Origin of the sequence: Methylibium sp., assembly GCF_013817345.1 — a bacterium.
Taxonomy (GTDB): domain Bacteria; phylum Pseudomonadota; class Gammaproteobacteria; order Burkholderiales; family Burkholderiaceae_C; genus Methylibium.
Genome location: NZ_JACDCW010000018.1, coordinates 1 through 50,819, shown reverse-complemented (window position 1 = coordinate 50,819; position 50,819 = coordinate 1). Strand labels below are relative to the sequence as shown.

The 50,819-nt window shown below is 67.8% G+C and carries 48 protein-coding genes; 21 read left to right on the top strand and 27 right to left on the bottom strand.

Annotation, left to right across the window (positions count from 1 at the left end; all coding sequences use genetic code 11):
• The 3 genes from H0W40_RS05415 to H0W40_RS05405 form a co-directional block, all read right to left on the bottom strand.
• The coding region (locus H0W40_RS05415; RefSeq protein ID WP_292443974.1) for a sensor histidine kinase N-terminal domain-containing protein at positions 1 to 535 on the bottom strand (535 nt) is incomplete at its 3' end.
• Positions 535 to 1,230 (bottom strand): response regulator transcription factor, encoded by a 696-nt coding sequence (locus H0W40_RS05410; protein WP_292443972.1) that lies wholly within the window; start codon positions 1,228 to 1,230, stop codon positions 535 to 537. The genes H0W40_RS05410 and H0W40_RS05415, both read right to left, overlap by 1 nt.
• A gap of 153 nt (positions 1,231 to 1,383) precedes the next feature.
• Positions 1,384 to 2,559 carry an acyl-CoA dehydrogenase gene (locus H0W40_RS05405; RefSeq protein ID WP_292443971.1) on the bottom strand — a complete coding sequence of 392 codons (1,176 nt, stop codon included), beginning with the start codon at positions 2,557 to 2,559 and terminating at the stop codon, positions 1,384 to 1,386.
• A gap of 315 nt (positions 2,560 to 2,874) precedes the next feature.
• Between H0W40_RS05405 and rpoH the strand changes: the two genes are divergently transcribed.
• Complete coding sequence (gene rpoH / locus H0W40_RS05400; protein WP_292443986.1) at positions 2,875 to 3,795, top strand: RNA polymerase sigma factor RpoH; 921 nt, start codon at positions 2,875 to 2,877, stop codon at positions 3,793 to 3,795.
• Positions 3,796 to 3,861: 66 nt separating this feature from the next.
• Here rpoH and H0W40_RS05395 read toward each other — a convergent pair whose 3' ends face one another.
• The 5 genes from H0W40_RS05395 to H0W40_RS05375 are packed head-to-tail and all read right to left on the bottom strand — an operon-like array spanning position 3,862 to position 8,039.
• A complete protein-coding gene (locus tag H0W40_RS05395) occupies positions 3,862 to 4,449 on the bottom strand; it encodes an SCO family protein (RefSeq protein ID WP_292443969.1) in 588 nt (195 codons plus the stop codon).
• Positions 4,450 to 4,453: 4 nt separating this feature from the next.
• Positions 4,454 to 5,383: a heme o synthase gene (gene cyoE, locus H0W40_RS05390; RefSeq protein WP_292443966.1), complete on the bottom strand. Its 930-nt coding sequence runs from the start codon at positions 5,381 to 5,383 to the stop codon at positions 4,454 to 4,456.
• A gap of 14 nt (positions 5,384 to 5,397) precedes the next feature.
• Positions 5,398 to 6,633 (bottom strand): heme A synthase, encoded by a 1,236-nt coding sequence (locus H0W40_RS05385; RefSeq protein WP_292443964.1) that lies wholly within the window; start codon positions 6,631 to 6,633, stop codon positions 5,398 to 5,400.
• A gap of 7 nt (positions 6,634 to 6,640) precedes the next feature.
• Entirely contained in the window at positions 6,641 to 7,360 is a 720-nt protein-coding gene (locus tag H0W40_RS05380; protein ID WP_292443963.1) for a hypothetical protein, read from the bottom strand.
• Positions 7,305 to 8,039 (bottom strand): SURF1 family protein, encoded by a 735-nt coding sequence (locus tag H0W40_RS05375; protein WP_292443962.1) that lies wholly within the window; start codon positions 8,037 to 8,039, stop codon positions 7,305 to 7,307. The genes H0W40_RS05380 and H0W40_RS05375 overlap by 56 nt, the downstream gene beginning before the upstream one ends.
• Positions 8,040 to 8,075: 36 nt before the next feature.
• Here H0W40_RS05375 and H0W40_RS05370 point away from each other — a divergent pair, with 36 nt between their 5' ends.
• A complete protein-coding gene (locus H0W40_RS05370) occupies positions 8,076 to 8,297 on the top strand; it encodes a DUF2909 domain-containing protein (RefSeq protein WP_292443961.1) in 222 nt (73 codons plus the stop codon).
• A gap of 51 nt (positions 8,298 to 8,348) precedes the next feature.
• Here H0W40_RS05370 and H0W40_RS05365 read toward each other — a convergent pair whose 3' ends face one another.
• The 8 genes from H0W40_RS05365 to H0W40_RS05330 form a co-directional block, all read right to left on the bottom strand.
• Positions 8,349 to 9,230, bottom strand: a complete 882-nt coding sequence (locus H0W40_RS05365) for a cytochrome c oxidase subunit 3 (RefSeq protein ID WP_292443959.1) — start codon at positions 9,228 to 9,230, stop codon at positions 8,349 to 8,351.
• Between the two features lie 117 nt (positions 9,231 to 9,347).
• Complete coding sequence (locus H0W40_RS05360; protein ID WP_292443958.1) at positions 9,348 to 9,578, bottom strand: DUF2970 domain-containing protein; 231 nt, start codon at positions 9,576 to 9,578, stop codon at positions 9,348 to 9,350.
• On the bottom strand, positions 9,575 to 10,171 hold the full coding sequence (locus H0W40_RS05355) for a cytochrome c oxidase assembly protein (RefSeq protein ID WP_292443984.1): 597 nt from the start codon (positions 10,169 to 10,171) through the stop codon (positions 9,575 to 9,577). Before H0W40_RS05355 ends, H0W40_RS05360 begins: the two co-directional genes overlap by 4 nt.
• A gap of 63 nt (positions 10,172 to 10,234) precedes the next feature.
• Positions 10,235 to 10,351 (bottom strand): cytochrome oxidase small assembly protein, encoded by a 117-nt coding sequence (locus H0W40_RS05350; RefSeq protein WP_292443982.1) that lies wholly within the window; start codon positions 10,349 to 10,351, stop codon positions 10,235 to 10,237.
• Between the two features lie 31 nt (positions 10,352 to 10,382).
• Complete coding sequence (gene ctaD, locus H0W40_RS05345; protein WP_292443956.1) at positions 10,383 to 12,005, bottom strand: cytochrome c oxidase subunit I; 1,623 nt, start codon at positions 12,003 to 12,005, stop codon at positions 10,383 to 10,385.
• A gap of 27 nt (positions 12,006 to 12,032) precedes the next feature.
• The gene (gene coxB, locus H0W40_RS05340; RefSeq protein WP_292443980.1) at positions 12,033 to 13,226 is read right to left on the bottom strand and encodes a cytochrome c oxidase subunit II; all 1,194 of its coding nucleotides are present in this window, start codon (positions 13,224 to 13,226) and stop codon (positions 12,033 to 12,035) included.
• Positions 13,227 to 13,255: 29 nt separating this feature from the next.
• Complete coding sequence (locus H0W40_RS05335; RefSeq protein ID WP_292443955.1) at positions 13,256 to 13,795, bottom strand: DUF2244 domain-containing protein; 540 nt, start codon at positions 13,793 to 13,795, stop codon at positions 13,256 to 13,258.
• Positions 13,796 to 13,899: 104 nt separating this feature from the next.
• Positions 13,900 to 14,832 (bottom strand): biotin synthase, encoded by a 933-nt coding sequence (locus tag H0W40_RS05330; protein ID WP_292443954.1) that lies wholly within the window; start codon positions 14,830 to 14,832, stop codon positions 13,900 to 13,902.
• Between the two features lie 26 nt (positions 14,833 to 14,858).
• Here H0W40_RS05330 and H0W40_RS05325 point away from each other — a divergent pair, with 26 nt between their 5' ends.
• Positions 14,859 to 15,584 (top strand): ComF family protein, encoded by a 726-nt coding sequence (locus H0W40_RS05325; protein WP_292443952.1) that lies wholly within the window; start codon positions 14,859 to 14,861, stop codon positions 15,582 to 15,584.
• Between the two features lie 68 nt (positions 15,585 to 15,652).
• On the top strand, positions 15,653 to 16,123 hold the full coding sequence (gene trmL / locus H0W40_RS05320) for a tRNA (uridine(34)/cytosine(34)/5-carboxymethylaminomethyluridine(34)-2'-O)-methyltransferase TrmL (RefSeq protein WP_292443950.1): 471 nt from the start codon (positions 15,653 to 15,655) through the stop codon (positions 16,121 to 16,123).
• Positions 16,124 to 16,148: 25 nt separating this feature from the next.
• Here trmL and H0W40_RS05315 read toward each other — a convergent pair whose 3' ends face one another.
• From H0W40_RS05315 to H0W40_RS05290, 6 genes are all read right to left on the bottom strand, one after another.
• The gene (locus H0W40_RS05315; protein ID WP_292443948.1) at positions 16,149 to 22,550 is read right to left on the bottom strand and encodes an Hpt domain-containing protein; all 6,402 of its coding nucleotides are present in this window, start codon (positions 22,548 to 22,550) and stop codon (positions 16,149 to 16,151) included.
• 60 nt (positions 22,551 to 22,610) lie between these two features.
• Positions 22,611 to 24,908 carry a methyl-accepting chemotaxis protein gene (locus H0W40_RS05310; RefSeq protein WP_292443946.1) on the bottom strand — a complete coding sequence of 766 codons (2,298 nt, stop codon included), beginning with the start codon at positions 24,906 to 24,908 and terminating at the stop codon, positions 22,611 to 22,613.
• Between the two features lie 53 nt (positions 24,909 to 24,961).
• On the bottom strand, positions 24,962 to 25,489 hold the full coding sequence (locus tag H0W40_RS05305; RefSeq protein ID WP_292443944.1) for a chemotaxis protein CheW: 528 nt from the start codon (positions 25,487 to 25,489) through the stop codon (positions 24,962 to 24,964).
• A gap of 41 nt (positions 25,490 to 25,530) precedes the next feature.
• Complete coding sequence (locus tag H0W40_RS05300; protein WP_292443979.1) at positions 25,531 to 25,896, bottom strand: response regulator; 366 nt, start codon at positions 25,894 to 25,896, stop codon at positions 25,531 to 25,533.
• 79 nt (positions 25,897 to 25,975) lie between these two features.
• Complete coding sequence (locus tag H0W40_RS05295; protein ID WP_292443942.1) at positions 25,976 to 26,335, bottom strand: response regulator; 360 nt, start codon at positions 26,333 to 26,335, stop codon at positions 25,976 to 25,978.
• Between the two features lie 109 nt (positions 26,336 to 26,444).
• Positions 26,445 to 26,597 (bottom strand): rubredoxin, encoded by a 153-nt coding sequence (locus H0W40_RS05290; protein ID WP_292443977.1) that lies wholly within the window; start codon positions 26,595 to 26,597, stop codon positions 26,445 to 26,447.
• Between the two features lie 178 nt (positions 26,598 to 26,775).
• Between H0W40_RS05290 and H0W40_RS05285 the strand changes: the two genes are divergently transcribed.
• From H0W40_RS05285 to H0W40_RS05205, 17 genes are all read left to right on the top strand, one after another.
• The gene (locus tag H0W40_RS05285; RefSeq protein WP_292443940.1) at positions 26,776 to 27,735 is read left to right on the top strand and encodes a bifunctional hydroxymethylpyrimidine kinase/phosphomethylpyrimidine kinase; all 960 of its coding nucleotides are present in this window, start codon (positions 26,776 to 26,778) and stop codon (positions 27,733 to 27,735) included.
• Between the two features lie 14 nt (positions 27,736 to 27,749).
• Positions 27,750 to 29,105 (top strand): glutamate-1-semialdehyde 2,1-aminomutase, encoded by a 1,356-nt coding sequence (gene hemL / locus H0W40_RS05280; protein WP_292443938.1) that lies wholly within the window; start codon positions 27,750 to 27,752, stop codon positions 29,103 to 29,105.
• 58 nt (positions 29,106 to 29,163) lie between these two features.
• Positions 29,164 to 30,606, top strand: a complete 1,443-nt coding sequence (gene mpl, locus H0W40_RS05275; protein ID WP_292443936.1) for a UDP-N-acetylmuramate:L-alanyl-gamma-D-glutamyl-meso-diaminopimelate ligase — start codon at positions 29,164 to 29,166, stop codon at positions 30,604 to 30,606.
• Between the two features lie 65 nt (positions 30,607 to 30,671).
• A complete protein-coding gene (locus tag H0W40_RS05270) occupies positions 30,672 to 31,268 on the top strand; it encodes a YqiA/YcfP family alpha/beta fold hydrolase (RefSeq protein ID WP_292443976.1) in 597 nt (198 codons plus the stop codon).
• 40 nt (positions 31,269 to 31,308) lie between these two features.
• The gene (locus tag H0W40_RS05265) at positions 31,309 to 33,363 is read left to right on the top strand and encodes an RNB domain-containing ribonuclease (protein WP_292443935.1); all 2,055 of its coding nucleotides are present in this window, start codon (positions 31,309 to 31,311) and stop codon (positions 33,361 to 33,363) included.
• A 28-nt stretch (positions 33,364 to 33,391) separates the two neighbouring features.
• Complete coding sequence (locus H0W40_RS05260) at positions 33,392 to 34,282, top strand: energy transducer TonB (protein ID WP_292443934.1); 891 nt, start codon at positions 33,392 to 33,394, stop codon at positions 34,280 to 34,282.
• Between the two features lie 70 nt (positions 34,283 to 34,352).
• Positions 34,353 to 35,270 (top strand): shikimate dehydrogenase, encoded by a 918-nt coding sequence (gene aroE, locus H0W40_RS05255; RefSeq protein ID WP_292443933.1) that lies wholly within the window; start codon positions 34,353 to 34,355, stop codon positions 35,268 to 35,270.
• Positions 35,267 to 36,046: a transglycosylase domain-containing protein gene (locus H0W40_RS05250; protein WP_292443931.1), complete on the top strand. Its 780-nt coding sequence runs from the start codon at positions 35,267 to 35,269 to the stop codon at positions 36,044 to 36,046. The genes aroE and H0W40_RS05250 overlap by 4 nt, the downstream gene beginning before the upstream one ends.
• Before the next feature lie 34 nt (positions 36,047 to 36,080).
• Entirely contained in the window at positions 36,081 to 36,695 is a 615-nt protein-coding gene (locus H0W40_RS05245) for a hypothetical protein (RefSeq protein ID WP_292443929.1), read from the top strand.
• The gene (locus tag H0W40_RS05240) at positions 36,692 to 37,228 is read left to right on the top strand and encodes a TlpA disulfide reductase family protein (protein WP_292443927.1); all 537 of its coding nucleotides are present in this window, start codon (positions 36,692 to 36,694) and stop codon (positions 37,226 to 37,228) included. Before H0W40_RS05245 ends, H0W40_RS05240 begins: the two co-directional genes overlap by 4 nt.
• A gap of 104 nt (positions 37,229 to 37,332) precedes the next feature.
• Positions 37,333 to 37,782 (top strand): type II 3-dehydroquinate dehydratase, encoded by a 450-nt coding sequence (gene aroQ / locus H0W40_RS05235; RefSeq protein ID WP_292443924.1) that lies wholly within the window; start codon positions 37,333 to 37,335, stop codon positions 37,780 to 37,782.
• Between the two features lie 84 nt (positions 37,783 to 37,866).
• Positions 37,867 to 38,316 (top strand): acetyl-CoA carboxylase biotin carboxyl carrier protein, encoded by a 450-nt coding sequence (gene accB / locus H0W40_RS05230; protein WP_292443922.1) that lies wholly within the window; start codon positions 37,867 to 37,869, stop codon positions 38,314 to 38,316.
• A gap of 13 nt (positions 38,317 to 38,329) precedes the next feature.
• On the top strand, positions 38,330 to 39,679 hold the full coding sequence (accC, locus tag H0W40_RS05225) for an acetyl-CoA carboxylase biotin carboxylase subunit (RefSeq protein ID WP_292443920.1): 1,350 nt from the start codon (positions 38,330 to 38,332) through the stop codon (positions 39,677 to 39,679).
• A gap of 96 nt (positions 39,680 to 39,775) precedes the next feature.
• The gene (gene prmA, locus H0W40_RS05220) at positions 39,776 to 40,696 is read left to right on the top strand and encodes a 50S ribosomal protein L11 methyltransferase (RefSeq protein WP_292443918.1); all 921 of its coding nucleotides are present in this window, start codon (positions 39,776 to 39,778) and stop codon (positions 40,694 to 40,696) included.
• Between the two features lie 32 nt (positions 40,697 to 40,728).
• Positions 40,729 to 41,883, top strand: coding sequence for a zinc-ribbon and DUF3426 domain-containing protein (locus tag H0W40_RS05215; RefSeq protein WP_292443916.1), 1,155 nt, complete (start codon positions 40,729 to 40,731; stop codon positions 41,881 to 41,883).
• Positions 41,884 to 41,958: 75 nt separating this feature from the next.
• Positions 41,959 to 42,867: a carbohydrate kinase family protein gene (locus H0W40_RS05210; protein WP_292443915.1), complete on the top strand. Its 909-nt coding sequence runs from the start codon at positions 41,959 to 41,961 to the stop codon at positions 42,865 to 42,867.
• 159 nt (positions 42,868 to 43,026) lie between these two features.
• A complete protein-coding gene (locus H0W40_RS05205) occupies positions 43,027 to 43,371 on the top strand; it encodes a hypothetical protein (protein ID WP_292443914.1) in 345 nt (114 codons plus the stop codon).
• 95 nt (positions 43,372 to 43,466) lie between these two features.
• Here the strand turns inward: H0W40_RS05205 and H0W40_RS05200 are convergent, their stop codons facing one another.
• The 5 genes from H0W40_RS05200 to H0W40_RS05180 form a co-directional block, all read right to left on the bottom strand.
• Entirely contained in the window at positions 43,467 to 43,976 is a 510-nt protein-coding gene (locus H0W40_RS05200) for a histone H1-like DNA-binding protein (protein ID WP_292443913.1), read from the bottom strand.
• 217 nt (positions 43,977 to 44,193) lie between these two features.
• Positions 44,194 to 45,411 (bottom strand): ribonucleotide-diphosphate reductase subunit beta, encoded by a 1,218-nt coding sequence (locus H0W40_RS05195; protein ID WP_292443911.1) that lies wholly within the window; start codon positions 45,409 to 45,411, stop codon positions 44,194 to 44,196.
• Positions 45,412 to 45,640: 229 nt separating this feature from the next.
• Entirely contained in the window at positions 45,641 to 48,595 is a 2,955-nt protein-coding gene (locus H0W40_RS05190) for a ribonucleoside-diphosphate reductase subunit alpha (protein WP_292443910.1), read from the bottom strand.
• 505 nt (positions 48,596 to 49,100) lie between these two features.
• On the bottom strand, positions 49,101 to 49,694 hold the full coding sequence (ampD, locus tag H0W40_RS05185) for a 1,6-anhydro-N-acetylmuramyl-L-alanine amidase AmpD (protein ID WP_292443909.1): 594 nt from the start codon (positions 49,692 to 49,694) through the stop codon (positions 49,101 to 49,103).
• A partial coding sequence (locus H0W40_RS05180) for a sigma-54-dependent Fis family transcriptional regulator (protein ID WP_292443907.1) occupies positions 49,691 to 50,819 on the bottom strand: 1,129 nt, incomplete at its 5' end. The genes ampD and H0W40_RS05180, both read right to left, overlap by 4 nt.

Below are 50,819 nucleotides of genomic sequence, written 5' to 3'. Positions count from 1 at the left end.
CCACGAAGCCGATCGCCAGCGCGAACAGCGCCGTGCTGCCGAAAGCCAGCAACAAGGTCAGCACCAGCGAGTCGGTGCGCGCGCGCTCGCGCTCGTCGAGCGTCTCGGCCACGCGCACCTGGCACAAGCGCCGGCCGCACTCGACCGCATGCACCGCCACGCGCACCGGCAGCCCATCGAGCCGGGTCTCGAACAGGCGGCGCTCGCCGCGCTCCAGCGCCAGACGCGGCTCGCGCAGCAGGGCATCGCCGGCGATCGGCTCGCCGTCGGGGCCGAGCACCACGAAGAACACGGCCACGGTGCTGCTCGTGCGCAGCGACTCCTCGGTCTGCGCATTGAGGTCGAAACGCACCTCGTCGCCCGCCACGTGCACGAGGTTGCCGAGCGCCAGGGCCCAGTCGCCGAGCGCCGCGTCGTAAGCGGCGTTCATGCGCTGCATCTGGCTGCGCAACTCGAGAGAAGCCCGCAAGGGCGCGATCAGCAGCATCACCAGCAGCACCCACAGCATGAGGGTGGCCTTGAGGCTGCGCAGCATCAGGACCCCGCAGGCGGCGTGGCGGGGGCGAGAACTTCTTCGACGAGGTAGCCGAAGCCGCGAACCGAGCGGATGCGCAACCCGGCCGGCTCGATCTTGGGCCGCAGCCGCGAGACGTAGACCTCCACCGCGTTCTCCGACAGCGCATCGTCCCAGCCGCTGATCGCCTGCAGGATCTGCTCCTTGCCGACGACGTGACCGACGCGCCCGAGCAGGTACTCCAGCACCGCCCACTCGCGTGCCGACAGCTCCAGCGCCTGCGCGCCGATCCAGGCGCGGCGGGCCTCGATGTCCATGCGCAGCCCGCCCATGGAAAGCACGCTGCCCTGGCGGGCCTGGTGACGCCGCGTCAGCACACGCACGCGGGCGATCAGTTCGGCCAGCGCGAAGGGCTTGACGAGGTAGTCGTCGGCGCCGGTTTCCAGGCCGTGGACCCGGTCCTCGATGGCGTCACGTGCGGTGAGGATGAGCACGGGCAGCGTCGAGCCCTGCGCGCGCACGCGCCGCAGCGTCTCGAAGCCGTCGATGCCGGCCAGGCCGATGTCGAGGATGAGCAGATCGTAGGGATCGGCCTTGACCGACGCCGGCACCGGCTCGCCGCGTGCCGTGTGATCGACCACCCAGCCCTGCGAACGCAGCGCCCGGGCGGTGGACTCGGCCACGGCCGGATCGTCTTCGGCGAGCAGGATGTGCATGGTGGTGAGTGGCGTTGCGGGCAGGTCGCGCGCACGGGTCGAACGAACGACGCCGGGCACTGTAGCGCCGGTGCAGAGGCCGTGCGGGTCAGCATCGTCAGGCGCGAGGGCAGCGTCCTGACGTGGTGCTGACGCAGGGCCGCCGGCGCGGCTTCAGAAGAACGCCTGGATCCCCGTCTGCGCCCGGCCGAGGATCAACGCATGCACGTCGTGCGTGCCCTCGTAGGTGTTGACCACCTCCAGATTGACCATGTGGCGGATCACGCCGAACTCGTCGGAGATACCGTTGCCGCCGAGCATGTCGCGCGCCGTGCGAGCGATGTCGAGCGCCTTGCCGCAGGAGTTGCGCTTCATCAGCGAGGTGATCTCGGGCGCTGCCGTGCCTTCGTCTTTCATGCGGCCCAGGCGCAGGCAGCCTTGCAGGCCGAGCGTGATGTCGGTCTGCATGTCGGCGAGCTTCTTCTGGATCAGCTGGTTGGCGGCCAGCGGGCGGCCGAACTGCTGGCGGTCGAGCACGTACTGGCGGGCGCGGTGCCAGCAGTCTTCCGCGGCCCCGAGGGCGCCCCAGGCGATGCCGTAGCGCGCGCTGTTCAGGCAAGTGAACGGGCCCTTCAGGCCGCGCACTTCGGGGAAGGCGTTTTCCTCCGGGCAGAACACCGCGTCCATGACGATCTCGCCGGTGATGCTGGCGCGCAGGCCGACCTTGCTGTGGATGGCCGGTGCCGACAGTCCCTTGGCGCCCTTGTCGAGGATAAAGCCGCGGATCGCGCCCTCTTCGTCTTTGGCCCAGACGAGAAAGACGTCCGCGATCGGCGAGTTGGTGATCCACATCTTGGTGCCGGTCAACTCGAAGCCGCCGGCCACCTTGCGGGCCCGGGTCACCATGCTGCTCGGGTCGGATCCGTGGTTCGGCTCGGTCAGGCCGAAGCAGCCGATCCATTCACCGCGTGCCAGGGGCGGCAGGTATTTTTGTTTCTGTGCCTCGGTGCCGAAGGTCTCGATCGGCACCATGACCAGCGAAGACTGCACGCTCATCATCGAGCGGTAGCCGGAATCGACGCGCTCGACTTCCCGCGCGACCAGGCCGTAGCAGACGTAGTTGAGCGCGGCGCCGCCATAGGCTTCGGAGATCGTGGCGCCGAGCAGGCCGAGCTCGCCCATCTCTCGAAAAATCGCCGGGTCGGTCTTCTCGTGGCGGAAGGCCTCGAGCACCCGCGGCGCGAGCCGACCCTGACAGTAGTCGCGCGCCGCGTCACGAACCGCGCGCTCGTCGCCGGAGAGTTGCGAATCGAGCAGAAGGGGGTCGTCCCAATGGAAAGCAGCAGCCATGTTTTTTGCTCCTGAGAGTGACCATCGAGTTTAGCGAGGGCTGTGCGGCGGCCAGACGACGCGGGTCGGCATGGGTCGCACTTCGGCGCGCGAGTGAACCGATGCGGGTAAATACCAGTCTCAACGGAGTTGGTTAAACAAGGAACCTGCTGGTTAGCGTGCGCTCGCTCTCTTGGTATTGACCATTCCTGTGGATAATCAATCGAACTGAATGGAGCGTTGCATGCGCTTTTAGCACTCCACATACGTGAGTGCTAGTATTGCCGCCGAAAAGGAGATCCCTCGATGTCCACAGCTGCTGTTCACGCTTTTCCCATGGCCGGCGCCTCGCCGGTGCCCATGCTGCGCGATCCGTGGGCGCTGGTGCCCTCGCTCGGCAACCTCGACGCCTACATCTCGGCCGTCAACCGCCTGCCCATGCTCACGCTCGAGGAAGAGCAGTCGCTGGGCCGGCGCCTGAGCCAGCACAACGATCTCGAGGCCGCGGGGCGGCTGGTGATGTCGCACCTGCGCCTAGTGGTGTCGGTGTCGCGCCAGTACCTGGGCTACGGCCTGCCTCACGGCGACCTGATCCAGGAAGGCAATGTCGGCCTCATGAAGGCCGTCAAGCGCTTCGACCCGAGCCATGGCGTGCGCCTGGTCAGTTACGCGCTGCATTGGATCAAGGCCGAAATCCACGAGTACGTGTTGAAGAACTGGCGCATGGTCAAGCTGGCCACCACCAAGGCGCAGCGAAAGCTCTTCTTCAATCTGCGGTCCATGAAACAAGGCTTCAAGGGCGACGCCGACGACGCCGACCTTCACCGCAGCACCCTGACCGATGCCGAGATCGACATCGTCGCGCGCGACCTCAACGTCAAGCGCGAAGAGGTGATCGAGATGGAAACGCGCCTGTCCGGCGGCGATGTGGCCCTCGAACCGCAGACCGACGACAGCGAGGAGAGCTATGCACCGATCGCCTACCTCGCAGATGAAAGCGCCGAGCCGACCCGCGTGCTCGACGCCCAGCGCCGCGACGTGCTGGCCAGCGACGGCATCAGCCAGGCCCTGGAGGTGCTCGACACGCGCAGCCGGCGCATCGTCGAAGAGCGCTGGCTCAAGGTCAACGACAACGGCTCGGGCGGCATGACGCTGCACGAACTGGCCGCTGAATACGGGGTGAGTGCCGAGCGCATCCGCCAGGTCGAGGTGGCGGCCATGAAGAAGATGCGGAAGGCCTTGGCTGAGTACGCCTGAACATCAACTCGCCAAAACGAAGGCGGCCCGCGGGCCGCCTTTTTCGTGGCCGCCTGCTGATCGAAATCAGGCGAGCAAGCGCTTCAGATCAGAGACCCACGCCTCGACCGGCTGGCCGTAGCGTACGAACAGGCGCAGCCGCCCCTGCGGATCGAACACGTACGCGCCGGCCGTGTGGTCCACCGAGTAGCTGCCGGGCTCCTTGCCTGGCACCTTCTGGAAATAGGCCTTGAACGACTTGGCCAGCGCCTGTGTCTGCTCGACCGTGCCTCGCAGGGCAATGAAGCTCGGGTCGAAGTTCGCCATGTACCGCTCGAGCAGCTTGGGGGTGTCGCGCTCGGGATCGACCGTGACGAACAGGGCCTGCAGCCGCTCACCGTCTTCGCCCAGCTTTTCCTTCACGGCGGCCAGTTCGGCCATCGTGGTCGGGCAGACATCCGGGCAATGGGTGAAGCCGAAGAAAACCACCACCGCCTGGCCCTTGAAGTCGGCCAGCGTGCGCTGGCGACCGCCGATGTCCGGCAGCGACAGCTCGCCGCCGTAGTCGGCGCCGGTGATGTCGATCGCCTGAAAGCCGGCGGCGGGTGCCTGGCGCTCGCAGCCCGCGAGCAGGGCCGCGGCCGTGACAAGAAGAAGAGTGAAACGTCGGAGCATCGGTTCAACCGCGCAGCAGCGGGTCCAGGTAATGATCGGTCAGCAGCGCGGCGAACAGCAGCGACAGATGCCAGATCGAAAAACGGAAGGTGCGCCGCGCCAGCGCCTCGCTATAGCCGCGCCACAGCTTGAAGGCGTAGGCACAGAAGCCGGCGCCGAGCAGCACGGCGGCGACGAGATAGATCCAGCCGCTCATGCCATAGACGAAAGGCAGCAAGGTCGCGGCGAACAGCACGAAGGTGTAGAGCAGGATCTGCAGCCGCGTGAAATCATTGCCGTGGGTGACGGGGAGCATCGGCAGGCCGGCGCGCGCATAGTCTTCGCAACGGTACAGGGCCAGCGCCCAGAAATGCGGCGGCGTCCACAGGAAGATGATGAGGCACAACATCAGCGCCTCGGGCCCGACCTCGCCGCGCATGGCGGCCCAGCCCAGCACCGGCGGCATCGCGCCCGACGCACCGCCGATGACGATGTTCTGCGGCGTGGCCGGCTTGAGCAGCACGGTGTAGACGACCGCATAGCCGACGAAGGTGGCGAAGGTCAGCCACATGGTCAGCACGTTGACCCAGAACCCCAGCACCGCCATGCCGGCACCGCACAGCAGCACCGCGAAGCCGAGCGTGTGCCGGTTGTCGAGCTCGCCCTTGGCGGTGGGCCGCCAGGCGGTGCGCTTCATCTTCGAATCGATCGTCTGCTCGACCAGGCAGTTGAAGGCCGCCGCGGCGCTGGCCACCAGCCAGATGCCGACCGTCGCCGCCAGCGCCACGCCCCAGGCGGCGAGCGAGGGCCAGCCCGGCACCGCGAGCAGCATGCCGATGACGGCGCAGAACACGATCAGCTGCACGACGCGCGGCTTGGTCAGGGCGCTGAACTGGCGCCAACGGGCCAGCCACGAGGGCAGCGCGGTGGACGGGGTCGCGAGGGTGTCGGACATGGCAAGCGCCGATGCTAGAGAGTGCCGCGCGCCGGGACGGCGCCCGGGCGCCGCGACCTGGCTTCGGCACCCTTGATTTCGGTGCGCCCGCGTTCGAGTTCGACGAGGTCCAGCTCGGTGTGTTCGGTGGCAACGCCGCGCATCATCAACGCCGTCAGCAGCAGCACCAGTGCGGCTGCGCCTCCAGTGTGGCCCAGGGCAGCGGCCAGCGGCCAGCCGAGCACGACATTGCTGACGCCGCTCGCTAGCTGCCACAGGGCTATGGCGACCAGGCCATAGGCAAATCGCCGCAACGCCGCGCGCCGCGAAAGGCGCCAGGCCAGTGCGGCGAGCGCGGCCAGCAGCACCGCGGCGCCGAGCCGGTGCGCCATGTGGATGGCGGTCAGCGCCTCGAAGGGCAGCCAGCCGCCGCCCGCGCCGACGCCGAGCGGTCGCAGCAGCGCAAAGCCTTGTTCGAAGTCCATCGCCGGCCACCAGCGGCCCTGGCACATCGGGAAATCGGTGCAGGCCAGCACCGCATAGTTTGTGCTGACCCAGGCGCCAAGTGCGATCTGGAGCCCGGCCAGCGTTGCCACCGCCACCATGCCGCGCCTGAGCGCAGGGCTGACCCCCACCGGCTCGCCTCGCCCACCCCAGGCCTGTACCGCCAGCAGAACCAGCAAGGCCAGACCGCCGAGCAGGTGCGCCGTGACGATCGCCGGGTACAACTTGAGCGTCACCGTGAAAGCCCCGAAGGCGCCCTGGATGCAGACCCACACCAAGGTCGCCGTCGCCCACCAGGGCGAGGTGAACGGCGCCGCATGGATCGGCGTGCGCTGCGCCCGGCGGCGCTGCTCGCGCCACTGCTGCCAGGCGAGCGCCGTCATCGCGATGATGAGCACGCCCACGCCGGTGGCGAGGTAGCGGTGCAGCATCTCGATCCAGGCCTTCGCATGGGTGACCGGGCCGCTCGGCAGGGCCGTTTCGGCGGCCCGAATGGACTCGCGGGCCCCCACCGGGCTGGCGCTTCCGTAGCAGCCGGGCCAGTCGGGGCAGCCCAGGCCGGAGTCGCTGAGCCGGGTGAAGGCGCCGAACAGCACCAGATCGAAGGTGAGGAACAAGGTCAGCAGGGTCAAGGCGTGACGGCGCCGGCTGCGGTCGGCGCCGCGCGTTCTCGCCCACACCCAGGCCAGCGGGCCGAGCGCGATGAGGATGCCGAGCAGCGCCATGCGTGCAAGCGGCTGCAGATCGACAAGCGAGGAGCTGTCCATGTGCGCTTCAGCGTCCTGCCGGGTCCCAGTTCGCCGAGGCGCGCAGCAGCTTCTCGAGATCGTGTTTGATGGCCGACGCATCGCTGGGCGCGGGGAAACGCATCATGTAGTTGCCGAGCGGATCGACGACGTGGAAATGCGCCGCCAGGCTCTGCCCGGGGGCCGCTTGCAGCCATCCGGCCAACGCCTCGCGCGGCGCACGCAGCACCAATGCACCCTGCAGGGCAGGCAGCAACTCGGGGCGCACGGCGGCCTTGTCGTCGATGAGCCAGACGCGGTCTACGCGGCTTCGGTTCTTGCCGAGCGCCTCGCGCAGCTGCCTCTGCAGGTAGAGCTGCCGTTCGCAAAGCGCGTCACAGGCGCCGCCGGCCACCGTCACGAGCAGCCACTGGCCCTTGAGCGCCGCCGGGGCGACGCTCGCGCCCTGCAGATCCGTGAGCGGCAGTGCTCCCAAGTCCGGAAAAGGCTGCTGGGGCTGGATGAGCACGCCGTGGTTGGTGCCGCCTTGCGGGCGGATCAGGTAGTAGGTGACATAAGACGCGATCACCGGCGCGGCGCAAACGAGCAGCACCAGCAGCATCTTGAGCCGGCCGTGGCGTGCCTGCGCGCGGGGAAGCACGGGCGAAGGCAGGCTGTGGACCGCGAAGTTCAGCGGCTCGGGCGTCGCCGCCTCACCGGTGCGAGCGTCGCTGCCGTAGCCGGGGCTGGAGGAGTTGGAACCAGACATACAAACCGGTGAAGAGGGTGGCCAGGGCGAACCACTGGAAGGCATAGCCGTAGTGCTTGTGAACGTCGGCCGCGGGGAGCGGCCACTCACGCAACAAGCCATCATGAAGCGCTTCGTCGCTGCTTTGCATCACCGTGAGCGGCCGAAGCAACAAGCCGGTTTCGCGACCGTAGCCTTCGAGGTGGATATTTTGCCGGAGCCGGCCGGCCTCGCCCTCGGCGAAGTCGTAAAGGGCAGCCGGCGGCCCGGCAATGCGGCCGCTCACGCTCACCGCGCCGGACGGCGTGGGCACTTCGGGCAGCAGCGCGCGGTCGAGTCGGTGGCGTGGCGCCCAGCCGCGCTGGACCAGCACTGCGTCGCCCGGGGCGAGTTCCAGCGGTGTGAGAACGAAGAAGCCGGGCCGTCCGTTCATCTGCCGGTTGTCGAGAAAGACGGTGTGCTCGGCCAGCCAGCGACCACCGAGCGTAACGCCGCGGTAGTGTTGATCAGCGGCGGCCTCAAGGCTGCGTGCCAGGTCGGCGGGCGCAAGCGCCGGCAGGCTGCTACGCGCTTGCAGGCCGGCCTGCATCGCCTCCTTCTGGGCGGCTCGAGAGAGCTGCCACAGGCCCAGGCGCGCCGTCACCCCCACAGCGACCAGCGTGGCGAGCAAGACGACCCATCGGCGTGCGTTGGCACTCACACGAAGCGCGCCGTGGCGTTGCCATACAGTGAGCGCATGAAGTGGATCGTGGGGCTGGCCTTCTTCGGCATCATCGTGGCGCTGGCCTCTGCCGGCCGTGCCTTGCTGGGTGACGGCCGCGACGGCAAGCCCAAGACCAACCGCATGCTGCAGGCCCTGGCGCTGCGCATTGGGCTGTCGGTGGCGCTGTTCGTCTTCATCCTCGTGGCCTACAAGCTGGGCTGGATCCAACCGACCGGGCTGCCCTTGTTCCGGTGAAAAGCGAAAAGAGCGCCGGCGGCGCTCTTTTCGCGGGGTGAGCCGGAGAACTCAGAACCAGTACACGACGATGTACAGGCCCAGCCACACCACGTCGACGAAGTGCCAGTACCAGGCCGCGCCCTCGAAGCCGAAGTGACGGTCCGGCGTGAAGTGGCCCTTCATGATGCGGATGGTGATGAACAGCAGCATCAGCATGCCGACGAACACGTGAAAGCCGTGAAAGCCGGTCAGCATGAAGAAGGTCGAACCGAAGGCGCCGCTGCTCAGCTTGAGGTTCAGATCGGCGTAGGCGTGGTAGTACTCGTAGCCCTGCACGACGAGGAAGGTCGCGCCGAGCAGCACCGTAAGCCACATGAAGGCGATGGTCTTGCCCCGATGGTTTTCACGCAGTGCATGGTGGGCGATGGTCAGTGTGACGCCCGACGTCAGCAGCAGCGCCGTGTTGATGGTCGGCAGCCAGAACGGGCCCATGGTGGTGAAGGGCTCGACCACGCCGGCCGGCGACGCGGTCGCGCCGGCTGCCATGCTCGGCCACACCGCCTTGAAATCGGGCCACAACAGCGCGTTTTCGAGGCCGCCCAGGTTGGGCACCGAATGCTGGCGCAGCCAGTAGAGCGCGCCGAAGAAGGCGCCGAAGAACATGACCTCGGAGAAGATGAACCAGCTCATGCTCCAGCGGAACGACAGGTCGACGCGGTGGCCGTACAGGCCCTTCTCGCTTTCGCTGATCGCTTCGCGGAACCATTGCTGCAGCACGAAGCCCCACCAGACCAGACCGAACAAGACCGAATAGGCGCCCCAGCTCGATCCGTTGACCCATTGGCCGGCGCCGAGGATCACGAAGAACAGGCCGATGGCGGCCATGATCGGGTGCCGCGAGGGCCCCGGCACGAAGTAGTAAGGCGCTTGCCCCTGGGTTGCTGCCGACATGTTTTCTCCTGAGAACTCTTTTCGCGGGATTCAAAGCCTGCTTCGAGGCGGACCACTCCGCCGGCTGCCGCTCGATCTTTCGTTTGCCTCTACTACTCGGACCGTGACTCTATGCGCTCAGCCGGCCACGCCGCTGCCGATGACCCAACTCACCAGGCCGATCAGCGCGGCGATGAACAGCAGCGCACCGATGACGCCGGCGACGATCACGTGCACCGGGTTGATCTCGCTCAGATCCTTTTCCTGGTCGGCCGATTTGCGCACACCGAAAAACGACCACGCCACCGCCCGCGCCGTCTGGCGGAACGAGCCTTTGCGCCGAGCCGCGGACCCCAGGTCACTGCTCATGACGGCGCCTTGACCCTCGGCTCAGCGCTTTGCGACTCGGGGGATTGCTGCGCGACCGGCTTGCCGCCGACTTCGAAGAACGTGTAGGACAGCGTGATCGTGCGCACGTCCCTCGGCAACTTGGGATCGACGTAGAACACCACCGGCCACTGCTTGGCCTCACCCGGCTGCAACTGATATTCGTTGAAACAGAAACACTCCAGCTTGTTGAAGTGGGGCATCGCCTGTTTGGGTGCATAGCTGGGAATCGCCTGCGCGGACATCGCCCGGTTCTGCGTATTCTTGAACTCGTACATCACCGTGGTCAGCTCGCCCGGGTGGACTTCCAGCGAGCGCACGGCCGGCTTGAAGTCCCATGGCCCGCGCGCGTTGGCGTCGAACTCCACCGTGACGGTGCGGCTGCGGTCGATTTGCGTGTTGGCCGCGGTGCCCATGCCGGCGCCGGTGGCATTGCGCTCGGACAAAGACAGCACGTTGATACCGAGCGCGTCGCAGACCGCCTCGTACAAGGGCACCAGCGCGTAGCCGAAGCCGAACATCATCATCGTGATGACGGCCAGCTTGCCGAGCATGCGGCGGTTGTTGCCGCGCATGCGCGCACTGCCGGAGGACTTGCCGCCAGGGTCGCGGCCAATGGGCTTGTTCATGAGGGCCGGTCAGGCGCCGAACAGCGTCAGCTTGGCGAGCAGGCCGAGCGCGAACGCCAGCGCCACCGACGCGAGGATCAGTGCCAGGCGCAGGTTCTTCCTGCGTTGCTCGGGCGTGGTGGCCATCTGCGACTCGCTTGTCACTGCCAGCACGGTCTCAGTCGACAATTCGCGTCGCCGCTGCGTTGAGCTTGGGGGGGGTCTCGAAGGTGTGGAAAGGCGCCGGTGACGGCACTTCCCACTCCAGGCCTTCAGCCGCTTCCCAAGGACGTTGCGGTGCCTTCTCGCCGATGCCACGCATGGCAGGGACGACGACGAAAACGATGAAATAGACCTGCATCAAACCGAAGCCGAGCGCGCCTACCGAGGCCAGCGCATTGAAGTCGGCAAACTGCATCGGGTAGTCGGCGTAGCGCCGAGGCATGCCCGCCAGCCCGAGGAAGTGCATCGGGAAAAAGGTGATGTTGAAGAAGATCAGCGAGCCCCAGAAATGGATCTTGCCGCGCGTCTCGGAATACATCACCCCGGTCCACTTGGGGCTCCAGTAGTAGTAGCCGGCGAACATGGCATAGAGCGAACCGGCCACGAGCACGTAGTGGAAGTGGGCCACGACGTAGTACGTGTCCTGGAGCTGGATGTCGACCGGCGCGACCGACAGGATCAGGCCGGTGAAGCCGCCCATCGTGAACACGAAGATGAAGCCCACCGCCCACAGCATCGGCGTCTCGAAGGTCATCGAGCCGCGCCACATGGTGGCAATCCAGTTGAACACCTTCACGCCCGTGGGCACCGCGATCAGCATGGTCGCGTACATGAAGAACAGCTGCCCCGTCACCGGCATGCCGGTGGTGAACATGTGGTGCGCCCAGACGATGAACGACAGGATCGCGATCGACGCGGTGGCGTACACCATCGAGGTGTAGCCGAACAGCCGCTTGCGCGAGAACGCCGGCACGATCTGGCTGATGATGCCGAAGGCCGGGAGGATCATGATGTAGACCTCCGGGTGTCCGAAGAACCAGAAGATGTGCTGGTACATCACCGGGTCGCCGCCGCCCGCCGGGTTGAAGAAGCTCGTGCCGAAATGGCGGTCGGTGAGCGTCATGGTGATCGCCCCGGCCAGCACCGGCATCACTGCAATCAGCAGGTAGGCGGTGATCAGCCAGGTCCAGGCGAACATCGGCATCTTCATCAGCGTCATGCCGGGCGCGCGCATGTTGAGGATGGTGACCACGATGTTGATCGAGCCCATGATCGAGCTCGCGCCCAGGATGTGCAGCGCGAAGATGGCCATGTCCATCGACGGGCCCATTTGCAGCGTCAGCGGCGCGTAGAGCGTCCAACCCGCCGCCGGCGCGCCGCCGGGCATGAAGAATGACGCCGACAGCATGATGGCCGCCGGAATCAGCAGCCAGAAGCTGAAGTTGTTCATGCGCGCGAAAGCCATGTCGGCCGCGCCGATCTGCAGCGGCACCATCCAGTTCGCAAAGCCCACGAAGGCCGGCATGATGGCGCCGAACACCATGATCAGGCCGTGCATGGTGGTGAGCTGGTTGAACAGCTCCGGATTGATCAGCTGCAGGCCCGGCTGGAACAGCTCGGCGCGGATGCCCATGGCCAGCACGCCGCCGATCATCAGCATGGTCAGCGAGAACAGCAGGTACAGCGTCCCGATGTCCTTGTGATTGGTGGCGTACATCCAGCGCCGCCAGCCATGGGGGTGCGCGTGGGCTTCGTCGTGGCCGTGACCGACATGATCGTGGGGGAGAACTGCACTCATGGGATGTCCTCGGAGAGACGGCTGGAATTACTTGCGGGCGGCGGCCACGTCGGCCGGCTGCACGATCTGACCGGTCTGGTTGGACCAGCTGTTCTTGGTGTAGGTCGCGACCGCGGCGATCTCCGTGTCGGAGAGCTGAGGCCACGGCGGCATCGCGCCGCCACCGGCCCCATGCAGCAGGATCGCGATCTGCTTGGACTTGTCGGCGTCGAGCACGACGGCCGAGCCGTCGAGCGGCTTGATCGGGCCGGCCCCCTTGCCGCTGGCCTGGTGGCAGGCCACGCAATTGGCGGCATAGACCTTCTCGCCGCGCGCGGTCAGTTCCGGCAGAGCCCACACCTTGGCGGGGTCGTCGGCCAGGGCCGACATTTCCTTGTTTCGGGCTTCGACCCAGACGGCGTAGTCGTCCTGCGAGACCACCTTGACGTGAATGGGCATGTAGGCGTGTTCCTTGCCGCACAGCTCCTGGCACTGCCCGTAGTAGTCGCCGGTCTGCTCCGCACGGAACCAAGTGTCGCGCACGAAACCGGGGATCGCGTCCTGCTTGATGCCGAGCGAGTTGACGGCGAAGGAGTGGATCACGTCGTTCGCGGTGGTGATGATGCGGACCTTCTTTGCGACCGGCACGACCAGCGGGTTGTCGACCTTGAGCAGGTAGTCGTCACCGGCCGGCTGGCCGGCGTCGGACATGGCGCGGTGCGTGGCGTCGATCGTGGAGACGAACGCGATGCCCTCGCCCTCGCCCTTGATGTAGTCGTAACCCCACTTCCACTGCATGCCGGTGGCCTTGATGGTCAGGTCGGCATTGGTGGTGTCCTTCATCGCAACGACCACCTTCGTCGCCGGCAGCGCCATGAAGATCACGATGATGAACGGCACGATGGTCCAGGCGATCTCGACCGTGGTCGATTCGTGGAAGTTGGCCGGCTTCGCGCCCTTGGACTTGCGGTGCTTCAGGATGGAATAGAACATCACCCCGAACACGCCCAGGAAGATGAGCGTGCACAGGATCATCATGAAGTTGTGCAGCCATATCTGTTCCTCGGCGATGCGTGTCGCAGGCGGGTGAAGATCGAGCTGATTGACGGCCGGGCCGCCGGGCAGATCGCCCACTGCGCGTGCGGCGGTCGTGGTCAACAGTACCGCCAGACCGAGACCGGCCTGGGCAAGCTGCCGGTGCACGGCCAGTGCGGCGCTCTTGAGGCCCTTGATCGTCTTCATCATGCTCGCTTCCAAACTAATCTCTCGACTCACCGCCCCGACGGCCATTGCCGCAAGGCCGTGCGGAATTCCTCGGCCAGTGCCCGCCGCAGTTCGGGCCGCACGTAGCGACCCACCGCAATGTCCCGGCCCTGACCCGACAACTCGATCAAGGACCGATCGTCACCCTGCGGCTCGATACGAACCCACTCGGACACGAACTCGGCGCGATCGAAGCGCCCGCCGTGCTGGTGCTCCACCGTCAGGCGACCCGATTGCAATGCGATGCACTCGCGATCGGCCGCGTGGCGCGCATAGAACAACAAGGCTGCACCGAACACGAGCACCTCGGCCCACGCAAACGGCATCACCAAGGTGGCGCCGTGAACCCAGAAGTATGTTGCTATTCCCAACGAAATCACGCACACGGATGCATATACCGCGAGCAGTTGCAAAGGCGACAGCGAGCAGTTGCGCTTGAGCACCCACTCCACCGAGACCGCCGCGTTGTCGCGGTGTCCGTCGCTCGCATGCACCTGCCCGAAGGTGAGGTGCGCCGGCAGCCCGTCCGGTGGGGTGGGCGCTGACATGCTGCTGGCTCCTTGCTGCGTCGTCGCAGTCGCCGCGGACCATACCGCGACACCTGCGCACAGCGCGGGAGTCTATCGCACCGCCGATCGCGATCTCGACTTGCTCAGGCATCGGCCGCGCCTTTGCTGCCGCTGCGCGCCATCGTTCGCAGCGTGTCGAGCGAGATGCTCGTCTGCGCCGCGACGCGCACGCGCGGCGCCGGCTTGAAGGCATGGCCGTAGACGATCTCGAACGTCAGATGCAGACGCCCGTCCGGGCCGGTCAATTCGCTCGCGAGCAACTCGTGCAGGCGGGCGAGCCAGCGCGGGGTGCGCAGGCCGGCCTGTCGCTGCGCCGAAGCGTTGCCGCCCAGAGTACGCAGTTCTGCCAGGGCGCTCGGCGCATCGGCCCACGTGAGCGTGAGGCGCTCCATGTCCATCACGGGATCGGCGAAGCCGGCATGCACCATGGCATCGCCCAAGTCGTGCATGTCGATGAAGGCATGCGCGGGCGGCGGCTCGCCCAGCTTGCGGTACAGCGCGCGCAGTTCGCGCAGCGTGTCCGGACCGAAGCAGGAGAACATCACGAAGCCGTCGACCGCGAGTGCCTCGTGCCAGTGCGCGAACGTGGCCGCCGGCTCCACGCTCCAGTGCAGCATCATGTTGGCCCACAGCAGTTGCGCCTGCGCCTCGCGCGGCAGCGCGTCCTCGCGCCATGCCGAGGACGAGGCGGCGCGCCAGCGCCGTGGCGACCACCAGGGCGCGCGGGCCGCGCGCTGGCTGCGCTGCAGCAGCGCGTCGGTCGGCTCGACCGCCTCGATGTGCGCCCTCGGGTACTGCGCGCGCAGCGCACCGCCGCCGCCGCCGAGTGCGGCCCACCAGTCGATCACACGCACCGGTTTCGCAAGCACCACCGAGAGGCGCCCCGCCATGCGCTGCGCGATCTCGCGGTGCAGCCACGGCGCCTGCCCTAAATGAGCGGCTCTGCGCAGATGCGCCTGCACGGCGCTCGGCTGCGGGCCGGGCTGAGGCGCTGGGACAGGAGGTACGGTGCTCATCGGCGCGGCAGTATATTGAGCCGCTCATGCCGAGCCGTTCGCACCCCCGCCCGCTGCGCGGCCTGAGCTCCTGGCGCGACCACTGGCCCAACCGCTGCGCGGTCTGCCATGCCGATACCGTCGGCGCTGCCGCGCGCATATGCACCGACTGCGCCTTGCGCTTCGCGGCCGACGTCCCGCGCTGTCATCGCTGCGCGCTGCGGGCTCCGAGCGGAAAGCCGCTTTGCGGCGCCTGCCTGCGCGCTCCGCCTCCCTGGTCACGCGCCATCGCGGCCTGCGACTACGGCTATCCCTGGGACGGGCTGCTCACGGCCTTCAAGTTCCACGCCGCACTCGATCTGCTACCGGCGCTGGCCGGCTTGCTGGCGGCACGGATACCCACGCCGGCCGCGGGAGTCGACCTGCTGTTGCCGATGCCGCTCTCAGCCGCCCGTTTGCGCGAGCGCGGCTACAACCAGGCGGGTCTCCTTGCGGCACAACTGGCCAGGCGTTTGCATCTGGGCTGCAGCGCCGACGCACTGCTGCGCGTCACCGACACGCCGCACCAGATCGCCCTGCCGCGCGAACAGCGCGGCCCCAATGTGCGCGGCGCCTTCGCCATCGCGCCGAGGGCCCGGCTGCAAGGCTCGCGCGTCGCACTGATCGACGACGTCATGACCACCGGCGCAACGCTCGGCGAACTCTCGCGGCTGCTGCTGACGAGCGGCGCAGCCGAAGTGCAGGTCTGGGTCTTCGCGCGCACGCCCGCCTGAGCCGCCGCCCGCCCTGCGGACAACCGCTCTGCGCTCTCGCTTTCATCCTCGGACCCACGCCGCACCGCATGTTCAACATCGTTCTCGTGCAACCGGAGATCCCCCCGAACACCGGCAACGTGATCCGCCTGGCCGCCAACACCGGCTGCACGCTCCATCTCGTGGAGCCGCTGGGTTTTTCGATGGAAGACAAGCTGCTGCAGCGCGCGGGACTCGACTATCACGAGTACGCCGCCGTGCACCGTCACGCATCGTGGGCCGCCCTGCTCGCTCACCAGGCGCCTGTTGCAGCGCGGCTGTTCGCGTTCACGACGCGCGGCGCCACGCCGTTCGCCGAAGTCCCGTGGCAGCGCGGCGATTGGTTGGTGTTCGGCAGCGAGACACGCGGTCTGGACGCCGCCGTGCTCGAGCGCTTCGCCCCGGCACAGCGCGTGCGTCTGCCGATGCGCCCCGGCCAGCGCAGCCTGAACCTGTCGAACGCCGTGGCTGTGGCGGTCTTCGAGGCCTGGCGTCAGCAGGGCTACGACGGCGCGGTGTAAAGCCGCAAAGCCGCTCGGCGCCGGCTCAGCTCAGCGCCGACTGCTCGGCGCAATAACGTCCGATCAGCGCAAGCAATTCCTCTTCGCTGTACGGCTTGCCGAGGTAGTGATTCACGCCGAGTTCGGCGGCGTACTCGCGGTGCTTCTGGGCAATGCGCGAGGTGATCATGATGACCGGCAGCGCCGACAACCTGGCGTCGCCGCGGATGTTGCGCACCAGGTCGAAACCGTCCATGCGGGGCATCTCGATGTCCGACAGCACGACCGTCGGGCGTTCGTCGGCCAGACGCTCGAGCGCCTCCAGGCCGTCCTTGGCGAGCACGACGCGGTAGCCCTCGCGCACCAGCAGGCGCTGCGTCACGCGGCGCACCGTCAGCGAGTCGTCGACCACCAGGATCAGGGGCGTGGCCGGCGCCGCGACGGCTGCAATCTCCTGCAAATGCGGCTGCAGCTGAGCGTTGCTGCGGGCCGCGGCGGTGGTGCGGCGTGCCGCCTCGCCATAGACCGTGGCCAAGGCGACCGGGTTGTAGATCAGGGCCACGGCGCCCGAGGCCAGCAGCGTCATGCCGGCCAGACCGGGCAGGCGCGAAAGCTGCGGGCCAAGGTTCTTGACCACGACTTCCTGGTTGCCCAGCACCTCGTCAATGTGCAGCACCACGCGCTGCTGGGCCGAACGCACCACGACCACCGGCCGGGTGCGCCCGGGCACTTCAGTGCTGCCGGTGTTCGCCTGCAGCAGCGCGCCGAGCCAGAAGAACGGCAGGCTGTGATCGCCATGGCTGTAGGTGCCGCTGGAGTAGCCGGCCTCGATCTCGTCCGGGCTGGCGCGCCGCACGATCTCGACCAGGGTGGCCGGCACGGCGACGGTCGCCGTGCCGCAACGCAGCATCACGACTTGAGTGACGGCCGTGGTCAGCGGCAGCACCAGTTTGAAACTGGTTCCCTGCCCGGCCGCCGTGGCGGTTTCGATCCGCCCGCCCAAGGCATTGACCTCCGCACGAACCACATCCATGCCGACGCCACGTCCCGCCAGCTCGGTCACGGAGTCCGCGGTGGTCAGGCCGGGCATGAAAATCATGTTGGCGAGTTCAGCATCGGCATGCGTGGCGTCGGCGTCGAGCAGACCCATGGCCACCGCCTTGTCGCGGATGCGCTTCAGATCCAGGCCGGCGCCGTCGTCGCGGAATTCGACGCTGACCTCATTGCCTTCCTGATGCAGCGTGACCAGCACGCTGCCCGACGGGTCCTTGCCTGCGGCGGCGCGCTCCGCCGGCGTCTCGATGCCATGCGTGATGCAGTTGCGCAGCAGGTGCTCGAAGGCGCCGGTCATGCGGTCCAGTACGCCGCGGTCGACTTCGATCGAGCCGCCGACGATGTCCAGCCGCACCTGCTTGCCGGTTTCCTTGGCCGCCTGGCGCACCACGCGGTACAGGCGCTCGGACAAGCCTTCGAACTCCACCATGCGGGTGCGCAACAGGTCGTCCTGCAGGTCGCGAGTCAGCCGCTGCTGCACCGCCAGCTCGTCTTCCGCCGTCTCCAGCGTGCGCTGCAGGGTGCGCTGCACGGTGGCCACGTCGTTGACCGACTCGGCCATCATCCGCGTGAGCTCCTGGAAGCGCGTGAAACGGTCGAATTCCAGCGGATCGAAGCTCTGCGCGGCGGCCTTGGCGGCTTCCATGCGCGTGCTCATCTGCGTTTCGGCCTGCAGCTCGATGTCGCGCAGTTGGCCACGCAGGCGCTCCAGGTTTTCAGTCAGGTCGCCGAGCGAGCTCTTGATCTGTCCGACCTCGGACTCGAGCCGCGCGCGGGTAATGCTGACCTCGCCCGCCTGATTGACCATGCGGTCGAGCAGCTGGGTGCGCACCCGCACCGCGGCGGCGGAGGCCAGGGGCGCGCGTGCGGAGGCCGGCTGCGTCGTCGCCGCGGCCGGGCCGGCCGTGGCAAAACGCGACCAGTCGATCTCCGTGCCGCTGGACGGCCGGGTTGTTTCGACGCTCGGGGACGCGGGCGTTTCACCGACCGGCACCGTCACAGGCGGCGCTTCAGCCGGGGCAGTGTCCTGAGGCCCCAGGGAAGCCAGCACCGCAAAGCCCGAGGCGGGCGGCGCGGGTTCGACAACGCCGGGCGCCTGCAACGCATCCTGAGCCAGCGCCGCGACGGCGACGGCTTGAGCGGCTTCGTAGGCCAGCGCGTCACGCTGGCGCAGCGCCTCGAAAGTCGCGCTGAGCGCATCTGCCCGGCCGAGCAGGCCCTCGATCTCCTCGCGGCCCGCCGCATCGCGGGCCAGCAGGTGTTCGATGGCGGTTTCCAGGCGGTGCGCGCGCTCACCCAGGCGCATGGCACCGGCCAGCCGCGCGCCGCCCTTGAGCGTGTGCAAAGTGCGCATGGCGGCACCGGCATGCGCTGGCTCGCCCGGCTGCTCGGTCCAGTCGCGCAGGTACGAACTCAACTCGGGCAGCAGCTCCTGGGCCTCTTCCTCGAAGAACACGAACAGATCGGCGTCGACCGCATCGACCGAGTCGATGTCCTCGTCACTGTCGAGCGCCAGCAACGGCGCGGCTCGCTGCGGCTCGGCCGCAAGCGCAGTGAAGGGCTTGAACTCGGCTTGGCCCAGTGCAGCGTAGGGGCCCGCAGCCGGCGCGTCGTGCGGCGCTTCCGGCGCCTGCGTGGCGTGCGGTTGCGGCGCATCGACCGCCGCGGGCGCTTGTTCATCGGGGGCGGGTGGCGGCGCCGCGAAAGCGTCGGTCGCGGGCAGGTCGCCCAGCGTGGACGCGCGGGCGTCGGGTCGGCGCACCAGTTCGAGCTCGTGCGCGGCCAGCTGCTCCATCAGCCCGGGCGGCGGGGACTTCAGGAAACCGGCAGCGAACTGGTGCAGCAGGCGCCGGACTTCGTCGGCACCGGCCATGAACAGTTGCGCGTCGGCCGGCGTGCCGCCGCCGAGGCTGTCGGAGCGCATCAGGGCGTGCTCGAGCTGGCGGGCCAGCACCGAGAGATCGGCGAAGCCCACGGTGGCCGAGCTACCGGCCAGCGAATGCGCGAGCGCGACGGCCGTCTCGCCGACCGGGCGATGCAGCTCGTGCGCCCACTCGGCCAGCTCGGTGCCGAGCCGGCGCGACAACTCGTCGGCCTCGTTGAGGAAGATGTTGAACAGCGGGATGCCGATGCGAAGCGGCCCGACCTGCTTGACCTGATCGTTGTAGGCCTCGGTCCCCGCGTCTTCAGCACTCTCGGCGGCTGTCTCGCCGCGTTCGGCGGCGTCATCGTCGATGCGGGCCACCTCGGCCACCGGAATGGCTTCGGCTTCGAGCGAATCCACTGCCGCGACAGTCGCGGCCTCGACAGACGGCGCAGGCCATGCGTCGTCTTGCGCTCCCTGCTCGAGCCCGCCGGTTTCACTCGCCACGTCGTCCGGCGCGTCAACAGCCTGCGGCGGTGCGGCGGGCATGTCCAGATGAAGCGTGGTGATGACCGCCTCGTCGAGACCGGCCGTATCGGGGCCTTCGAACGACATCGGCTCGGTCGGTGCAACGTCGAACGTGTGCGGCTCAATGGCCTCTTCGAGCGCCGGCACTTCCCGCGCCGCGCCGGGGCTCGGGTCCAGCGACAGGTCGATGTCGGCCAGCGCCTGCTCGAAGTCCAGAAGCTGCGGCGGCTCAGCGGGCGCCGGCGTGGGGGCCTCGTCGCTGAGATCGAAGGTGAAATCGAGCCCCGGCGGAGCGGCCGGCTCAGCGAGTGCTTCGGCGCTCGTCGTCGGAGCAGACACCGGCGGCGCCGAATCCGTTGCAGGCGCCAGGTCGAGATCGCTGGCCGCCGGCAACTCGAAGGGCAGCGGCACTTCCGGCAGCGTGATCATCACGCCCGGCACGGTGATCGGCGCGGCTTCGTCGATCGATCCCGACCAGCTCCCCCCGATGCGCAAGGCGTCGGCGGCGCGCCGTACCAGCCCGCTGCGCCACCCGGAAGCGTCGCCCTCGGCGATGCCCTCGACCCAGGCGGCCAAGTAGCCGAGCGCCTGCTCGCTGCAAGCCAGCAAGTCGTCGCCGGCCGGCTGCTGGCTGGCCAGCCAGGCGTTGTAGAGCTGCTCGCAGGACCAGGCGGCTTCGCCGAAGTCGTTCAGCCCGACCATCCGCGAACTGCCCTTGAGCGTGTGGAAGGCGCGCCGCATGGTGGTGAGCTGGGCGGCGTCGTCGTTCTGTTCTCGCAGCGCGGCCAGCGCTTCGCCGGCCGCTTGCAGCACCTCGCGCGCTTCCTCGAGGAAGATCTCGCGCATCTCGTCGTCGCCTTCCAGGCCCGTCACTTCGACCGGCGCGCTGGGCGCGAGCGACATGAGCGGCATGCGCGCGGAGGAAACCGGGCCCGCCGCGTCCAGCCCGACCGGGTCCGACGCGGTGGAGACGAAACCGGCCAGGGCGCCGGCCAGCTGCTCACGCAGGGCCGACTCCGACGCAACGCCGGCGCCCGGCGCGCTCGCCTGCTGGAGCGCCGCCTGAGCGCTCGACAGGCTGGCGACCAGTTCCGGCTGCGCCGACACCTCCGGTGTGAGCGAGAGGCGTTCGATCTGCTCCGAGACCTCGTCCAGCGGCATCGTCGCGCTGGCGCCATCGGCGAGTTCCTGAGCCTGGGCGATCAAGGCGGGCTCGAGCCGGCTGGAGGCAGCGGCCTCCAGCGGAGACGCATGGCGCACCAGTTGCGAAACCAGGATGCCGCTTGCGGCATCGAAGTTGAACATCGACTTGGCCGCCTGCGGCTGAACGCCCAGCAGGTCGATCAGAAAACTCAGGGCGCTGAGGTTGCCGGCCAGGCGTTCGAACAGAGCCTGCTGATGGCGCGCCTCGCTGCCGGCTGCGACCAGCGCATCGACGTCGTCGCGCATGCGCAGCACCGCATGGGTGGCCTGATCGAGGCCGAGCACCGACAACACGCCGCGCATGGTCTGCAGCTGTGCCGGCACCGGAATCAGCACGGCCGGCTCGGTCGGCGCGCGGAAGAACTGGTCGATCAGCTTTTCGGATTCGGACAGCGCCGCACGCAACTCCTGCACCACGCTGCCCAGCGTCTGGCGGTCGGAGACGCGGCGGTACAGCTCCTCCATCCAGGGCTCGAGCGGCTCGGGGGGGGCGCCGCCGTGTACGGCGTCGATGCGCTGGGCCAGACGCGCAATGCGTGCGACCTGATCGGGGTGGTCGAAGGCGCCGTCTTCCAGCGCGGCTTCGAGATAGAGCACGCTGGTGGCAATTTCCATCGCTAGCGCCGATGCCGGCGCGCTGGCGGCGTGCACGGTGTGGCCAACCGCGCGCGAGAGGGCCTCGCCGAGCACTTCGCCGCCGGGCACCAGCCGCTTGAGCGAATCGGCGACCAGCGCGAACTGCTCGTTCAGGCCGGCGAAGCGGTGCATCTCGCCACCCGCCACGGCCGACCACGAATCCTTGGCGCTGCCGACGCGCTTTCTGGCCTGCGTGACCCAGGCCGGGTCATGGCGGCCGAGCGCAACCGTGGCGTAGTCGCCGGGCGCGGCATCGCGGCTCAGCGGGTAGGCACAGCGCACCGCCGCCAGGCGCGGCGCTTGTTCGCCGCTCGGCGCGGCCGCCTGGGCGCAGAAAAAGCTCAGATCCTGCGCCAGCCGCTCGCCGGCGGTGGCATCGCCGCGCTGCTGGTTGCGCAGCTGGGCGAGCAGACGCGAGGTCAGGCGCTTGGTGTAGACGTCGGGCGCCAGCAGCCCGCAGGACTGCGCCTCGAAGAAGGCCGCAGCCAACTGCCACAACGTTGCGATGTGGCTTTGCTGAGACAACTGAGCGGCAGCACTGGCCAGACCGGCGCTGAGCTCGCTCAGCCGCTCAGTGATCTGCGGGCCGGGTCGGCGCATCAGCGTCAGCACCTGCGACTCGAACTCCGCGGTGGTGCCCAGGTCGGCTGCCCGCGGCGCCACGTCAGGCTCTGCAGCGACCGCATGCCATTGCCAGTCCTGCGGCCACAGGTCGGCCGGATGGATGCGTTCGGCACCGGCGGCTTCCTGCACCGCCTTGTACTGCGGGAACATCGCCACGGGCGAGACCGGCTTGCCGGCCAGGCGCCGGGCCAGGTAGTCGAGCAGCGCGAAGGACGCTCGCTCGATCGCCTCGACCGAGGCATTGTCGAGCTTGTGCGGCTTGGCGATGTAGCGCTGCACCACCGCCTCGCTGGCGCGCAGCATGGCGGCACCGGCGGGCAGGCCGACCAGTTCCAGCACGCCGATGCCCTGGTGCAGGTGGCCGCGCGCAGTGCGCAGCAGCGCCGGCTCGACGTCGTCGAGATCGGAGCCGTAGGTGGATTCGGTTTCCTTGAGCGTGCGCCGCAAGGACTTGTGAGCCGCATCGAGCGACTTGCGCAATTCCTCTTGCACCCACGCGAGGGCGCTGACGTCGTCGAGGGTGTCCGGTTGGCTTTGCATCGGCTGCCTTGTGTGCATGTGCTGCGCGGTCGCCCCGCGCCTTTCGGCGCCGGCGCCGCGTCAGTTGATCTTGAACCGCGCGACCGAGGTCTTGAGTTCTTCGGCCGACTTCGACAGCTCGCGCACGAGTTGGGCGGTGGAGCGCGTGCCCTCGCCCGTCTGTTCGGTCACCGCGAAGATGTGCTGGATGTTGGCGGCCACCACGTTGGCCGATTGCGCCTCGCGCGAGGCTTCGTCGGAAATGGCCTCGATCAGCTCGGAGAGCTGCCGCGAAACGCGGTCGATCTCGCCCAGCGCGGTGCCGGCGTTGTCGGACAGCTTCGCACCGGCGACCACGCCCTGCGTGGAGCGCTCCATGGCCGCCACGGCGTCCTGGGTGTCGGTCTGAATGGTCTTCACCAGGGCCGCGATCTGCTTGGTCGCGTCGCCGGAGCGTTCGGCCAGCCGCTGCACTTCTTCGGCGACCACCGAGAAGCCGCGACCGGCCTCACCGGCCGAGGCAGCCTGGATGGCGGCGTTGAGCGCCAGCACGTTGGTCTGCTCGGTGATGTCGGAGATGAGTTCGGTGATTTCGCCGATCTCCTGCGAGCTTTCACCCAGCCGCTTGATGCGCTTGGAGGTGTCCTGAATCTGATCGCGCAGCGTGTTCATGCCGCCGATGGCGTTCTGCACCGCCTGCAGGCCCGACTCGGCGGCAACCAGCGACTGGCGCGCCACCTGAGCCGACTGCGTCGCCTGCACCGACACGCCGTTGATTCGGCCGGCCATCTGCAGCACCGACTCGCCGGTCTCGCGGATCTCGCGCAGCTGCTCGTCGGAGGCGGCGAGCAGTTCCGTTGACGTGGCTTCCACCTGCTGCGTCGTGTCGGTCACTCGCGACACCGTGTCCTGCACCTGCGAAACCAGCGTGCGCAGTTCTTCCACGGTGTAGTTCACCGAGTCGGCGATGGCGCCGGTGATGTCTTCGGTCACCGTGGCCTGTTGCGTCAGGTCGCCTTCGGCCACCGTCTGCAGCTCGTTCATCAGCCGCAAAATGGCCGCCTGGTTGGCGTCATTGACGCGCTTGGCTTCCTGCTCGAGCCGTTCCGCCGCGCCGCGCTGCTGGTCGGCGATGGAAGCGCGGACCCGCTGGTCGTGCAGGAACACGTAGGTCAGGCCGGCGATACCCGCCAGCGCCAGCAGCACCGACAGCACGATCAGGAACACGTTGCCCGTCGACAGGCCGCCCAGCGCCTGCAGTTGCGCCTGAACCGCCTGGAAACCTTTGCGCAGCGGCTCGCTGTCGGCCACGATCGCGGCCTGCGCCTCGCGTGCCGACACCAGCGACTGCAGATTGCCCAGGATCGCGCCGGCTTGCGTGCGTGTCTCCTCGTACTCCCTGAGCAGCGCCTCGAGCCGTTCACGAACGGCCGGGTCGCGGGCGGCGGGCAGGCGCAGTTCGGCATTGCCGTCGAGCAGGCCCTGGGTGATCTCGCGGAAGGAGTTCAGGTCCTTGCCGAGCAGGAACACCGCCTCGGGAGAAACGCCCTCGACGGTCAGGAATTCGTTGGCCGACTTGCCGATGCGCTGCGTCAGCATGACCACCTGACCCACCGCCGACAACTCCGCCGGCGTGGCGTCCTGTTGCAGCTTGAGCGAAGAGACCGTTTCGGCAATCTCGAGCAGGTCGGACGACTGCAAGTTGATGCTGCGCAGCGCCTCGCTCACCTGCGTCAGGGTCTGCTGCTGCGCCAGCACGGTGGCGGCGTTCTGCTCGGCGCGATCGATCAGCGGCATGAGCGGCTCGAGCGCGGGCTGAACGGCACCCGGCACGGCACTGACCGTCTCGTTGCCGCGGCTCAGGCCCCGCGATGCGTTCGCCAGCACGCCGGCGCTTTCCTTCACTTCGGGGAAAGCCGCCGTGTTGCCGACCATCGCCTGCGACACCGACTTCGCGAGCCGCTGCGACTGCATCAGCACCTCGCCGGTAGCGGCCACGCGACTGGAACTCTCGTTGGCGGTGTTCAGCGAATTGACCGTGACGAAGACCAGGCCGATCAGGCCGAGCAGCAGCACGCCGCCGAGCATGCGCTGCTGCTCGCCGATGGGCAGCGTGCCGATCATCGGCAGGCCGCCGGTCGTGGAAACGTGCTCGCGCGAGTCGTGAAAATCGCTGGGCAGCTCGGAGGGCGCAGCCTCGGTGATGATCGACGAGTCGGCGCCGCGCAGGCCGCCGAGATCGAGCGTGGCGGTGCCGCCACCGGCTGCGCCCACGACGTCGTCCGCCGCCGGATAGGCGTCCTCGAAGGCCATCTCGCCGGCCGGATCGGCAGACGATTTACGCTGGCCGCGACCGGTGAACTTGTCCATAAAGCTCATAGAAGCCTCTCGCTCGTATCAATGGTGATCAGACGACGCGCTTGCCTCAGCGCTCACCGGGTCACCTTCAGAAAAGTTTCGTCCGCAGCCAGCGTGGCCAGCTGCAGGGCCTGCCAGCGGCGCCCCGCTGCGTCGATATACCGCGGGCCGGCGAAAGCCGGTCGCGCTTGCCCGTCGTCATCGCCTTGTAGCTGCTCGGCCGACCGCAGACCGGCGAGCCGGTCGACGAGCAGCGCGCAGTTGATGTCCAGCGCCGGGTTGAAAGCGATCAGCCGCGACTGCTCACGGCCGGCTTCCGGCGCCGCGCCGGCGGCCGCCAGTCCGAGAAAGCGGGACAGATCGACCACGCCGTGCAGCCGGCCCCGCAGGTTGGCCACCCCGACGAACCAGGGCTGCGTGTGCGGCACGGGAACCAGCGGCGACAGGGAGAAGATTTCCCCCGCCTGCGCCAGCGGCAACAACACACCCTGACCTGCGCACTCGACGGCCAGCCAGCTCGCGCTGTCGGCTTGCGAACGCGCGTTCTGCAGGCGCTCGGCCAGCCGGCTTTGCAGTTCGCGCAGCGCTTCTTTTTTCGCCATGCCGCTTGCTTTTCGACGCTGTTCTTCGGTGAACGGCCGACTCAGCCGAACGCGCGGATCTTGGCGACCAGCTCGTCGGCGTCGACCGGCTTCACAACGTAGTCGCGTGCGCCCTGGCGCATGCCCCAGACCTTGTCGGTTTCCTGGTTCTTGCTGGTGCACATGATCACCGGCACGTCGAGAAAGCGCGGATCGCGCGTGATCGCGCGGGTGAGCTGAAAACCGTTCTGGCCCGGCATCACCACGTCCATCAGGATCAGGTCGGGCTTTTCCTCGCCCAGGCGCTTCATCGCCTCGTCGGCGTTCTCGGCCGTGCGGACCTTGTAGCCGCGCTTGGACAGCAGATCCGACAGGAAATGCAGTTCGGTTTTCGAATCGTCAACGAGCAGGATCTTTTCGATCGCCATCATGTTTCCTTCAACTTTTTAGCCGAGCCCCGCCGCACCGCACACGAGAACCGTGCAGGGGCCCCGGCGCACGCCGACCTCAAGACCCGCCGCGGTGCTGCTCGACCGCCTGCAGCAACTGGTCTTTGGTGAACGGCTTGGTCAGGTAGTCCTGCGAGCCGACCATGCGGCCTCGCGCCTTGTCGAACAGGCCATCCTTGGACGACAGCATGATCACCGGCACACCCGAGAACTTGGGGTTGCGCTTGATGATTGCGCAGGTCTGGTAGCCATCGAGCCGCGGCATCAGGATGTCGCAGAAGATGAGATGCGGCTGATGGTCGTTGACCTTGGCCAGCGCATCGAAGCCGTCCTCGGCCAGCACGACGGTGTAGCCGCCTTGCTTCAGAAAAATCTCGGCACTGCGTCGGATCGTGTTGCTGTCATCGATGACCAGCACACGTGTTGTCGCAGCTTCGGCAGCGGCCTCGGCCGCAACGCCCCCCGGTCCCTCTTGCTTTGGTGCCTGGTTCAGCACTTGGCACTCCTCAACGGCTTGTTGGCGTGGGCTAGATCTGCACCATCTCGAAATCTTCCTTGCGTGCGCCGCATTCCGGACAGGTCCAGTTCATCGGCACGGCGGGCCAAGCGGTACCCGGTGCGATACCGTGCTCCGGGTCCCCGGCGGCCTCGTCGTAAATCCACCCGCAAATGAGGCACATCCAGGTTTTCGATTCGCTCACGGTGTCTTGACGGCTCACTACAATGAAGAAACATTTTAGCGAGCGCCCATTCTGAAAACACAAGACTTTGTGGGCACATACGCAACATTCCTCATAATTATCTGGAACTCCGTGACTGCCTTCTCACAGGCAGCGCCGGGCTCTTGAATCAGCACCCATGAACACCCCCGCGCCCGACGCCGCCGACACTCCTGAAGCCCCCGCCGACGACGCGCCGCCCGCCTGCGTGATGACTTTCAATGCCAGCGACCCGAGCGGCGCTGGCGGCTTGGCCGGCGACATCGCGACCATCGCCGCAATGGGCGCGCATGCATTGCCCGTCGTCACCGCGATCGTGCTGCGCGACACCGCCGAGGTGTTCGAGTCGCACGAGATCGAATCCGACGTGATCGTCGAGCAGGCCCGCAGCATCCTCGAGGACGTCACCATCGCCGCCTGGAAGGTCGGCTTTCTCGGCAGCGCCGAGGGCGTGGCCGGCGTCGCCGAAGTGCTGAGCGATTACCCCGACGTGCCGCTGGTGGCCTATCTCAACGACGTGTCGTGGCTCGAAGAAGACGACCAGCAGGCCTACCTCGACGCCTTTCGCGAACTGATCCTGCCGGCCACCGAAGTGCTGGTCGGCAACCAGCAGACGCTGATCGACGCCCTGCTTCCCGACTGGGACGGCGAGCGCCCGCCCTCGGCCCGCGAACTGGCAGTGGCTGCCGGCGAACTGGGCGCGAAGTACGTGCTCGTCACCGGCATTTCGCTGCCGTCGACAAAAGGCGGCGAGGCCTCCGTCGACAACGTGCTGGCTTCGCCGCAGGGTGCCATCACCGGTGAGAAGTTCGAGCGCTTCGACGCGGGCTTCGTCGGCGCCGGCGAGACCCTCGCGGCCGCACTGGCCTCGTTGCTGGCCAGCGGTCAGGATCTGCACCTGGCCGTGTCGGAAGCGCTGAGCTTTCTCGACCAGGCGCTCGATGCCGGCTTTCGGCCGGGCATGGGCAACGTGGTGCCGGATCGCTTCTTCTGGGCACTGCCGGAAGGCGAGGAAGCCGACGAAGGCGAAGGGCCGCCTGGGGAAGTCTTGCTCGAAGAGCCTCCGTCCGCAGAACGCGGCCCGCGTCGCATTCACTGATTCGCGTGTCTCCTATGGCCGATTCCTCCGGCGCTGGCGACGCCGTCGCGTCGCCAGCCGAAGGCTCCCGCAGCGCACAGCTCTTCGAGCGCGCGCAGCGCAGCATTCCGGGCGGCGTCAATTCGCCCGTGCGCGCCTTCCGTGCGGTCGGCGGTATACCGCGCTTCATTCAGCGTGCCGAAGGGCCCTATCTTTGGGACGCCGACGGTAAACGCTACATCGACTACATCGGTTCCTGGGGGCCGATGATCCTGGGCCACGGCCACCCGGCCGTGCTCGAAGCGGTGCTGCAGGCGGCGCACGAAGGCTTCAGCTTCGGCGCGCCGACCGAACGCGAGGTCGAGCTGGCCGAAGAGATTCTCAAGCTGGTGCCGAGCGCCGAGCAGGTGCGCCTGGTGAGCTCGGGCACCGAGGCCGCAATGAGCGCACTGCGCCTGGCGCGTGGCGCAACCGGGCGCGCGAAGATCATCAAGTTCGAGGGCTGCTATCACGGCCATGCCGACGCGTTGCTGGTCAAGGCCGGCTCGGGCCTGGCGACCTTCGGCCACCCGACGTCCGCCGGCGTGCCGGCTGAAGTCGTGCAGCACACGCTGGTCCTGACCTACAACGACGTGGCTCAGCTCGAAGCCGCGTTCGATGCGCACGGCTCCGAGATTGCCTGCGTGATGATCGAGCCGATCGCGGGCAACATGAATTTCGTGCGCGCGAGCGTTCCCTTCATGCGGCGGCTGCGCGAGCTGTGCACGCAGCACGGCGCGCTGCTGGTGTTCGACGAGGTGATGACCGGCTTTCGCGTCGCGCTCGGTGGCGCGCAAAGCCTCTATGCGCAGCAGATTCCCGGCTTCAAGCCGGACCTCAGCGTGTTCGGCAAGGTCATCGGCGGCGGCATGCCGCTGGCCGCGTTCGCTGGGCCGCGCGCCGTGATGGAGCTGCTGGCGCCGCTGGGCCCGGTGTATCAGGCCGGCACGCTGTCGGGCAATCCGGTGGCCACCGCCTGCGGGCTTGCGACCTTGCGCGAGATCCAGAGGCCTGGCTTCTTCGAAGCGCTTTCGCGCAGCACTCGCAGCCTCACCGACGGCCTGCTCGACGCTGCCCGTGAAGCCGGCGTGCCAATGGTCGGCGACTGCGAGGGTGGCATGTTCGGCTTCTTTTTTCCTAAGGGCGCTGCCGAGTTGGCGGCGGGCTTGCCGCAAAACTACCCGCAGGTCATGGCCACAGACAGCGATCGATTCAATCGCTTTTTTCACGGCATGCTCGAGCGCGGCGTCTATCTCGCGCCGGCGCTGTACGAGGCGGGCTTCATCAGCGCGGCACACACGCCGGCCGACATAGAAGCGACGCTCGCTGCGGCACGCGCCGTGCTGCGCTGATCGTCAGCGTCCCGTTCCCACGTTCTTTCCGGTCAACACCGGTTTGCCTGCAAGCCCCATGCACCTCCACATCCTCGGCATCTGCGGCAGTTTCATGGGCGGTCTGGCGGCCTTGGCGCGCGAGGCCGGGCACAAGGTCACCGGCTGCGACGCGAGCGTGTATCCGCCGATGAGCGAGCAGCTTCGCGCCCTCGACATCGACCTGATCGAGGGCTTCGGCGCCGACCAGCTCGCGCTGGCACCCGATCTGTTCGTGATCGGCAACGTCGTCTCACGCGCCAAGCCCGACCAGTTCCCGCTGATGGAGGCCATCCTCGATGCCGGCCTGCCCTACACGAGCGGGCCGCAATGGCTGGCCGAGCACGTGCTGCAGGGCCGGCATGTGCTGGCCGTGGCCGGCACGCACGGCAAGACCACCACGACCTCGATGCTGGCGTGGATCCTGGAGTCGGGCGGCCTGCAGCCGGGCTTCCTGGTCGGTGGCGTGCCGCAGAACTTCGGCGTGAGTGCGCGGCTGGGTGGTGCGAGTGCGAGTGCGAGTGCGTTACAGAGCGGCCCGCAAGCGCAGGTTCCAGGGTCACTCCCTTTCTTCGTGATCGAAGCCGACGAATACGACACCGCTTTCTTCGACAAGCGCAGCAAGTTCGTGCACTACCGGCCGCGCACCGCCGTGCTCAACAACCTCGAGTTCGACCACGCCGATATCTTTGCCGACCTCGGCGCTATCGAGACCCAGTTCCACCACCTCGTGCGCACCGTGCCGGCGAGCGGCCGGCTGGTCGTCAATGCCCGCGAAGCCAGCCTCGAACACGTGCTCGAGCGGGGCTGCTGGAGCGACGTGGCGCGCTTCGGCGTGCGCGGCGATGCGCCGGGCTGGCGGGCGCGCGGGGAGCCGCATGCCTTCGACGTGCTCAAGTCGGGCGTGCGGGTCGGTCGCGTCGAATGGTCGCTGCTCGGTGAGCACAACCAGCTCAATGCGCTCGCCGCGATCGCCGCGGCCGAGCATGTGGGCGTCGCACCGGCCGACGCGGCTCGGTCGCTGGGCGACTTCGCCAACGTGAAACGCCGGCTCGAGCTGCGCGGCACGGTGCCGCGCGATGGCGGCGAAGTCAGCGTGTACGACGATTTCGCTCACCACCCGACGGCGATCCGCACCACGGTGGACGGCCTGCGCCGCAAGCTTGGGCCGATGGGCACGGGCCCGCGCATCCTTGCCGTCTTCGAGCCGCGCTCCAACACGATGAAGCTCGGCAGCATGAAGGCGCAACTGCCCTGGGCGCTGGAAGAAGCGGATCTGGCCTTTTGCCACAGCGCGGGCCTGGACTGGGACGCGTCAGAAGCACTGGCGGAGATGGGCGCACGCGCCCTCGTCAGCGATTCGATCGATGCGCTGGTGCACCGCGTCGCGTTGTCCGCTCGCGCCGGTGACCATGTGCTGTGCATGAGCAATGGCGGCTTCGGCGGCATTCATGCCAAGCTGCTGGCGGCCTTGGCTCACTGACGGGCGGCTAGGGCCTGTCAACGCTACGGACAGCTCGCGTGACCCGGGAAACAGGCCGTAGCGGCATGGCGGCCACGACCCACCTGCTCTACCTGCACGGCTTTCGCTCGTCGCCGGCTTCGGCCAAGGCGGCGCGCATGGCGGCCGAGGCGCTGCGATTGCAGCGAAGCGGCCGGCGACTCGTGTGGTGCTGCCCGCAGTTGCCGCCCTCGCCCGCCGGCGCGATGGCGCTCATCGAAGAATCCACGCAGGATTGGCCGGCCGCCACCACGGCAGTCGTCGGCAGCTCGCTCGGCGGCTTTTACGCCACCGTGCTGGCCGAGCGGCGCGGCTGCCGTGCGGTGCTGCTAAACCCGGCCGTCGATCCGGCCACCAGCCTGGCCGGGCAGATCGGCGAGCAGACCGGCTGGCACCACGCCGAGCTGCGTTTCGAATTCACGGTCGCACATGTGGAGGAACTGCGCGCGATGACGCCCGCACGGATCACGCGGCCCGAGCGCTACTTCGCGGTCATCGCCAAAGGCGATGAAGTGCTCGACTGGCGCGAGATGCATGCGCGCTACTCGGCTTCGCCCGGCCGCCTGCTCGAAGGCGGCGACCACGCGCTTTCGGACTTCGAGCGTCATCTTCCCGACATCCTGCAGTTCGTCGGCTTGTCCTGACGCGGCGGCGCCGGAAGCGCCGATGGGACAATCCGCGCACATGTCTGAATACGCACTTTTCGAGGAAGCCGGGAAGTTCCTCGCCGGCCGGGTGATGTCGGAAACCGACTCGTCGCTGCAGGTCGAGCTCGACTCCGGCAAGCGGGTCAAGGTCAAGAGCGTCAATGCCCTGCTGCGCTTCGCCCAGCCCGCGCCCGCGGAACTGCTGGGCCAGGCGCAGACCTTGGCACAGGAAATCGATCTCGACCTGGTCTGGGAGGTCGCGCCCGACGAAGACTTCGCCTTCGACGACATCGCCCGCGAGTACTACAGCGCCGGCGCCAGCTCCACCGAACAGGCCGCGACCTTGCTGCGCCTCTTCGAAGCGCCGCACTACTTCCACCGCCGCGGCAAGGGGCGCTTCCGCAAGGCGCCCGCCGACGTGCTGAAGCAGGCGCAGGTGGCGATCGAGCGCAAGGCGCAACAGGCCGCGCAGATCGATCAGTGGGCGACTGAGCTCGCCGCGGGGCGCTGCCCGGAGCCGATCCGCGAGCAGCTCTACAAGATTCTCTTCAAGCCCGACAAGAACGGCCCCGAGTACAAGGCGGTGGTCGATGCGGCGAAGCGCTCGCACACGCAGCCGCTCGATCTGCTCAAGTCGGCGGGCGCGATCACCAGCGCCTACCAGTTTCACTGGCGGCGCTTCCTGTTCGAGTTCTTCCCCAAGGGCACCGCCTTGCCCGCGCTGCCGGCGCCCGCGCTCAAGGACGAACTTCCGCTCGCCGCGGTGCAGGCGTTTTCGATCGACGACTCGGCCACCACCGAGATCGACGATGCGCTGTCGGTGCAGGGCCTTGGGAGCGACACGGTGGTGTTCGGCGTGCACATCGCCGCGCCCGCGCTGGCCATCGCGCCCGGCTCGCCGCTCGACCAGCTCGCGCGCAACCGCTGGTCGACCGTGTACATGCCCGGCCACAAGCTGACCATGCTGCCCGACGACGTGGTGCAGGCCTACACGCTGCAGGCCGGGCTCGATTGCCCGGCGGTGTCGCTGTACGTGAGCTTCGACGCGACCACGCTCGAGGTAAAGACGAGCGAGACGCGCATCGAGCGCGTGCCGATCGCCGTGAACCTGCGCCATGACCAGCTCGACGCCGTGATCACCGAGGCGAGCCTGACCGGCGCCGCTGCGGCCGACTACGCGTTCGCGCCCGAACTCGCCTTTGCGTTCCGTCTGGCCCGGCACCTGAAGGCCCAGCGTGAAGTCGCGCGGGGCAAGCCGGAGAACTTCAACCGGCCCGACTACAGCTTCCGGCTCGAAGGCGCGAACCCGAACACCGCGGGCAACGAACCGGACGGCAGCGAAACCGTCGTCATCACCGAACGCAAGCGCGGCTCGCCGCTCGATCTGATCGTCGCCGAGGCGATGATCCTCGCCAACAGCCACTGGGGCGGCTGGATCGCCCAGTGCGGCGTGCCGGCCATCTACCGCAGCCAGGCCAGCATGGCCCCGGGCATCAAGGTGCGCATGGGCACCAAACCGGCGCCGCATGCCAGCATGGGCGTACGGCAGTACGCCTGGTCCACCTCGCCGCTGCGCCGCTATGTGGACCTGGCCAACCAGTGGCAGATCATTGCCTGCGCGCGCCACGGCCGCACCGCCGCGCTGGCTGCGCCCTTCAAGCCGAAGGATGCGGAACTCTTTTCGGTGATTTCCGGTTTCGAGGCCGCCTACGCCGCCTACAACCAGTTCCAGAACGGCCTGGAGCGCTACTGGACGATGCGCCACCTGGAGCAAGCGGGAATCACCGAGCTCGACGCCGCGGTCATGAAAGACGGCCTGGTCCGCGCCGACACGCTCCCGCTGGTGTTTCGCGCGCTCGGCTGCGAGGCGTTGCCACGCGGCGCGCGGGTGCGCGTGCGCATCACCGGCGCCGACCTGCTCACGCTCGATCTGCACGCCAGTCTGCTGGCGCGCCTGGACGATCCGGCGACGAATGCGGACGATGCACGCGTCGAGACCGACGAAGCCGAGGACGCCGTGGAGGATGCCGCGCCGCTCGCCTTGGCGATCGACCTGCAGGATGGCGACAATGCCGTCGAGCCAGCGCCGTAGAACGCGCCCGGCTGACTCAACCCCCCGCATGGACCTTTCCCGAGCCCGCCTGAAGCAGCGCCTGACCCAGCTCACCACGCTGCAGATCGCGCTGCTGATCTCGTTCGGACTGCATGCCGCGCTGCTGACGGTGCGTTTCGTCGACCCGGAGGCCTTCAACCGCGTGTTCGAGGACACGCCGCTGGAGGTGATCCTCGTCAACGCGCGCTCCACCGAGCCGCCGCTCAAGGCGCAGGCGATTGCACAGGCCGCGTTGGCCGGCGGCGGCGAGGCCAAGGCCGGCCGTGCGACATCGCCGCTGCCGCCCTCGGCGCTCACCGAGGTCGGCGATTCGCTCGAAGACGCGAGCAAGAAGATCCAGACCCTGCATGAGCAGCAAACGCAGTTGCTCGCGCAGATTCGCCGCGAACTCGCGCTGTTGCCACCACCCGACCCGCAACGCGACCAGGGCAACCCCGACGCACGCGCCGCCGCCGACCAGCGCCGGCAGTTGCTGCGCATGCTCGCCGAGATCGAAAAGCGCATCAACGAAGAGAACGCGCGCCCGAAGAAACGCTACATCAGCCCCGCGACCAGCGAGGCGGTGTACGCGATCTATTACGACGTGCTGCGCCGCAAGATCGAGGAGCGCGGCACCCAGAATTTCCCCGAGGAAAAGGGCAAGAAGCTGTACGGCGAGCTGACCATGATGGTCACCGTCGACGCGGCCGGCCAAGTGCTCGAGACCGAGGTGGTGCAGAGCTCCGGCCAGCGTTCGCTCGACCGCCGCGCCGTCGCCATCGTGCGGGCGGCTTCGCCTTTCGGGCCCTTCAGCGCAGCGATGCGCGGGCAGGCCGACCAGATCGTGGTGGTGTCGCGCTTTCGCTTCACCCGTGAAGACGGCCTGGAAACGCGCGTCTTGGCGCCGTCGCAGCCATGAGCGGCACGGGGCCGCTCCCACGGCGCTCGCCCCGCTTCGAAGGGACGACGCAAAGCGTCTCGGGGGCTCGATGAGCGGCGCAGGTAAGCGCGACCGCTATGCGGTGGCGGGCAACCCGGTGGAGCACAGCCGCTCTCCTTTCATCCATGCCCGTTTCGCCGAGCTGACGGGCGAGGCGCTGAGCTATGGCCGCCTGAGCTGTCCGCTCGACCGCTTCGCGGAGACGGTGCGCGCCTTCAGCGCCGGCCAGGAGGCAATCGACACGGCTGCGGCCGCGTCGCCCCTCGCTGCGCCGGGGCCGGCGCGCGGCTGCAACGTCACCGTGCCCTTCAAGTTCGAGGCCGCCGGGCTCGCGCAGCGCCTCACGCCCCGCGCCGCCCTGGCCCAGGCGGCCAACACGCTGCGGTTCGATCCCCCGGAGACAGGCGGCTGGCAGGCCGACAACACCGACGGCGCCGGCCTGGTGGCCGACATCACCGTCCATGCCGGCGTGGCGCTGGCCGGTGCCAGCTTGCTGCTCATCGGCGCTGGCGGAGCCGCAGCCGGCGTGCTCGGGCCGCTGATCGAGGCCGGGCCGCGCCGCCTGGTGCTGGCCAACCGTTCGCCGCAGCGCGCGCAAGCGCTGGTATTGCGTCACGCGGCGCTGGCGGCGCAGCATGGCGTCGAGCTGGCCGACAGCACGCTGGATGCCGCCGGCAGCGGCTTCGACATCGTCGTCAACGCCAGCGCCGCCAGCCTGCAGGGCGCGCCGGTGCCCGTTTCCGGCCGCGTGCTGCGCCGCGGGTGCTTGGCGCTGGACATGATGTACGGGCCCGCAGCCGACGCCTTCCTGGTCTGGGCCCGCGAAGGCGGCGCGCAGGGACGGGACGGCTTGGGCATGCTGGTCGAGCAGGCGGCGGAGTCGTTTCTGTTCTGGCGCGGCGTGCGCCCGCCGACGGCCGAGGTGCTGGCTGAACTTCGCGACGCACTGGCGGCGGGGCGGCCATGAAGAAGACGCTGGTCCGCGCCCTTCTCCTGCTCCTGCTCAGCGCCGTGGCGCTGCAGTTGGTGTTCGTGCTGCGCATTGCGGTCATGCTGGTTCTCGACCCCCAATCCACCGCCTTTCAGCGCACGGAGCTTCGGCGGCTGCTTGCCGAGCCGCAACCTCTGTCCTGGAGCCAGGAATGGCGCCCGTACGAGCGCATCGCGGCCACGCTCAAGCGCGCGGTCATCGCGTCGGAAGACGCCAGCTTCACCGACCACGCCGGCATCGACTGGGAAGCGATCGAGCGCGCCTGGGAGCGCAACGAGCGCGCCCAGGCGCGTGCAGAGCGCGTTCGCGAACAAGCCGAAGCGCGGCAGTCGCGTCTCGCCGCGAGCGGTCGGAAGGTGACGGCGCGCCCGGCATCCGCGCCGCGCATCGTCGGCGGCTCGACCATCACCCAGCAGCTCGCGAAGAACCTGCTGCTCTCGAGCGAGCGCAGTCTGGCGCGCAAGGGTCAGGAGTTCGTGCTGGCGACCTGGCTCGAACTGCTGCTCGGCAAGGAGCGCATCCTCGAGATCTACTTGAACAACGTCGAATGGGGCGAAGGTGTCTTCGGCGCGCAGGCCGCCGCGAGGCGCTACTACCGTACCGATGCGGATCGGCTCGGCGCCACCCAGGCAGCCCGGCTGGCGGTGATGCTGCCGGCGCCCAAGCGCTTCGAGAAACGACCCGGCTCGGCCTATGTGAGCGGCCGAGCCGCCACGATCGTGGCTCGCATGAGCGATGTCGAACTGCCCTGATGAACCGCCCCGCCTTGCGGGGGTCTTCTCCAGCATGCCGTCTTCCACCGTCACCCTCGAAATTGCCGCCACCGCCGCCCGGCTGGTGGTCGAAGAAGGCCTCGAGTACGGCCCGGCCAAGCAGCGCGCGCTCAAGCTGCTAGGCAAGCGCGGCCTGCAGGTCGCGTCCCGCAAGGCTGAGCTGCCCGACAACGACCTGCTCGAGGCCGAGGTCCGCAGCTACCTGGCGCTGTTCTGCGCTGAAACTCAGCCCGGCGAGCTCGCGGCGCTGCGCCGGGTGGCATTGCACTGGATGGAGCGCTTGGCCGAATTCCGGCCTTACGCGACCGGCGCCGTCTGGCGTGGCACCGCCACACGCCTGAACGATGTGCATTTGCAGCTCTACTGCGATGATTCCAAGTCGGCCGAGATCGCGCTGCTAGGCACCGGCGTGCCCTACGACGTGGGCAGCGTCCGCGGCCCGCAGGGGCGCACGGTCGACGTTCTCAGCCTGGCCGAGCGGAGCGTCGCGCTCGGCGAGACGGTCACCGTCCATCTGAGCATCCTCGACCACGACGACCTGCGCGGCGCGCTCAAGCCCGATGCCCAGGGTCGGGCTCAGCGCGGCGACGCCGCTGCGCTGCGTCGGCTGATGGAAACTGAAGCATGACGACCCATGGACCCGTCTCTTCGCGGCGGCGGCGCCTGCTGACCGGCGGCGCGGCCGGGGCGGCGCTGCTCGGCGGCGTGTGGTTATCGCTGCGCCGGCATGCGCCCGACCCGGCGGTCGAAGCTTTCTGGGCCCAGTCCTTCGAGACGCCGCAAGGCGGTCGCCTGGACATGAGCAGCCTGAGGGGTCGTCCCCTGCTGGTGAACTTCTGGGCGACCTGGTGCGCGCCCTGCGTGCGTGAACTGCCGGAGATCGATCGCTTCCACCGCGATTTCGGTGCCCGTGGCTGGCAAGTGGTCGGCTTGGCGATCGACGGGCCGACGCCCGTGCGCGAGTTCCTCGCGCGCATGAATCTGGGTTTTCCGATCGGCCTGGCCGGCCTGGAAGGCACGGCCCTGGTACGCCGACTCGGCAACGAGCGCGGCGGCCTGCCCTTCAGCGTTGCGTTTGATGCCGACGGCCACGTCGCACAGCGCAAACTGGGCGAAACCAGCTACGCCGAACTGGCGGGCTGGGCGCAAGGGGCCGGCTAGCCGCTGTGCGGAACTCCCGGCAGCAGCAAATCTCGCTTTCTGCTCCATTCGCGCGTAAAGTCGCCCCTTCGCTGGCCGATCTGCCGGCATCTCGACCCGCCTGAATGCGCATCCTCGTTCTTCACGGACCCAATCTCAACCTGCTCGGCAGCCGCGAAACCGCGGTTTACGGCAGCACGACTTTGGCCGAAATCGATGCGACGCTGATGGACCGAGCTCAGCAGGCCGGCGCGCAGATCGAGAGTTTCCAAAGCAACCACGAGGGTGCGCTGGTCGACCGGGTGCAGGCGGCGCGCAGCGAAGGCTGCGACTTCATCCTCATCAACCCGGCGGCCTGCACCCACACCAGCGTGGCCTTGCGCGACGCCATGGCCGCGGTGGCGATTCCTTTCGTCGAAGTGCATCTGTCCAACGTGTACCGACGTGAAGCCTTTCGCCGCCAATCGTATTTCTCGGACCTGGCCGAAGGCGTCATCGTCGGTCTGGGCCCGGCGGGCTACCGGCTGGCGCTCGAGTTCGCGCTCGAGCAATTCGGGCAAGGCCCTCGCGCCTGACCGGCGGCGCATTGCCGGCCATGCCGGCGCCCGCTGCCACGTTTTCGTTCAACCACAAGACTTCTGCTGGAGAGAGGCAAGCCCATGGACCTGCGCAAACTCAAGACACTGATCGACCTGGTGTCGGAGTCCAACGTCTCCGAACTCGAGATCACCGAAGCCGACGGCAAGGTCCGCATCGTCAAGAGCCCGCCGCCGTCCGCGCATCCGGTCGCGCCGGTCGGGGCTGCAGCGCCGGTTGCTGCCGCTGCGCCCGCTACACCGCAGGCCGTCGCCCCCGCCGCCGAGCCGGTGATCAGCGGCCACACCGTCAAGTCGCCCATGGTCGGCACCTTCTACCGCTCGGCCAGCCCGGGCGCCAAGCCCTTCGTCGAGATCGGCGGCCAGATCAAGGAAGGCGAGCCGATCTGCATCATCGAGGCGATGAAGATCATGAACGAGATCGAGGCCGACAAGTCGGGCACCGTCACTCAAATCCTGTGCCAGAACGGTCAAGCGGTCGAATTCGGCCAGCCGCTCTACATCATCGAGTAAGGCCAAGCTCTCGATGTTCAAGAAAATCCTGATCGCCAACCGCGGCGAGATCGCCCTGCGCATCCAGCGGGCCTGCCGCGAACTCGGCGTGCGCGCCGTCATTGTTTATTCCGAGGCCGACCGCGACGCCAAATACGTCAAGCTGGCCGACGAATCGGTGTGCATCGGCCCAGCGGCTTCCGCCCTGAGTTACCTCAACATGCCGGCCATCATCTCGGCCGCCGAGGTGACCGACGCCGAAGCCATTCACCCCGGCTACGGCTTCCTGTCGGAGAACGCCGACTTCGCCGAGCGCGTGCAGCAAAGCGGCTTTGTCTTCATCGGCCCGACGCCCGAGGCGATTCGCACGATGGGCGACAAAGTCTCGGCCAAGCAGGCCATGATCCGCTCCGGCGTGCCCTGCGTGCCGGGCTCCGAGAACGCGCTGCCCGACGACCCGAAGGAGATCACGCGCCAGGCGCGCGCCATCGGCTACCCGGTCATCATCAAGGCGTCCGGCGGCGGCGGCGGGCGCGGCATGCGCGTGGTGCACACCGAGGCGGCGCTTCTCCATGCGGTGCTGACCACCCGCGCCGAGGCGGGGGCGGCCTTCGGCAACCCGTCGGTCTACATGGAGAAGTTTCTCGAGAACCCGCGCCACATCGAAATCCAGGTGCTGGCCGACACGCACCGCAACGCGGTCTGGCTCGGGGAGCGCGACTGCTCGATGCAGCGCCGCCACCAGAAGATCATCGAAGAAGCGCCGGCGCCCGGCATCGCGCGCCGCATCATCGAGCGCATCGGCGAGCGCTGCGTGGCGGCCTGCAAGAAGATCGGCTACCGCGGCGCAGGCACCTTCGAATTCCTCTTTGAGGACGGCGAGTTCTACTTCATCGAGATGAACACGCGGGTGCAGGTCGAGCACCCGGTCACCGAACTCGTCACCGGCATCGATATCGTGCAGATGCAGATCCGCGTGGCGGCCGGCGAGAAGCTGCCGTTCACCCAGCGCCAGATCGCCATGCGCGGCCACGCGATCGAATGCCGGGTGAACGCCGAGGATCCGTACAAGTACACGCCCTCTCCCGGGCGCATCACCACCTGGCACCCGCCGGGCGGACCGGGCGTGCGCGTCGACTCTCACGCCTACAGCAACTACTTCGTGCCGCCGCACTACGACTCGATGATCGGCAAGATCATTTGCCACGGCGACACCCGCGAGCAGGCCCTCGCGCGCATGCGCACCGCCCTGCGCGAGACGGTGATCGAAGGCATCCTCACCAACGTGCCGCTGCACCGCGAGCTGATGGTCGACGCCAAGTTCATGGATGGCGGCACCAGCATCCATTACCTCGAAGGCTGGATGAACCAGCGCAAGCGGTGATGGGCCGTGCCGTGCAAGGGGCCGCGCCTCGGTACCGCGTGCCTCGAACGCTTGCAGCCCCGGTGTCCCCGCAGCCCGGCGGGCGCTGAAGGGATCATGGTCGAGCTGCTGTTGCTGGCCGAGGAAACTCAGGTCGAGCGCTTGTCCGACGCCCTGGTCATGGAGCTCGACGCGCTCAGCGTTTCGGTGGAAGACGCCGATGCCGACACTCCGGCCGAGGACGCGCTGTTCGGCGAGCCCGGCCTGCCGGCGCCGAAGGAAGGCTGGCAGCGATCGCGGCTCGCGGCGCTCTTCACCGACGACGCCGCGGCGACCGCTGCCGCCGCCCTGCTGCTGGCACAGGAGTGGGCCGATGGCGTGCAGGTCCAGGCGATCCGTCCGGTGGCCGATCAGGACTGGGTGCGGCTCACGCAGTCGCAATTCGCGCCGGTTGCAATCACGCCCGGCTTCTGGATCGTGCCGTCCTGGCATGCGGCGCCGGCCGCCGCCACGCAGGTGCTGCGCCTGGACCCAGGCCTAGCTTTCGGCACCGGCACCCATCCGACCACACGCATGTGCCTGCGCTGGATCGCCGAGCATGCCGACGCCCTGCGCGGCGCGCGCGTGCTCGACTACGGTTGCGGCTCGGGCATCCTCGCCATCGGCGCGGCCTTGTTCGGCGCCGGGCCGATCGACGCGGTGGACATCGACCCCGCCGCCGTGCAATCGACGCGCGATAACGCACAGGCCAACGGCGTGCCCTGGATCAATGTCGGGCTGCCGGAGCTGGCCGGAGCCGCCCGCGGTGCCTATCCGCTGGTGCTGGCGAACATCCTCGCCACGCCGCTCAAGCTGCTCGCGCCGCTGTTGTCGGCGCACGTGGCGCCGGGAGGCCACTTGGTGCTCGCCGGCATCCTGGAGCGTCAGGCCGAAGAGCTTCAGACGGCCTATGCACCGCTGCTGCGCCTGGAAGTGGTGGCTTCGGACGATGGCTGGATCCTCATGACGGCGCAGCGCGCAGCAGCCGACCGTGACTGAGGCGGCAAGGTGCTGATGGCATCATCTTGCGCATGAGCCTCGCGACCCGCTGCACCGCCTGCGGCACGATCTTCCGCGTCGTGCAGGACCAACTCAAGGTCTCCGAAGGCTGGGTGCGCTGCGGCCGCTGCCAGGAGGTTTTCAATGCGCTCGAGAGCCTGTTCGACCTGGAGCGCGAGGCGCCTCCGCAGCGGCTGATCCGTGCCGCCGCGCCGAGCGCGACCGAGGTGGCAGCGCGCGCCGTCGAAGAGTTCATCGCCAGCCAGCATCCGCCGCTCGGACCTTCGGCTCAGGCCGAAGTGCCGGCGACCCATGAAGACGACGCGATCGAGTCGCGCTTCTTCTCGAAGCCCTTGCCCGGCGACGCCTCGGGCGACGACGCCGATTCGGAGCATCCGGATTTCGCCGATGCGCGTTTTCCGAGCGAGTTTCCGCTCGATGCCGCACTCGACGATGGCGCCGGCGCACCGGCCCCGGAGCCGGCCCAAGCGACGCCGACACAGCCGCGTGTTTCGCAGCGGCAGCGCTGGCGCGAACGCCGCGAACAGCGAGAGCGCGAAAAGATCAACTCGCTGTTCGAAGCCTCGACCAACGACACGTTCGCTAGCCCCGGGCCGAGCACGTCGGTGCTTTATGAGCTGCCGCCCGGCGTCGCGCCGGGTTTCGTGCGTCAGGCCGAGGACGCCGCGCGCTGGCAGCGCCCCCGGGTGCGAGCCTCGCTCGTTGTCGCCGGGCTCCTGCTGCTGGGCGTGCTGTCGGTGCAGGTCGCCGTACAGTTTCGGGACACGATCGCCGCCTACCGGCCGGACGCAAGGCCCGCGCTCGAAGCCTTGTGCGACGTGATGGGCTGCAACGTCGGGCCGCTGCGCCAGCTTGCGGCGCTGACCGTTGAAGCGAGCGGCCTCACCCAGGTCGAAGGCAGTTCGGCCTACCGACTGAGTTTGAGCCTGAACAACCGCGGCCCGGTGGCGGTGGCCCCGCCGGCGATCGAGTTGGGGCTGACCGACGGCAGCGGAGCTTTGATCGCGCGGCGCGCCTTGCTGCCGAGCGACTTTCGCGTCGGTGGCGGGGGCGCGGTCGCCGCAACCCAGGCGCTCGCACCCGGAACCGAGACTCAGTGGCAGGCGCTGCTGAGCACCGGCGATGCGCGGGTCAGCGGCTACACCGTCGAACTGTTTTATCCCTGAGGTTTTCTTCTTCGACGGTCGCTGCCTGCGGTGGCGTCCTCGCTTTCCTTCGATTTCAAGCGGAGTTGTTTCACCATGCCAGCCCTGATCTGCGGTTCGCTCGCTTTCGACACCATCACGACCTTCCCGGGCCGCTTCGCGCAGCAGATCCTGCCCGAGCAGATTCACATCCTGAACGTGTCATTTCTGGTGCCCACGCTCAAGCGCGAGTTCGGCGGCTGCGCCGGCAACATCGCCTACACGCTGCGTGCGTTGGGCGGCGAGCCGGTGGTGCTGGCCGCCCTCGGTGCGGGCGACGGCGACGGCTACCTCGAGCGGCTGCGCGGCTGGGGCGTGAGCACCGAACACGTGAGCCGCATCGAGGACAGCTACACCGCGCAGGCGATCATCATCACCGACCAGGACAACAACCAGATCACCGCCTTCCACCCGGGCGCGATGCAGTTCGCCGAGCGCGCCGTGGTACCGGCGCGCCGCGATCTTGCGCTTGCGATCGTGGCGCCCGACGGCCGTGATGCGATGCTCCAGCATGCGCAGCAGCTCGCCGCCGCCGGCATTCCTTTCGTGTTCGATCCGGGGCAGGGCCTGCCGATGTTCGATGGTGCCGAGCTGCGTCGTTTCGTCGAGCAGGCCACCTGGGTTGCACTCAACGACTACGAGGCGCGCATGCTGTGTGATCGCACCGGCTCGAGCCTCGAAGAACTCTCGCGTTCGCACCTGCGCGGCCTTGTCGTCACGCTCGGCGCCGACGGCTGCGAAATCTGGGAACAAGGCCGCGTGCAACGTGTCGCCGGCGTTGCCGCGAATGCCGTGGTCGACCCCACCGGCTGCGGCGACGCCTTTCGCGGCGCGCTGCTCTATGGCCTGGAGCGCGGCTGGCCGCTTTCGCGTTGCGCAGAACTCGGCAACCGCGTCGGTGCCATCAAGATCGCGAGCCCCGGACCCCAGAATCACGTGATCGATCGCGCCGCGCTCGGCCTTTGAACCTGCACCACAACGTGCTCGACTGCACGCCAGCAACGACACCTGCGCTTGTTCCCTCCGCAGGCTGAGGCGGATTTCACGCCGGCATGCCGCGGCCCTTGCTATCTTCGGCAACAAGCCGAGCGAGGACCGCGTCGGCGCTCGCCGAGACCCTTGCCGATGAACGCGATCACCTGGCTGCTCCTGATCTGCACCGCGCTGGCGCTGGTGGCGTTCACGTGGTGGGGCAGCATGTGGTGGTACGGGCGCAAGCTCGGCGTGCTCCAGCAACGGCTCGACAAGACGCGAGAAGCGGCCACTCAGCATGTGGGCCAGGCGCGCCGCCAGATCGCGCAGTTGCAAAAGGAACTGGTTGCCCGCCCGCCGCTCAGTGAACTGGAGTGCAGCGCACGCGACGCCGCAGCCGCGGCCAGATCGCGCCGGGCGGCGCTCGACCTGAGTCTGGACCAGTCAAGGCCGTCGCGGCTGCCGTCGCACGGCTTTGCCGACACGCAGCCGCTCTAACGGTATGCGTTGGCCCGGTCTTGCAGCGACTCCTGCACTCGTAAATTAAAAAACCCGGCCGCAGCCGGGTTCTCGAACTCGAAGACCGTCGTTCCTCAGGGCTTGGTGCCCGTGGGGAAAGGCCAAGCCGCTTGCGGACTGAGCGTGGTCTTGGCGGCCGGAGCCGCTGGCTTGGCAGCAGGCGCGGCGGGCGCCGACGCAGCCTTCTTCGCAGCCGGCTTCTTCGCTGCTTTCTTGGCAGCCGGCCGCTTGGCCGCAGCCTTCTTGGCAGGCGCCTTCTTGGCAGCCGCTTTCTTCGCAGGCGCCTTTTTAGCTGCCGCTTTCTTCGCGGGAGCCTTCTTGGCAGCGGCCTTTTTCGCCGGTGCCTTGCGCGCAACCTTCTTGGCTGCAGCCTTCTTCGCCGGAGCCTTCTTGGCCGCTGCCTTCTTCGCAGGGGCCTTCTTGGCGGCGACCTTCTTCACCGCGGCCTTTTTCGCCGGGGCTTTTCTGGCCGGAGCCTTCTTCGCCGCTGCCTTCTTCGCAGGGGCCTTCTTCACAGCCGCCTTCTTGGCGGGAACCTTTTTCGCCGGGGCCTTCTTGGCCGCAGCCTTCTTCGCAGTTGCCATCACGATTCTCCTTGATCAAGTTGCAAGAACACCGCACCGCTCGAGCGGCACGGAGATTCACTGCCCATGGGGCTGCCTTGGAGAGACGCTCCGGTGCAGTGAATGAGGTCGTGGGCAATGCGCTGCGCTTTTCGCGTCTGTCGCCTCACCCACAAATCTTGATTCGTTGTTATCTATTCCTTCGTCATGCCCTGCGCGGCGGGCCGCGAAAGGCGATTCAGTCCCACGAGAGCGCGCCGCCCGACTGGTACTCGGTGACGCGGCCCTCGAAGAAATTGGTCTCCTTCTTCAGGTCGATCATTTCGCTCATCCACGGGAACGGGTTTTCCTCGTTCGGGAAGAGCTCCTCCAGGCCGATCTGCGTGGCGCGCCGGTTCGCGATGTAGCGCAGATAGCCCTTGAACATGGATGCGTTCATGCCGAGCACGCCGCGCGGCATGGTGTCTTCGGCATAGCGGTACTCGAGCTCGATGGCCTTGAGGAACAGGGCCTTGATCTCGGCCTTGAACTGCGGTGTCCACAGGCCGGGGTTCTCGAGCTTGATCTGGTTGATGAGGTCGATGCCGAAGTTGCAGTGCATCGACTCGTCGCGCAGGATGTACTGGTACTGCGTGGAAGCACCGGTCATCTTGTTCTGTCGGCCGAGCGCGAGGATCTGCGTAAAGCCGACGTAGAAGAACAGGCCCTCCATCAGGCAGGCGAAGACGATCAGGCTCTTGAGCAGCGTGCGGTCGTTCTCGGGCGTGCCGGTGTGGAAGTGCGGGTCCATGATCGCCTCGATGAAGGGGATCAGGAACTCGTCCTTGTCGCGGATCGACGCGACCTCGTGGTAGGCGTTGAAGATCTCCGCCTCGTCGATGCCGAGCGACTCGACGATGTACTGGTAGGCGTGCGTGTGGATCGCCTCCTCGAAGGCCTGGCGCAGGAGGAACTGGCGGCATTCGGGCGCGGTGATGTGGCGGTAGGTGCCCAGCACGATGTTGTTGGCGGCCAGCGAATCGGCGGTCACGAAGAAGCCGAGGTTGCGCGTGACGATGCGCCGCTCGTCCGGCGTGAGGCCGTTCGGGTCGCGCCAGGTCGCGATGTCGCGAGACATGTTGACCTCCTGCGGCATCCAGTGATTGGCGCAGGTGGCGAGGTACTTTTCCCAGGCCCACTTGTACTTGAACGGCACCAGCTGATTCACATCGGTCTGGCCGTTGATGATGCGTTTGTCGGCCGCGTTGACGCGGCGCGCTTTTTCGATCGGCTTCGCTGTGGCCTCGCTCTTCGAAGGCGGCGGCGCGTCGAACACGGCAGCGCCCGAATCGGACGACGGCACGGAATTCAGGGGTGACGTTTGTGTGGCCCGGGCATCGCGCGGCGATGAGGGCGAATGGCTGTGCGCGGCATCAGCAACAGCAGTGGAGCGAGCGTCGTCTTCCCAGACCAGCATGGTGTGTTTCCTGTGGATGGAATTATCGGAGTGTTGTGTTCAAACACAAAGCACTAGTTGACATTGCGGCGATGAAGTTGTTGCGGTGTCGCATCGCAAACGTCGTTGCTGCGTGCACGCGATGCATCGTCGTGCGTTCGTTGCAAGACGTGCGCGGCGCAGTGCGGCGCATGCATGTGCAGCACTGCCTCGCACTCGGACTGCAACGCGCAACGCGCCGCGCATCGGGTCACTGACAAGCCTCGCAGTCGGGGTTGTCGATCAGACATACCTTCATGTCGGTTGCAGGCACTGCAGCCTCGAACTGCGCCGGCTCGGCGCCCGACATCGCAGCACTGCCGCTCGTGCCCGCGCCGCTCGACACCGCGTTGAGCTGACCCGATTTCACCGTGGATTTCTCGGCATGCGTCGCACCCATCGTGCGCAGGTAGTAGGTGGTCTTGAGACCGCGCTGCCAGGCGAGCTTGTAGGTGTCGTCGAGCTTCTTGCCCGAGGCGCCGGCCATGTAGATGTTGAGCGACTGCGCCTGATCGATCCACTTCTGGCGCCGTGCCGCAGCTTCGACCAGCCACTTCGGCTCGACCTCGAAGGCTGTGGCGTACAGCGACTTCAGCTCTTCGGAGACGCGGTCGATGCGGCGCAACGAACCGTCGAAGTGCTTGAGGTCCATCACCATCACGTCGTCCCACAAGCCCTGCTGCTTGAGGTCGCGCACCAGGTACTCGTTGATTATCGTGAAGTCGCCCGACAGGTTGTTCTTGACCGACAGGTTGGAGAACGAGGGCTCGATGGAAGCATCCACGCCGATGATGTTGGAGATGGTCGCCGTGGGCGCGATCGCTACGCAGTTCGAGTTGCGCATGCCGTGCGACTTGATGCGCTCGCGCAGCAGGTCCCAGTCGAGCGTGCTCGAGCGGTCGACCTCCACCAAGGTGGCGTCCTGCCCCGCGAGCGTGCCGCGCTCCTTGGCCAGCATGTCGAGCGAGTCGATCGGCAGGATGCCGCGGTCCCACAGCGAGCCGGTGTAGCTGGAATAGCGGCCGCGTTCCTGCGCCATCTCGGTCGAAGCCCAGTAGGCGTAGTAGCACACCGCCTCCATCGAGCGATCGGCGTAGTCCACCGCGGCCTGCGAGGCGTAGGGGATGCGCAGTTGGTAGAGGCTGTCCTGGAAACCCATCACGCCCAGGCCGACCGGGCGGTGGCGCAGGTTGGAGTCGCGCGCCTTCTTGACTGCGTAGTAGTTGATGTCGATCACGTTGTCGAGCATGCGCATCGCGGTCGCGACGGTCTTCTTCAGCTTGGCGTGGTCGATCTCCATGCCGTCAGCACCCTGCACGAGGTGTTGCGCCAGGTTCACCGAGCCGAGGTTGCACACCGCGATCTCGCTGGCATTGGTGTTGAGCGTGATCTCGGTGCACAGGTTGGATGAATGCACCACGCCCACGTGCTGCTGCGGCGAGCGCACGTTGCAGGGGTCCTTGAAGGTGATCCAGGGATGGCCGGTCTCGAACAGCATCGAGAGCATCTTGCGCCACAGGTCCGAGGCGCGCAGCGTCTTGAAGAGCTTGATCTCACCGCGGGCGGCCTTGTCTTCGTAGGCGGTGTAGGCCTGCTCGAAGGCGCTGCCGAACTTGTCGTGCAGGTCCGGGCAGTTGGCCGGCGAGAACAGGGTCCAGTTGCCGTTTTCCAGCACCCGCTTCATGAACAGGTCGGGGATCCAGTTGGCGGTGTTCATGTCCGGCGTGCGACGCCGGTCGTCGCCGGTGTTCTTGCGCAGGTCGAGGAACTCCTCGATGTCGAGGTGCCAGGTCTCGAGGTAGGCGCAGACCGCGCCCTTGCGCTTGCCGCCCTGGTTGACCGCGACCGCCGTGTCGTTGACCACCTTCAGGAAAGGCACGACCCCCTGGCTTTCGCCGTTGGTGCCCTTGATGTGGCTACCCAGCGCGCGCACCGGTGTCCAGTCGTTGCCCAGGCCGCCGGCAAACTTGGAAAGCAGCGCGTTTTCCTTGATGGCTTCGTAGATACCGTCGAGGTCGTCGGCCACCGTAGTCAGGTAGCAGCTCGACAACTGCGAGCGGCGGGTGCCGGCGTTGAACAGCGTGGGCGTGCTCGACATGAAGTCGAAGCGCGACAGCACCTCGTAGAACTCGATCGCGCGCGCCTCGCGGTCGATCTCGCCCAGTGCCAGACCCATGGCCACGCGCATGAAGAAGGCCTGCGGCAGTTCGATGCGCGCCTTGTGCAGGTGCAGGAAGTAGCGGTCGTAGAGGGTCTGCAGGCCGAGGTAGTCGAACTGCAGGTCGCGCTCGGGTTGCAGCGCTGCGCCCAGGCGCTTGAGGTCGTACTGCTGCAGGCGTTCGTCGAGCAGTTCGGCCTGCACGCCCTTCTTGATGAAGTCGGGGAAGTACTCGGCGTAGCGCTCGGTCATTTCTTCCTGCAGGACCTCGCCGCCGAGAATCTCGCGACGGATGGTGTGCAGCAGCAGCCGCGCGGTGGCGCGCGTGTACGCCGGATCTTTCTCGATCAGCGTGCGCGCGGCCAGGATCGCCGCCTTGTAGACCTCGTCGATCGGCACGCCGTCATACAGGTTGCGCTGCGTCTCGGCCAGGATCGGCGCGGAGCGCACTTCGGCGCCGAGGCCGGCGCAGGCCGACTCGACCAGCGCGGCGAGCCGGCCCATGTCGAGCGGCACGCGCTGTCCGCGGTCGAGCACGTGCAGGGCGCTCGCAGCGGCCACCGGCAGCTCGCCCTGCTTGCTGCGCTCCTGCGCGCGGCGCTCGCGGTACAGCACGTAGGCGCGCGCCACCTCGTGGTGGCCGCCGCGCATCAAGCCCAGTTCGACCGCGTCCTGGATGTCTTCGATGTGAAAGCTGCCGCCGCTGGGCCGCGAACGGAGCATCGCGCGCACCACCGACTCGGTCAGCGCGTCGACCGTTTCACGCACGCTGGCCGAGGCCGCGCCCTGCGTGCCGTGCACCGCCAGGAAAGCCTTCATCAGCGCGACCGCGATCTTGTTCGGCTCGAACGACACCACCGCGCCGTTGCGGCGAATGATCTGGTAGCCGGCGTAGGCGGAATTGCCGCCTGCCAGCGGCCGCACGCCGGACGCAGGGCTGGTGCCGGCACCCGAGCCGGTGCCACCGACGGAAGGCGACGGGGAAGCGCTGGAGCTGACTGTTTGCATGAGGAATGCCTTTCGGTTCTTGTCGGGGTGGAACATGGATCGGGCGATAAGCGCAGACGATGCGAGGCGCTGCGAGGCAACGCGGATCTGGCTGGCAAAAGGTAAGGTCTAGCAGATGCAGGGGCCGTGTCTCGAATAGGCCGCACGCTGTGCCAGCCGCAAGGGATTTGCAGCCGCACGCCGTGCCGTAGCCGCTTGGCGAGCGCCGCGCCGCAAGCTGCGGCGCACTTTCGTGGAGGAAAGCACAGGAGGGCTTTTCACGAGGGCTTCTTGCACAACGAACCAGTGCGCAAGCGCTTGAATCAGGCGTTGAAGAATAGCATCTCGGGACACTATATCTAGCGTTTCCTGGAGCCACAAGCGCTAGCGGTAGTGTTTTACACGGAGTTCACACGCGGCGAAAAGCGGCGTAGGAAAAGCGGCCGGCACCGGCCCTCGATTGCTAGAGATCACTGCGCTTTTGCGGCGCTGCCGCGAGCGTCGAACCCGCTTGCTGCAGCGTGACTCAAGCCGCCGGCGACGCGAACGCAGCGGGGAAAAATCGCTCGACCCAGCCGGTCTGCGTTTGCAGGCGCTTCCAGTCGAAGCCCGCGCCGGGATCGCACTTGCGCCCTGGCGCGACGTGCTCATGGCCGACCACTTCAGTCAGGGGCAGCTCGGTCGCAAGCGCCTTCAGCAGTTGCACGAGGCTCGCATACTGCGCCGCCTCGAAGGACTCGCCTTCCAAGCCTTCGAGCTCGATACCCACCGAGTAGTCGTTGCAGTTTTCGCGGCCCCGCCAGACCGACCTCCCGGCATGCCAGGCCCGGTCACGGACCGAAACGAATTGCAGCGATTCGCCGTCGCGGCGGATCACGAAATGCGAAGACACCTCGAAGCCGCGGATCTGCTCGAAGTACGGGTGTGCGCTCCAGTCGAGGCGGTTGGTGAACAGGCGCTCGATCTCGTCACCGCCGTACACGCCGGGCGGCAGGCTGATCGAGTGGATCAGCGCCAGGGTGACCCCTGTGCCGTGCGGCCTCGGGCCGTGGTTGGGCGAATCGATGCGGCGTGCACCGGACCACCAACCGTGCTGCCAGTCCGTCGCCACGCCGCTCACGCGCCCTCGCGGCTGCGACGCTGCGCGTCGTCGACGTCGGCGGACTCGACGAGCGGCTCCACCGCGAAACCGTGCTCGGCCACCTGCACGCCCAGGCGCGCCATGCGGTAGCGCATCTGGCGAAGCGACAAGCCCAGGCTGGCACCGGCCGCCGTGCGGTTGAAGCGGTAGCGCTCTAGTGCGCGGATGAGGATGTCGCGCTCCACCCCATCGAGGTAGACGGCCAGGTCGCCGGGCAAGGGTGCCGGCAGCGCCGGTGTCGGCGCCTCGGGCGCCTGATTCACCGGCGGCTCGGGCTCGAGCGCCACGGACTCGCCCCTGTCGATATCACCGAAGACCGACTCCGGCAAACCAAGGTCGGCCACGTCGATCGCTTCGCCGTCGGACAACGCCACCGCACGGTGCAGCAGGTTCTCGAGCTCACGCACATTGCCGCCGAAGGGATAGCGCATCAAATAGGCCAGCGCCTCGCGCGTCAGCTGCGGCGGCGGGCCGACGCCCGCATCGGCGGCAATGCGCTCGAGCACCTGCTGGCAGATCGCCGGCAGATCCTCGAGCCGCTCGCGCAGCGCCGGCACGCGAATCTGGATCACATTGAGCCGGTAGTAAAGATCCTGGCGGAAGCCCCCGGCCTGCACCTCGGCGGCAAGGTTCTTGTGCGTCGCGCTGACGATGCGCACGTCCAGCGGCAACTCCTGCGTGGCGCCGACCGGGCGCACCGAACGCTCCTGGATCGAACGCAGCAGCTTGCTCTGCATCGACAGCGGCAGGTCGCCGATCTCGTCGAGGAACAGCGTGCCACCGCGCGCCGCCTGGAAGAAGCCGTCGCGGTCTTCGTTGGCGCCGGTGAAGGCACCCTTGCGGTAGCCGAAGAACTCGGCCTCGAGCAACTGCTCGGGAATCGCGCCGCAGTTGACCGCGATGAAGGGCTGCGCCCGGCGCACGCTCACGTCGTGGATGGCGCGCGCGACCAGCTCCTTGCCGGTGCCCGACTCGCCCTGCACCAGCACCGGCGCCATGCTGCGCGCCACCTTCTCGATTAGGGCGCGCACTTGCTCCATGGCTGCCGAATTCCCCGCCATGCGGGCGAGCGCACCGCGCGGCGCCGCTGCGGCGGTCGCCGGC

Excerpts from the sequence above, each read along its gene's own strand:
- H0W40_RS05410 (WP_292443972.1), bottom strand. The coding sequence starts at position 1,230 with ATGCACATCCTGCTCGCCGAAGACGATCCGGCCGTGGCCGAGTCCACC.
- H0W40_RS05405 (WP_292443971.1), bottom strand. The coding sequence starts at position 2,559 with ATGGCTGCTGCTTTCCATTGGGACGACCCCCTTCTGCTCGATTCGCAA.
- rpoH (WP_292443986.1), top strand. The coding sequence starts at position 2,875 with ATGGCCGGCGCCTCGCCGGTGCCCATGCTGCGCGATCCGTGGGCGCTG.
- H0W40_RS05395 (WP_292443969.1), bottom strand. The coding sequence starts at position 4,449 with ATGCTCCGACGTTTCACTCTTCTTCTTGTCACGGCCGCGGCCCTGCTC.
- cyoE (WP_292443966.1), bottom strand. The coding sequence starts at position 5,383 with ATGTCCGACACCCTCGCGACCCCGTCCACCGCGCTGCCCTCGTGGCTG.
- H0W40_RS05385 (WP_292443964.1), bottom strand. The coding sequence starts at position 6,633 with ATGGACAGCTCCTCGCTTGTCGATCTGCAGCCGCTTGCACGCATGGCG.
- H0W40_RS05380 (WP_292443963.1), bottom strand. The coding sequence starts at position 7,360 with ATGTCTGGTTCCAACTCCTCCAGCCCCGGCTACGGCAGCGACGCTCGC.
- H0W40_RS05370 (WP_292443961.1), top strand. The coding sequence starts at position 8,076 with ATGAAGTGGATCGTGGGGCTGGCCTTCTTCGGCATCATCGTGGCGCTG.
- H0W40_RS05365 (WP_292443959.1), bottom strand. The coding sequence starts at position 9,230 with ATGTCGGCAGCAACCCAGGGGCAAGCGCCTTACTACTTCGTGCCGGGG.
- H0W40_RS05360 (WP_292443958.1), bottom strand. The coding sequence starts at position 9,578 with ATGAGCAGTGACCTGGGGTCCGCGGCTCGGCGCAAAGGCTCGTTCCGC.
- H0W40_RS05355 (WP_292443984.1), bottom strand. The coding sequence starts at position 10,171 with ATGCGCGGCAACAACCGCCGCATGCTCGGCAAGCTGGCCGTCATCACG.
- H0W40_RS05350 (WP_292443982.1), bottom strand. The coding sequence starts at position 10,351 with ATGGCCACCACGCCCGAGCAACGCAGGAAGAACCTGCGCCTGGCACTG.
- ctaD (WP_292443956.1), bottom strand. The coding sequence starts at position 12,005 with ATGAGTGCAGTTCTCCCCCACGATCATGTCGGTCACGGCCACGACGAA.
- coxB (WP_292443980.1), bottom strand. The coding sequence starts at position 13,226 with ATGAAGACGATCAAGGGCCTCAAGAGCGCCGCACTGGCCGTGCACCGG.
- H0W40_RS05335 (WP_292443955.1), bottom strand. The coding sequence starts at position 13,795 with ATGTCAGCGCCCACCCCACCGGACGGGCTGCCGGCGCACCTCACCTTC.
- H0W40_RS05330 (WP_292443954.1), bottom strand. The coding sequence starts at position 14,832 with ATGAGCACCGTACCTCCTGTCCCAGCGCCTCAGCCCGGCCCGCAGCCG.
- H0W40_RS05325 (WP_292443952.1), top strand. The coding sequence starts at position 14,859 with ATGCCGAGCCGTTCGCACCCCCGCCCGCTGCGCGGCCTGAGCTCCTGG.
- trmL (WP_292443950.1), top strand. The coding sequence starts at position 15,653 with ATGTTCAACATCGTTCTCGTGCAACCGGAGATCCCCCCGAACACCGGC.
- H0W40_RS05315 (WP_292443948.1), bottom strand. The coding sequence starts at position 22,550 with ATGCAAAGCCAACCGGACACCCTCGACGACGTCAGCGCCCTCGCGTGG.
- H0W40_RS05310 (WP_292443946.1), bottom strand. The coding sequence starts at position 24,908 with ATGAGCTTTATGGACAAGTTCACCGGTCGCGGCCAGCGTAAATCGTCT.
- H0W40_RS05305 (WP_292443944.1), bottom strand. The coding sequence starts at position 25,489 with ATGGCGAAAAAAGAAGCGCTGCGCGAACTGCAAAGCCGGCTGGCCGAG.
- H0W40_RS05300 (WP_292443979.1), bottom strand. The coding sequence starts at position 25,896 with ATGGCGATCGAAAAGATCCTGCTCGTTGACGATTCGAAAACCGAACTG.
- H0W40_RS05290 (WP_292443977.1), bottom strand. The coding sequence starts at position 26,597 with ATGTGCCTCATTTGCGGGTGGATTTACGACGAGGCCGCCGGGGACCCG.
- H0W40_RS05285 (WP_292443940.1), top strand. The coding sequence starts at position 26,776 with ATGAACACCCCCGCGCCCGACGCCGCCGACACTCCTGAAGCCCCCGCC.
- hemL (WP_292443938.1), top strand. The coding sequence starts at position 27,750 with ATGGCCGATTCCTCCGGCGCTGGCGACGCCGTCGCGTCGCCAGCCGAA.
- mpl (WP_292443936.1), top strand. The coding sequence starts at position 29,164 with ATGCACCTCCACATCCTCGGCATCTGCGGCAGTTTCATGGGCGGTCTG.
- H0W40_RS05270 (WP_292443976.1), top strand. The coding sequence starts at position 30,672 with ATGGCGGCCACGACCCACCTGCTCTACCTGCACGGCTTTCGCTCGTCG.
- H0W40_RS05265 (WP_292443935.1), top strand. The coding sequence starts at position 31,309 with ATGTCTGAATACGCACTTTTCGAGGAAGCCGGGAAGTTCCTCGCCGGC.
- H0W40_RS05260 (WP_292443934.1), top strand. The coding sequence starts at position 33,392 with ATGGACCTTTCCCGAGCCCGCCTGAAGCAGCGCCTGACCCAGCTCACC.
- aroE (WP_292443933.1), top strand. The coding sequence starts at position 34,353 with ATGAGCGGCGCAGGTAAGCGCGACCGCTATGCGGTGGCGGGCAACCCG.
- H0W40_RS05250 (WP_292443931.1), top strand. The coding sequence starts at position 35,267 with ATGAAGAAGACGCTGGTCCGCGCCCTTCTCCTGCTCCTGCTCAGCGCC.
- H0W40_RS05245 (WP_292443929.1), top strand. The coding sequence starts at position 36,081 with ATGCCGTCTTCCACCGTCACCCTCGAAATTGCCGCCACCGCCGCCCGG.
- H0W40_RS05240 (WP_292443927.1), top strand. The coding sequence starts at position 36,692 with ATGACGACCCATGGACCCGTCTCTTCGCGGCGGCGGCGCCTGCTGACC.
- aroQ (WP_292443924.1), top strand. The coding sequence starts at position 37,333 with ATGCGCATCCTCGTTCTTCACGGACCCAATCTCAACCTGCTCGGCAGC.
- accB (WP_292443922.1), top strand. The coding sequence starts at position 37,867 with ATGGACCTGCGCAAACTCAAGACACTGATCGACCTGGTGTCGGAGTCC.
- accC (WP_292443920.1), top strand. The coding sequence starts at position 38,330 with ATGTTCAAGAAAATCCTGATCGCCAACCGCGGCGAGATCGCCCTGCGC.
- prmA (WP_292443918.1), top strand. The coding sequence starts at position 39,776 with ATGGTCGAGCTGCTGTTGCTGGCCGAGGAAACTCAGGTCGAGCGCTTG.
- H0W40_RS05215 (WP_292443916.1), top strand. The coding sequence starts at position 40,729 with ATGAGCCTCGCGACCCGCTGCACCGCCTGCGGCACGATCTTCCGCGTC.
- H0W40_RS05210 (WP_292443915.1), top strand. The coding sequence starts at position 41,959 with ATGCCAGCCCTGATCTGCGGTTCGCTCGCTTTCGACACCATCACGACC.
- H0W40_RS05205 (WP_292443914.1), top strand. The coding sequence starts at position 43,027 with ATGAACGCGATCACCTGGCTGCTCCTGATCTGCACCGCGCTGGCGCTG.
- H0W40_RS05200 (WP_292443913.1), bottom strand. The coding sequence starts at position 43,976 with ATGGCAACTGCGAAGAAGGCTGCGGCCAAGAAGGCCCCGGCGAAAAAG.
- H0W40_RS05195 (WP_292443911.1), bottom strand. The coding sequence starts at position 45,411 with ATGCTGGTCTGGGAAGACGACGCTCGCTCCACTGCTGTTGCTGATGCC.
- H0W40_RS05190 (WP_292443910.1), bottom strand. The coding sequence starts at position 48,595 with ATGCAAACAGTCAGCTCCAGCGCTTCCCCGTCGCCTTCCGTCGGTGGC.